Source organism: Mesorhizobium sp. WSM4308 (genome assembly GCF_002294905.1).
In the GTDB taxonomy this organism is placed as follows: Bacteria; Pseudomonadota; Alphaproteobacteria; order Rhizobiales; family Rhizobiaceae; genus Mesorhizobium.
Genome location: NZ_NSFW01000005.1, coordinates 217,598 through 271,490, shown reverse-complemented (window position 1 = coordinate 271,490; position 53,893 = coordinate 217,598). Strand labels below are relative to the sequence as shown.

The window sequence follows — 53,893 nt, the reverse complement described above, 5'->3', positions numbered from 1 at the left end:
AATCCATGCCGGAACGTCGGTCAAGCCTTCATCGGGTTCAGCTTCAGATGCTGGATCAGGATAATCGTCTTGGCATCGACGATGCGGCCGTCGGCGATGCCGGCCAGCGCTTCGTCGAGCGGCATTTCCAGAACCTCGATGTCCTCGCCCTCCTCCGGCGCGCCGCCGCCGGCGGAGATGCGGTCGGCGGGCGAATAGCGGGCAACGAAGAACCACAGCCGCTCGGTCACGCTGCCCGGGCTCATATAAGGCGAAAACAACCGCTCTACGTCCTTCAGCCGGTAGCCGAGTTCTTCCTCCGCCTCCTTGCGGATGGCGGTCTCGGGGTCGTTTTCGTCGAGCAGCCCGGCACAGGCCTCGATCAGCGGTTCGCGGTGGCCGGTGACATAGGCGGGATAGCGGAACTGGCGCACCAGAAGCACCGTCGAACGCTGGGGGTCGTAGGGCAGGATCACCGCGCCGTCGCCGCGATCATAGGTCTGGCGGACCTGCGTCTCCCACTGCCCGTCGCGCCGGCGATAGTCGAGCACGGTCTTTTTCAGCACCGCCCAGTCGTCGGAAAGGACCTCTTCCGAACGGATACGAATACGATCTTCCATTGGATACCTCGGTATTTGTCGCCGGGCGCAGGCGTAGCCGCGAACCGGCGCCGGCGCAATTGGGGCAGCAATTGGTCCAGCGTTTCACTCTCTCGTGTGTGGTATGCAAGATATCCGTCGCCTAAATAACGCCTTCCTTCTCCCCGGAGCCCTCTTTATGACTGCATCGCTTTTTCAGCCGATCACCCTCGACGGCCTCACCTTCCCCAACCGCATCGCCGTGGCGCCGATGTGCCAGTATTCCGCCGAGGACGGATCGGCCAGCGACTGGCATCTTTACCACTGGATGAACCTGGCCATGTCCGGCGCCGGAATGGTCACGGTGGAGATGACCGATGTCGAACGGCGCGGGCGCATCACCCATGGTTGCCTCGGACTTTACTCCGACGACAACGCAGCCGCCGCGCGCCGCACACTGGATGCGGCACGACGCGTCGCCGCGCCGGGCACGAAATTCGGCACGCAGCTTGCGCATGCCGGCCGCAAGGCCTCGAACCGCAAGCCCTGGGAAGGCGGCGGGCCACTGCAGCCGAACGAAGACCCCTGGCAGACCGTCTCGGCCTCGGCCATCGCCTACGACACCGGCTGGAACGTGCCGCGCGCGCTCGATGAGGAAGAGATCCTGCAACTCATCGAGCGGTTCGCCCAAGCCGCCAGGCGGGCCGAACGCGCCGGCTTCGACTTCATCGAACTGCACGCAGCACATGGCTACCTGATCTTCCAGTTCCTGTCGCCGCTGTCCAACCAGCGCACCGACCGTTGGGGCGGCTCGCTGGAAAACCGGATGCGTCTGGTCGTCGAAATCGCCAGGGCGGTGAAGAAGGCGGTGCCGAAGCTGATGCTCGGCGCGCGGCTGTCGGTGAAGGACTGGGTCGACGGCGGCTTCGATGTCGAGGATGCGATCGAGGTGGCGAAGGCTCTGAAGGCCGAGGGTATCGCCTATCTCTGCTGCTCCAGCGGCGGCAATTCGCCGTTGCAGAAATTGCCCACCGGTCCCGGCTATCAGGTGCATCTGGCGGAGGCGGTGCGCAAGGGCGCCGGCATTCCGACCCGCGCGGTTGGCCTGATCGACGATCCCCAGCAGGCCGAGGCTGTTATCGCCGAGGGCCGTGCCGACATGGTCGCACTGGCGCGCGCCTTCCTCGCCGATCCGCGCTGGGGCTGGCGCGCGGCCGCCACATTCAAGGAAAAGATCCATCCGGCGCCGCAGCTCGCCCGCTCGGTAACGACGATGGAGCACTGGATGAAGGCGGTGGGCTGAACCGGCCCGCCCTCCTGACACAGGCGCGATCCCGCCCAGCCCGTTTTGCCACAGCTCGCTTCAAATCCGGCGGCAAACTGTTACGCTGGGTGAGGCTGCGGCGGGCGCGGCCGGGCTTGGGAGGAGATCATGTCGTTCAGGGCATTCTTGCCGGCTGCGATGCTTGTGACTGTCGCCGGCCTTTGGCTCGGCGCATCGACGCCGAGCGTGGCGCAATATTGCGAGGGGACGGTGCACGGCCTGTCCGGCCGCTACAATCTGGCGACCGGCAGCGGCTTTCTCGCCGTGCGGACACGGCCCAACTCGTCATCACGGATGATCGGCCAGCTGTTCAATGGAGACCACGTCGAGATTTTCGACCGGCGCGGCAGCTGGTACAAGGTCGAAATCGGCGGGTCCACCGGCTGGGCGAACGCTCGCTGGCTGCGCAACGACTGCGGTTACTGAGACGCCGAAACATGTCACCCAAAAAGCGCGTCGCAGAACGCGACGCGACTTTTGGGCGCAGGTTCCGGGCCACTTTTGCAACCAAATTGGCTGCTTTGCGTTGCGGCCATGATGGACAGCAAACCTTTTGAAACGCCGGTCGTGGTCGAACTCGGCCATGTCGGCAAATATCGCCATATCCGCAGCACCCAGGAAGCGGCGGAGTGCCTCATGACGGTGTGGCCGCTCAATCGCGGCCCGCGTCATCGTGATGCCCTCGACACTTGCCTCAAAGTGCTGGAAGGTTATCGTTCGACAGCGGACGCGCGACGGGCATTGATCGAGGCCGCCAGGGAATCGGAAGTGCTGGTGCCCGACGACAGGCTATCCGACGACCGGCTGCATTGAGCAGGCGGACCTTTCAACCGGAGGTTTTTATGGCGAAGCTGACTTACAAGATCGTCGAGCATGACGGCGGCTGGGCCTACAAGGTCGGTACGACCTTCTCGGAGACATTTCCCACCCATCAGGATGCCTTGCGCGCCGCCGAGATCGCCTCGGCCGAGCAGCAGGTGGCAGGCGCGACGGACGGCATCCAATATGAGGACGCCGAGGGCAAATGGCACGAGGAACTGGCTGACGGTCGGGATCGGCCGCAGACCGAGGTTTCAGACTAGACTTTCCAAAGAAGAGAACTTGCCAGCAGACCAGAGACAGGGCGCCGACCGCAGGACGTCAGGAGAGACGACGTCCTACGGTCGACCGCTGCCCGGCGGCTGAACTATTTGCCGCAATACTGGTCGTTCACGTTGCCCTGAGCATTCGCATCAGGACCCGCTGTGCCGTATGCACACGGGCCGGCTGGACCAGAATTGCCAAGGCTGTCCAGCCCAGAGCGGTCGCCATTGATGCTTCCGGTCGTGTTCTGGTCGACGCCTGAGGACTCTTCGTTGCCGAACGGCCACCAGCTGTGACGGTTCGAATATGCGCCGTCGGACGATTGTGCCATCGCCGATGTGGTGAGACCGATCGTCAGAACCGATGCTGCAAGAAATTTCCTGTACATTGCATTACTCCGTGTCTTGGTCGCCTTGGGTGCGACACGGGGTAAACCCGGCGGTCAGCCGGTTGGTTCATTGAAATTGTCGTGAGGCTGTGGTGATGGAAATGTGCGGACCGCAATCCGCTCGATGAAGCCAATCACCCGCTTGGGCTCGGCGAACTGCGGCATATGGCCGACGCCGTCGACGGGTTCGAAATCGAGCCCTGCGATCTTGCCTTGCATCGGCTCGCCATGGATGCGGATGTCGATGACGCGGTCGGCCGTACCGAAGAGGATGCCGGCAGGCATGACAATCTCGCCATAGCGCTGTTCGATGCGGCCGAGATCCTGTTCGACGGCCACCACATCGGCTGATGTCGCCTGGAAATGGACTGGCCGCAGCCCGAGCCAGCCGCCGCCGTCAACCATGTAGTCCGCGGGAAAGACCTGCGGCGCGAAGATGAATTCCATTGTCGGTCGCGCATAGCGCAGGCTCAGGGGTATCGCCACAGTATAGGCCATCATCCAGCGCTGCAGGCGCGAGGGGATATAGAGCAGGTCAAATCCTTGCCGCGCCCTGTTTTCCAGATGCGTCAGCGGCGCCAGCAAGGCGATGCCCGAAATTGCCTCGGGATGTTCCACGGCCAGGGTCAACGTGACGGCGCCGCCCAGCGAGTGGCCCACCACCAGCGGCCTTTCCAGCGCCAATTTTTCGATGAAGCGGCGCACCAGGGCCGCCTGTTCAGGCAAGCGGCCGGTGGCACCGTTCGCGCGCGTCGAATAGCCCGATCCCGGACGATCGAGCGCGATCAGCCGATAGCCCGGGCCGAAATGTCCGAACAGGGTGTGCCGGAAGTGGTGGAGTTGCGCACCAAGCCCATGCAGGAAGACGATCGGCCGCCCCTCGCCGACATCGACATAGTGGATGCGGTTGCCGTCGATCTCGATGAATTTTCCGACCGGCGGCACCAACCTTTGCGCCTTCGCCGCGATCCATAGCGTCGCCAGCACCAGGCAGGCGATCCCCAGGACCGCCAGCAGGAACAGCAAGGCCAGCAGCCACGACAGGATCGATATCAGCATTGTTCACCCGGACCAGAACCCGTTTGAGCTTACCTGCATCCGGTCATGCTGCAACCTTGCATCGTCCAGGCACGGATGTTCACCGCCGAGGTGGCATTGCCGATAGCCACGCGCCGCGCTATTTCAGGCGACCCGTCCTGCCGGAGCCCTCCATGACCGAAATCGTTACCGCCGCCATGCTCGTCATCGGCGATGAGATTCTCTCCGGCCGCACCAAGGACAAGAACATCGGCCACCTCGCCGATATCATGACGGCCGTCGGCATCGACCTGAAGGAGGTGCGCATCGTTCCCGACGAGGAAGAGGAGATCGTCGCGGCGGTGAATGCCGTACGTGCGCGCTACACCTATGTGTTCACCACGGGCGGCATCGGGCCGACCCATGATGACATCACCGCCGATTCGATTGCCAAGGCGTTCGGCGTGCCCTGCGAATACGATGCCAAGGCCTATGCGCTGCTGGACGCAAGCTATGCGGCGCGCGGCATCGAATACACCGAGGCACGCAAGCGCATGGCGCGGATGCCGCGCGGTGCCGACCATATCGATAACCCGGTGTCGGTAGCGCCCGGCTTTCGCATCGGCAACGTCCACGTCATGGCCGGCGTGCCCTCGATCTTCCAGGCCATGCTCGACAATGTCGTGCCGACGCTGAAGACCGGCACGAAAATGCTGTCGGCGACGGTGCACTGTCCGTTCGGCGAAGGCCTTGTCGGCGGGCCGTTGGGTGAGATCCAGAAAGCGCATCCGGATACGATCATCGGCTCCTATCCAAAGTATGGCGACGGCAAGTTCTGGACCGAACTGGTCGTTCGCGCCCGCAGCCAGAAGGCCCTCGACGCCGCGCGCGCCGATGTCGAGGCAATGGTGGCGGGTTTCGTCGCCAAGGCGAGTTGAACCGGTTGTGGCCGGAACAAAGCATGGCGCGCCGGCGTTGCTTTCACGCGAGTTCGAACACTCGCCAGATTGAGGGATCACCATGCGCTTCAGGACCATCGTTGCCATTCTGCAGAACGAGCAGGACGCCGAGCGCGTGCTCGACTGCGCCATTCCGCTCGCCAACCGCTTCCAGAGCCACCTGATCGGCATTCATGCCGAGGCGCTTCCGGTGCCCTACACGTCGGCGACCGGCTTTCCCGATACCGAGTTCCTGCAGGTCTCGGCCGACATGAGCCGGGAGCGGGCCGACAAGCTGCAGGCCGTCTTCCTGAGGCGCATCGAGGATTCCGGCCTCTCCTTCGAGTGGCGCAGCCTGGAGAGCTTCTCCGGCGACAGCGCGTTGACCGGCATTTCAAGCGTGCGCGCCGCCGATCTTATCATTGCCGCCCAGCGCGAAACCGGCGGCGATCCGAGCGCCGATGTCGACACGCTGGTCTATGACGCCGGCCGGCCGGTGCTGGTGGTGCCGAGCGCGGGTCCGCTGGTCACCACGTTCAAACGCGTGCTGCTCGCCTGGAACGGCAGCAAGGAGGCCGCCCGCGCCGCCTTCGACGCCCTGCCCTTCATCATCGAGGCCGAGAAGACCGACATATTGGTCATCGATCCGCCCGATACGTTCGACGAAACCCCGGAGGCGGCCGGCGCCGAAATCGCGTCGGCGCTGTCACGCCACGGCGCCAATGTCAGCGTCTCGGTGCAGAAATCGGGCGGCACCTCGGTCGACGACATGATCCAGAACCGGGTCGCCGAAACCGGCGCCGATCTGCTGGTGCTTGGTGCCTACAGCCACTCCTGGCTGCGCCAGCTGCTGTTCGGCGGCGTGACGCGCACGGTGCTGCGCACGGCACAGGTGGCGGCCTTCCTGTCGCGATAAGTCCACAGCCATCGCGGTAAGCCGCCCTTGCCAAGGCCGAGGCTTTCCAGTTAATTCCGCGCGCATTCCCCTGTTTTTGTGCACGCGGTCCTCGCGTGCTGCGGAGTGCGCGAAAAATGTCCCTTCCCGAAAAAGCCTTCCCGGTCTCCTGGGACCAGTTCCATCGTGACGCCCGCGCGCTTTCCTGGCGGCTTTCCGGCGCCAACAAGGGGCAATGGAAGGCGATCGTCTGCATCACACGCGGTGGGCTGGTTCCCGCGGCGATCATCGCGCGCGAACTCGGCATCCGCATCATCGAGACGGTCTGCGTCGCCTCCTACCACGACTACACCAGCCAGGGGCAGTTGCAGGTGCTGAAGGAGATTACCCCTGCCCTGCTGGCCGACGACGGCGCCGGCGTGCTGATCATCGACGACCTGACCGACACCGGCAAGACCGCCGGCATCGTGCGCGCGATGATGCCCAAGGCGCATTTCGCCACCGTCTACGCCAAGCCGAAGGGCCGGCCGCTGGTCGATACTTTCGTCACCGAGGTCAGCCAGGATACCTGGATCTATTTCCCCTGGGACATGGGCTTCACCTATCAGAAGCCGATCGCCGACGACCACGCCGGCTGATTCGCGACACGCCGCTTTTTCCAACTAACCCGCCACCGACGACAATATTCGCTTCCGTGGATGGCTCCCCGGGGCAGGATATCCTGTGAAATCGACCTCTGTTGGCGGGAATCGGCCAGCCTGATCAAAGTTTTTACTTTTATTGGTCAGAATTAGCCGTAAGATTCGTAAGGCGGCAAACGATTCTGGAGGCTGGGGCTAGCTTCTCCGATGTTGACAAGGCCAACGACGCACAACCATCTGGCCGAAAGGGTCCGGCGACTCTTCGGCACCGCTCCGTGCCGTCTGCAGGTTGCCGCGCTGCCCTGGCGCGACACCGGGAATGGCGTCGAGATCATGCTGATCACCAGCCGCGACACGGGCCGCTGGGTGTTGCCGAAGGGCTGGCCGGAAGCCAAGGAGCCGCTCTGCGAGGCGGCGGCGCGCGAGGCCGGCGAGGAAGCCGGATTGCGCGGAACCGTCTCCCATCTCGAAGCCGGCCGCTACTTCTATGCCAAGGTTCTGGCTTCGGGTGAAGAAGTGCCCTGCGAGGTGCTGGTGTTTCCGCTGCACGTCGACAAGATCGCCGACCGCTGGAAGGAAAAGCACTCCCGCACCCGCAAATGGGTCAATTCCAGCGAAGCCGTACGCATGATCAATGAGCCGGACCTTTGCCAGATCATCGCCTATTTCTGCGCCGACCCGCACAGATTCTCCTAGCGGACCTCCGCCTTCTCCATATTCACAACCCTGTGATGTGACGGGCATGAAAGGTTTGCTAATCCTTCTTCGCTAAGAATCGACCAATCTGGCGTTTGATCGATGGCGAATCCTGTAGACCCATTTCAGCAGCATACCGGCGAGCCCGAGCGCGAGCACCGTCCGCGCGTGCTCAAGGGTGGAACCGTCATCACCGGGATTCAAAACTCGGAAATCGCCGTGATGCTGCGCAACCAGCATGCGGGCGGCGCCGAATTGAAAATACCGCTCGAGGCGCGGGTGCCCGATCATTTCCTGCTTTATGTGCCGCTCGACGGCGTCGCCTATCGCTGCGAGGTCCGCTGGCGCCGCAACGACCGGGTCGGCGTGCAGTTCACCGGCACCGAGCCGAAGCCGAAGCTGCATTACGGCTGATATCTGGCATATCGGCCCGACAGGTTTTTCGAGGCCGGCCAGATTGCTCACGACGGACGCCTCCCGGCGGTCAAAGTGCACAGATCCACCGCTCGAAACGGCAATCGCCGCGGCGCATTTCTATCCCCGTTATCCACATGTGTGACACACAAGATGTTGGGGTCACAAAAGCTACGCAAACGAATCCTTGACGGCGCAAAACGAGTCGCCTTTTATAGGCCATGTGCTCCTGTTGAGAGCGCGACCGGAAAGTTCTGAGCCCGGTCTTTTTCCCGGATTATGTGCGTTTTTGCCCGCATTTCCGCCCGTTTACGAGGCCGGCGGAAGCGTTGGGATTGTGGGGTGGCGGGGCGACGAAAGGGAGAATTGTCGGACTGGAATAAATTGTCTGTTAATACTATATTTAGTGTTTGCAGGTAGGTTCGACGCTAGATAGTGTGAATTTCCCTCGAGTGAGGGAATCGAAAAAATCAGATTTGAGGGACCCGCAGGGTTCGCCGGCGCGTTGTGACAGAGGCTTCACGAGAAGCCCAGGCCGCAAGTGCTGGGGGAGATCGCGGAATGGAGAGCCGGCCGTTTTCGAACGCCGGCAGACGGCGGACATGCGCGTTTCGCATCAGGGGGAGAAATCCCTGGGGAAAAGCGCTATATATAGACAAAAGGACCGAACCAATGCGCATCGAGCGTCGCTTCACCAAGCAAGGGCAATCGGCTTATGCGGAGATCGAATTCCGCAAGGCGCTTTCCGAGATCAAGAATCCGGATGGCTCGGTGGTGTTCCGCCTCGACAACATCGATGTGCCGGCGCAGTTCTCCCAGGTCGCCGCCGATATCCTGGCGCAGAAATATTTCCGCAAGGCCGGCGTGCCCGCGCGGCTGAAGAAGGTCGAGGAGAACGACGTCCCCTCCTTCCTGTGGCGCTCCGTCGCCGACGAAGCCGAACTGGCCAAGCTGCCGGAAGCCGAGCGCTACGGTTCCGAGATCGACGCCCGCCAGGTCTTCGACCGGCTGGCCGGCACCTGGACCTACTGGGGCTGGAAGGGCGGCTACTTCAAGTCGGAGGAAGACGCGCGCGCTTTCCGCGACGAGCTCGCCTATATGCTGGCCACCCAGCGCGTCGCGCCGAATTCGCCGCAATGGTTCAACACTGGGTTGCACTGGGCATACGGCATTGACGGTCCGAGCCAGGGCCACTTCTATGTCGACCCCTTCACTGGCAAGCTGACCAAGTCGAAGTCCTCCTACGAGCACCCGCAGCCGCATGCCTGCTTCATCCAGGGCGTTCAGGACGACCTCGTCAACGAGGGCGGCATCATGGATTTGTGGGTGCGCGAGGCGCGCCTGTTCAAATATGGCTCGGGCACCGGTTCGAACTTCTCGCTGCTGCGCGGCGAAGGCGAAAAGCTGTCGGGCGGCGGCCGCTCGTCCGGCCTGATGAGCTTCCTCAAGATCGGCGACCGCGCCGCAGGCGCCATCAAGTCGGGCGGCACAACGCGCCGCGCGGCAAAAATGGTCATCGTCGACGCCGACCACCCCGATATCGAGGAATTCATCGACTGGAAGGTCAATGAAGAGCAGAAGGTCGCCTCGCTGGTGACCGGCTCCAAGATCGTCAAGAAGCATCTCGAAGCCATCATGAAGGCCTGCGTCAATTGCGAAGGCAATGGCGAGGACTGCTTCGATCCGGCCATCAACACGGCCCTGAAGCGCGAGATCAAGGCAGCCAAGAAGTCGGCGGTGCCGGAGAATTACATCTACCGCGTCATCCAGTTCGCCAAGCAGGGCTACACCTCGATGTCGTTCAAGACCTACGACACCGACTGGGATTCGGATGCCTACCTGACCGTTTCGGGCCAGAACTCCAACAATTCGGTGTCGCTGAAGGACAATTTCCTGCGCGCCGTCGAGGACGATGCCGACTGGCACCTGACCGCCCGCAAGGACGGCAAGGTCTTGAAGACGCTGAAGGCCAGGGACCTGTGGGAAAAGATCGGCTATGCCGCCTGGGCGTCGGCGGATCCGGGCCTGCATTTCAACACGACGATGAACGACTGGCACACCTGCGCTTCGGCCGGTGCGATCCGGGCCTCCAACCCGTGCTCGGAATACATGTTCCTCGACGACACGGCCTGCAACCTCGCATCGATCAACCTGCTGCCCTACCGCAACGCCGACGGCACGATCGACATCGCCGCCTACGAGCATACCGTGCGTCTGTGGACCATCGTGCTGGAAATCTCGGTGATGATGGCGCAGTTCCCGTCGAAGGAGATCGCCAAGCTCTCCTACGAATACCGCACTCTCGGCCTCGGCTATGCCAATATTGGCGGCCTGCTGATGACCTCGGGCATTCCCTATGATTCCGACGAGGGCCGCGCCATCTGCGCCGCGCTCACCGCGATCATGACTGGTGTGGCTTATTCGACATCGGCGGAAATGGCCTCCGAACTCGGCGCCTTCCCCGACTATGACCGCAACGCCCAGAACATGCTGCGCGTCATGCGCAACCATCGCCGCGCTGCCTATGGCGACAAGGACGGCTATGAGAAGCTCGCCGTCAATCCGGTGCCGCTGGTCGCCTCCGACCTCAAGCAGCAGGCGCTTGCCGAACATGCGAAAGCCGCCTGGGACCGCGCCATCGAGCTGGGCGAGGAGCATGGCTACCGCAATGCACAGGCAACTGTGATCGCGCCGACCGGCACGATCGGCCTGGTCATGGATTGCGACACCACCGGCATCGAGCCCGACTTCGCGCTGGTGAAGTTCAAGAAGCTCGCCGGCGGCGGCTATTTCAAGATCATCAACCGCGCCGTGCCGGAAGCGCTGCGCACGCTCGGCTATTCCGAGAGCCAGATCGCCGAGATCGAGGCCTATGCGGTCGGCCACGGCAATCTCAACCAGGCGCCCGGCATCAACCCCGGCTCGCTCAAGGCCAAGGGTTTCAGCGACGACAAGATCGCCGCGCTCAATGCGGCGCTGAAGTCGGCCTTCGACATCAAGTTCGTCTTCAACCAGTGGACGCTCGGTGCCGACTGGGTGAAGGAGACTTTTGGGTTCACCGACGAGCAGCTCAACGACTTCTCGTTCGAGATGCTGCCGGCGATGGGCTTCTCCAGGAAAGACATCGAGGCCGCCAACATCCATGTCTGCGGTGCCATGACGCTGGAAGGAGCGCCTTTCCTCAAGGCCGAACACCTCGCCGTGTTCGACTGCGCCAGCCCCTGCGGCAAGATCGGCAAGCGCTCGCTGTCGATCAACAGCCACATCCAGATGATGGCGGCCGCACAGCCCTTCATCTCCGGCGCCATCTCCAAGACCATCAACATGCCCAACGATGCGACGGTTGAGGACGCCAAGGGCGCCTACATGCTGTCGTGGAAGCTGGCGCTGAAGGCCAACGCGCTCTACCGCGACGGCTCGAAGCTGTCGCAGCCGCTCAACGCCTCGCTGCTCGCCGATGGCGAGGAGGATGAGGACGAAGCCGTCGAGCAACTGATCGCGTCCCCGCAGGCGGCGCGCGCGGCGCAGATCACCGAGCGGATCGTCGAGCGCATCATCGAGCGCGTGTCGCGTGAGCAGGAAAAGCTGCCCGGCCGCCGCAAGGGTTACACCCAGAAGGCCAAGATCGGTGGCAACACCATCTTCCTGCGCACCGGCGAATATGATGATGGCCGCCTCGGCGAGATCTTCATCGACATGAACAAGGAAGGCGCCACGCTGCGTGGCCTTCTCAACAACTTCGCCATCGCCATTTCGCTCGGCCTGCAATACGGCGTGCCGCTCGACGAATATGTGCACGCCTTCACCTTCACCAAGTTCGAGCCGGCCGGCATGGTCATCGGCAACGATGCCATCAAGAGCGCGACGTCGATCCTCGACTACGTGTTCCGCGAACTGGCCATCTCCTATCTCGGCCGCAACGACCTCGCCCATGTCGACCAGTCGGACTTCTCCAACACCGCACTTGGCCGCGGCATCAGCGAAGGCAAGACCGACGCCGTTTCCAAGGGCCTGACCCGCGGTTCGCCGGTGAAGCTGGTGTCGAGGGCGATCGGCAACGAGCCGAAGGGCTTTGCCGGCGGCTCGACCGGCACCCCTGCCCGCTCGGCGCCCACCGCCTTCTCCGGCTCCAACGTGCTGGCCCTGAAGCCGGCCAGCGACGAGGCGATCGCCTACAAGCGCGACTATGAGGAGCGGGCCAAGGAACTGGCCGAGGACATCGCCTTCGAGGAAGCGGCGGGCTCTGCTTCGGTAGCCTCGGACGCCACGGCGGCGCTGTTCACCGATGCGGCAGCGAACGAAGCCGCCGAAGCGAAGAAACTCGCCGCCGACCGCCGCGCCAAGTCACTGCTGCAAGGCTACACCGGCAATTCCTGCTCCGAATGCCAGAATTTCACGATGGTGCGGAACGGGACCTGTGAGAAGTGCGACACGTGCGGCGCCACAAGTGGCTGCAGCTGACAAACTCACTAGACAACTGGCGTGTCACTGTATGTTGCTCGACGTCAAGGTAAGCTGGTCATTCGACACACGAAGTTTGCTCACCCTCGTTTTTTGAAAGGTGAGCAAACGGAAACGGCAGGAGGCCTGGATCAATGTCAGGGCCTCCTGATTCACGTCTAGTCCAGGACGATGATGGTGGGCGCGGCTATTGGCGTCATCGGCTGCGTTATCGGATACAGATCTGCGGCCCATTGGGTGCCGCTATAGGGCTCAAATTGCTCTGGTTGCATGGAACGTTGCAATCGCGGTCTACATCCGAAAGCGGCTGAAGATCCTGCATGGACTGATCTATGCGTTGTTGACATTGTTGAACATGCGCACGGGTCAGGAGCCAGCAACGGTATGGTTCTTACCCTAACCCTGATGGGCTTCAAGTGGCCACGGTGATATCGCCACGCGCATTTATTCTGAGAGAGCGTTGTGAACCTTCGGCCCCGTTCTGGCGAGGCCGAACTCATGCAAACGCACGATGATTTAGCCCGAAGCGACAAGCACTATCGATTGGCGCTCGATAGACCTCTCTGTGACGCTGAAGCCTTGGGATCAGGCTTTAGTCAGGGTCAAAGGGCCCTGTATGGAGGGGCAATGGAAATGGTTGGCAACACCAACTCATCGCGCCTGGCATCACTCGACCTTCTACGATTGATCGCAGCCTTGGCGGTTGTGTGCTTTCACTACCTTTATCGGGGACCGATTGCCGGAGATGTCGACGCTGGATATCCTGAGGCTGCCCCGTTTGCTATCTATGGCTATCTCGGTGTCAATCTGTTTTTCCTTATCAGTGGTTTTGTCATCACGTGGTCGGCTAAGGGGCGAAAGTGGCAGGATTTCGCCGTCGCGCGCTTCGTGCGGCTTTATCCTGGATTTCTGCTCTGCATGACGTTGACGTTTGTCGTTCTCTCGATCGCCAACAACCCTAGATTTCCGACAGATTTTTCGACCTATGCCGCCAATCTTTCGATGTTCGCCCGCGCATTCGGCAGGCCGTCCATGGACGGTGTCTACTGGTCGATCATGCTCGAGATCGTATTCTATGGCTGGGTTGCGGCGCTTATTTTTGCGGGTGCCTTCCAGCGTTGGAAGTTGGCGATCGTTGCCATCTGGCTCGTGATTTCGGCAGGAAATGAGCTCTTCTTCGGGAACACGGCGATACGAATTTTGCTTATCACAAGCTACGCGCCTTTTTTTGCCGTCGGCATTTTGGCCCAACAGGTTGTCGCAAAAGGTCGTTCGCCGGCAGCGCTCATCCTTCTTGTCGCAGCGTTCCTGTTGTCGTGCCAGACGATCACATTCAATCAGGGCTGGATGCAGGAACATTACGGAACGGCCATTCCCTATCCCGCTCTCCTGGTCGCCAATGGATTTGTCTTTGGGATTTTCGCAGGTGCACTCCTGATCCGCTCCCGCGTGGCCCCTTCGAAGACCGTTCTGATGCTCGGCGGATTGACTTACCCACTTTATCTTCTGCACCAGTACATAGGTTATCTCTCTCTCAACGCGCTGGCCCCGTTTATCGGCAAGAACGCTGCGTTCTTTGTCGTTTTGCTCGCGGTGCTCCTTGCCTCGTTCTTGATCTGGCGCTTTGTCGAAACGCCGCTACGCAAGCCGCTTATCCGCGGTTTGACGTCCGCCATCGATCACATCGCATCGGCAGGATCCGCGCACGCCAGAAGGAACCGCCCAGTGGCGCGGACTTAGCGTAACCTTCGCAGGCGAGACAGGAGGTGGGTCGCCAGCGGCAGGAGCACTGGTCTAGGCGCCTGCACGCAACGCAACCTGATCGATCTCACGACGCTAGTCATCGCTGCACCCTGTCAGAATGAAGGCATCCCAGGCCGAGCCGTCCGGATTGGCGTTGGCGAAATCGGCCCATTCGGTGAAAGCCACACCGAAATCGGGCAACAGCAGCCCTTTCGGCGCCGGCGTCGCTTCGCGCGAATTCAACTGTTCGGCCCCGCCGCCGGTCAAGGCATAGACCTGACCGTCCCATATCCTGCACAGTCCGCTGCTATCCTGCAGGCCCGCTTCGCGATCATCGTCGGTGCAGGCGTGGCGGATGGTGCCGAGCGGAAAGGAATTCTTGCCGTTGGTCCAAGTGATATCGGCCGGCAGGTTTTTATCGGTGTTTGGCACGCTCAGCGAGAACACCTGCGCCGTCAGCGCCGCCGGCTCACTGTCCAGCGGCCGGAATTGCAGAACCGCGCCTGAGCGCGGCTCGCGGTAGGTGGCGTGGCTCAGCAGGCATTCCTTGGCGCTCGCCAGATGGATCGGGCCGAGCAGTCCCAGGAAAACGCAGGCCAGTTTGCGAACGATCACCGGGTGTCTCCGTGAAACGTCGTGGAAGCCAAAAACCCGTCCTCACACCAGCCCGACCAGAAAGGCAGCACCGCCGAGAAATCCTGCCGAACAGGCCCACAGCAGCCAGAGCCCACGCACCCGGCATTCGAGCACCGCCGAGCCAGGGTTGGCGGGATCATAGTGCACGTCGACCTTGCTGCCCTCCGCATAGCGCCGCGCTTGGCCGCTGACGAGGCCGGGCAGCGAAGCCGTGACGGTCGCGCCGAAGGTGACGCGGTCGGCGCTGTAGCGCTGGCCGGCGACGCCATAGCTGTAGACGATGCGAGATTTGAAAACCGTGCGCCAGCGTTGATAGCCTGAATAGGTCCGCAGCGCCTGCAGGCCTGAGGCATCGATGCGTCCGGCGGCGACTGGCCATTTTGCCGCCTGCTCGGCAAGCGACTTCTGGGCAAAGCCCATGCGCAGAGCGAACAGGCCCATGAACAGCAGCAATGCTGCGGCACCGAGATTCTGGGGTTTGGGCAGATGCGGCCGGATCGCCTCAAGCACGCCGCCGATGGAAAACACCAGAACCGCCGTGCCGATCGCCAACCCGGCCGAGAGCTGGAACATGAACTTGAAGGCGCCGTCCGGCATGGTGCGCTCGATCACGGCCTTGCTCGGATCGGCCGGATTGTAAAAGACGGTCACCTCCGCGCCGCGGGGAAACTGCGCAAGGGTTTCGCGGACTTCAAAGTTCCCCAAATTTTCCTTCACGCTGTAGCGCGAGCTTTGAAATTTCTTGCCGCCGACCTTGTATTCGAAGGTGATGGCCGGGAAATTGCGCATCTCCGTGGTATCGGTGCTGTCCGAGCCAGCGCCCGAGCTTCTGACCTCACGCGCCTCGACGCGCGACGAGATGATCTTTCCCGGCGTCGGCAACCAGCGGCTCAGCGCCTGCACCTCCCGCCATTTCACGATAGTGATGAGCGACAGCATGCCGGAGACCGCGCAGGCAAAGCCGACAAGCAGAAATTTGAGTTCCAGCTCCACCCTGATCCCCCCGGAGTGCAGGAACAGGCACTAGACAGCACTGCGGCGGCAATGTCTCGCTTATTCGCAAAGTCGAGAGATGAGCGGCCGGGCGTAACGCGCGCCCTCTCCTTCTCCCCTTGCAGGAGATGGAAGAAGATCCCTTCACGACGGCCTGACAGCCAGGAAGGTGTTCCATTCCTCGCTGTTGCGGCCCACGTTGAAATCGTCCCTGAGAAGGACCAGCCCGGCGGCTTCGAGACGGGCCGCGAAGTCGTCCCGACGCCACAAGACCGTATGATAGCTGCTGTCCGTCTCGCCATCGCCGTTGCGCATCGATACGAGGAAGGCGCCGCCTGGCCGCAGCGACCGAGCTATCCTGGCAAGCACCTGGTCGGTCTGGTCGCGCGGCACATGGATCAAGACGGCGAGCGCCAGGACGGCGTCATAGGGGCCGCCGAGATCGTCGGTGAGGAGATCGAGAAGCTCACCATGCTTGCCGCGCGCGGCCTGCAGCTCGAGAAACCGTTTTGTCGCGTCGGTGCGGCGAACCTTGACACCCAGGCCCTCCAGAAAGTCGGCATCGTAGCCCGCTCCCGACCCGACTTCCAGAATCCGGCCTGACGTGCCGGCAATCGCCACAAGGCGCTTCAGCGATGCCTGCTCTCTGTCGTTGGGAACATGCCGCACGATGGCATCGTAGCGATCCGCATAATCCTCGTAGGCACTGATCGTTTGACGGCTCTTCGCCAGGGCCTGCGACAACACATCCATCTTGCCCTCCCTAGTATCCATGTGCGCCAAAAAAGCTTCTTCAGCGAATGGTGCCGGGAGGCACGCGTCCGTCGAGGACGCCGATGTCGCGCAGGAAATGATCCGACAGCGAACGCTGGTCAAGCAGGCCGCGCCTGCGGGGCCTGAACGGAGCGGTGAAGAGATCGAGCATCGGGCGACGAAGCGTGTCGTAGAGGGTGGTGGTCATTGCCCTGTCCTTTCGTGTTGGAGTTGATGACCAGAGCATGCCTGTTCGCGGCCTTGGCTTCCAATCGAACGTCGCGTACCATGCATCAGGAGGACTGATGCGTCATGAGTTGGGAACTACCACCATTGGGGGCTATCAGGGTGTTTGAAGCCGCCGCGCGGCTGGGCAGTTTCACCAAGGCGGCCGAAGAACTCGGCATGACCCAATCGGCGGCCAGCTATCAGATCAAGGTTCTGGAGGAGCGCGCCGGAACGCCACTTTTCATAAGAAAAACAAGGCAGATTGCCTTGACCGTGGCCGGACAACAGCTGGCGCCGCATGCATCCGTTGCGTTCTCGGCCCTGGCCGATGCGTGGGTCGCCACAAAGGGCGGAGCGACCGGAGTGCTATCGGTGACGACCATGGAAACCTTCGCGACGAACTGGCTGGCCGTGTGGCTTGGAACATTCCAGCTGATGCATCCAGACCTTGCCGTGAAGGTCAATACATCGCCCCGGCTGGTCGATTTCACACGCGAGGACATGGACATCGGGATCCGGACAGGCGCCGGAAATTGGCCCGGTCTGACCGCGCACTATCTGTTCAAGGCCGACTACACGCCCATGCTCAGCCCAAGACTGGCCGAAAGCGTGGGCGGCATCCGCCAGCCCGAGGATCTCTACAAGGTGCCGCTGTGCTGCGCCGACGATCCTTGGTGGAAGATCTGGTTCGAAGCCGCCGGCCTACCCTTCGAGCCCGATCGCGTCATCGCAGGTCCGATGCTGGGGTCGCAGGCCTACGACGCGATGGCGGCTTTGACCGATCGGGGCGCGGCCATCCTCACCCGCAATATCTACAGCGCCCTGCTGGCGAAGGGCCAGTTGATACAGCCCTTCGAAGTCCTCGGATCCGACGGCGACGGTTATTGGCTGGTGCACCTGGAAAGCCGACGCAACGTGCCGAAGATCAAGGTGTTCCGGGATTGGGTGCTGGCCCAGACCGCCGAGATTCGGGCGCAGGAAGAGCGCCAGACTTAGGCTTACAAGGTTCACGCGCAACAGAGGACCAGATGATCGATCACATAACCATCGAAGTGTCCGACCTGGAGAAGAGCAAGCTCTTCTACGAACGCGCTTTCGCGTCCCTGGGCTATTGCCTGTCCTTCGGCAAGGAGGGCGTGTTCTGGGCTTTCGACGTCGGCAGTGGCTGCCTGTTCGAGATCCAGCGAACAGGCGAGGCGCCGCCGCTCACCCATCTGCATGTTGCCTTCCGCGTCCGCAGCAAGGCAGAGGTCGATGCGTTCCACCAGTCGGCGCTGGCAGCCGGCGCCCAAGACAATGGCGCGCCCGGCCCGCGTCCCGATTATGCGGAGAATTACTACGCCTGCTTCGTACTCGACCCCGATGGCTACAACATCGAGGCAATGATCAACGAGACCGCGGCTTCATCCAAGGGCGCCAATACGAGTCGAGGATGACGGGCATAATGAATCTCGCCTCTCTGCGCCCTCGGCCACGGTCACCCCCTGCTGTGCACGGCATCTGCCGATCGGTTGATCCAGATCAACGCGGATGCATCGCCCGTGCGGTCTCCTTGCTCCTTGGCCATCATCCCAGGGAGAACGAACGTGTCGACTTACGACCTCATGGTTATCGCCGCAGTCCTGTTCAGCTTCGCATCATTTTCCGCGGTTCTGGCTTTTGCCACCTTCGACGAATCGCGTCGCCGTCGTCCAAAATAAGGCGGTCGGACCGGTTGGATGGGCGACCATTCACACGACGAAGTGATATAGGTGCAATTTGACGACGGATCGGATCGAATGAGAACGTTTGGAAGATAACAACCGGAAAACGGACATGAGCGACGAAAACGAGGACGACACCGACATCGTCAACCAGCTCGCCTATGTCAGAGCCGATCCCACCCAGCACGATACGATTACGCTTCTCACCATGATCGATGCCGCGATTGCCGAGATCATGGCGTTGCGGAGAAAGCTGCGGCTGAGCGAGGACAGGAATGGCGGGAGCAACCAGCTCCAATAGACGGCAGGACCTGAACGAATGGCGACGCGAACCCTAATCCGCGTCGGCCATCATCTGACGGCCGCCGCCGCCGGCCCAGGCGCGCCATTGCCGCTCGTCACCATGGAAGACGTTGAGGTCGACGCGGCCGGTCACGCCGTGCGACAGGCCGGATCCGGAATACTGCCAGAACAGCCATTTGCGGCCGGGATAGACCTTTGACGGGTGCCGCGCCACCGCGCGCAGCCAGAACGGGTAGTCGAGGAAAGCGCCCTGGAGGTTGTCGCGATAGAAATCGGGGGCGGTGTATATGATCGGGCGCTGACCGTAGTGACGTTCAAGCTTGTCCATGAACACCTGCATCTTCTCCAGCACCTTTTCACGTGACGGGCGCCGCTTGCAGCTGGAGTCGCCGTTCCATTCGACGTCGATCACCGGCGGCAGGGCGCCATCGACCTTCGGCACGTTGCGGATGAACCAGTCGGCCTGCTCGCCGGCGGTGCGGCACCAGTAGAAGAAATGATAGGCGCCGCGCTTCAGCCCGGCGGCATCGGCATTGCGCCAGTTCCTCATGAACATCGGATCGAGATGGTCGCCGCCGTCGGTTGCCTTGATGTAGGCGAAGTTGGCGCCCTGGGCGCGCAGCTTTTCCCAGTTCACGTCGCCTTGCCAGCGCGACACGTCAACCCCGTGCACGGCAAGGTGCCGGGGCGAGGCCCGGCCGAAATTGATGGGCTTGGCATCGCGAAAACCGTAGCGCGTGACGGGGCCGGCAAGCATCGCCGGTGCGGCACGCGACAAAAGTTTCGGTGGCGAGACCAGGGCCGCGGGCTCGACGGGCGGATCGACATTGTCCGGCAATTCGGGCGCCGAAAGCGCCACGGTTTCTTCCTCCGCCAGCCCAAAGGGCCGATCAGGAGCGTCCTCGGGCGCGGCCTCGGCCAGCTTGCGAGCATTGCTGGCCTTGCTCACTGGAACGGATGTGATCGGTGCGCTGGGCCGCACCACCGAACTGGTGGTTTCGTTCGACGGCTTCTGCATGTCGAGCGCGTCCATGCCCGATGTCGAAGAGCAGCCGGCGAGGCACAGCGATGCGATCACGAAACTGATGGCGCCTGGTAACCGCATCTGGACCTGTACTCAAAACACAACAGACCGAAGGCAACGACCGACGGACAACAGCGCCAGTTATGAACGAGAAATTACCAATAAAGTTTGAATCAAGTTTTTTACCATGACTATGACCCGTTTCAGACATTCCCCGGCGACGCGGCCGGGCCAGCCTTGACAGTGCCATGATGTGGCTGTTGAGGCGGGAGGCTGCGTTTGCCGCAGGCATTTCCCACGATTTCTTCAAAGGCGTCCGATGGCAAGGGCCGCAAGTTGCCGGTCGAGAATTATTACGGCTGGCTCGTCGACGACAAGCTCGACGAACTCAGAAGCCTGCTCGACAGCGGCAGCTGAGAAACGCTTTTAAACAGGAGCTTGCGTGCAGGCGTTCATCGACCAGAGCGTTTGTTTCATCGAGAACCATCAGGCGTGGGCCGGGATCGTGGTCGGGCTGCTGGCCTTCGGCGAGTCGCTCGTGCTGGTCGGCATCCTCTTGCCCGGCACCACGGTGCTCATAATCGTCGGCGGCCTGGTCGGGGCCGGCATCGTACAGCCTTTGCCCGTCCTTCTGGCCGCGATGATCGGGGCGGCGCTCGGCGATACCATCTCCTACTTTCTCGGCAGATGGCTGGGGCGCGGCGTCGTCCATAAATGGCCGCTCAACCGTTACGGCCGCGAGGTCGCCAGGGCGCGGCTGTTCTTCCATCGTTATGGCTTCGCAGCGGTTTTCGTCGGCCGTTTCTTCGGCCCCGTCCGCGCCACCGTGCCGCTGGTCGCCGGCATGATGGGCATGCACCGGCGCCGCTTCTAGATCGCCAACATCCTGTCAGCGATCATCTGGGCGCCGGTCGTGCTGTCGCCGGGTTGGCTGGTGGCCAAGGGCGCCGGCAGCATCCCCGAGCTCGACGTGACCAGCCTGTTCGGGCTGGCGGCGATCGGTGTGGCAGCCCTGATCATCGTAACAGTGATCGCGCTCAAGCTCCGGAGCAGGCGAGCCGCCCGCGTCTAGCCGCGCTTCCTGAACACGCCGATCATCGGCCCCAGATTCCAGTAATCTTCGTTGCGGCCGATGGCAGGCGCGAACAGGCTCGATATCGTGCCGTCGAGAAACAGCGCATTGTCGCAGCCGAGCGCATCGCGGAACAGCCGGGCAAATGCATGGAAATTCACCGTGCCGTTCGAAATGGCAAAGACCGCGACGCCGTCCTTGCGCACCCCGACGCCATCGCGGGTCTTGCGTGAGGTGCCATCGGACTGAAATTTCGGATGAAGCTGGCCGTCGACCACCAGCATCGGTCCCGATTGCGTGGCATAGTCGGTGGACGGCCGCTTCCTGACGAAGTCCCTGGTCGCGCGGACCGCTGCCATGCCGCCGCTGATGTAGAAGATGCCATTCGGCTGCAGCGAAAAATTGCCGCTTCCCGATCCCGTCTTCACGCCGGCCATTTCCTGGCCACGCTCGACATAGAGGCCGACCGGCCTGAGGTCCGGATGATACATGCCGGCGTTGACGGCGAACAGCATGGTGCGGCCGGCCGCGCGCTGGGCAGCGTCGAGATTGTGCAGCGACTGAAATGGCTTGCCGGCCGGATCCTTCCAGAACAGTTCGATCGAATACAGTTTCGGATCGACCTCGCAGACGAGATAGCTGGTCGCCTCGAAAGCAAAGTCGCGGCATGGCGGCAGCGAACCGAACCATTGGCTGAATGCCATCGTGCCGGCGACGGCCTGCGGCAGCGTGGCTTTGACCAGGCCCAGCAGCAGGGGCGCCGAGTTCAGAAGTGTCAGAAAGTCCATGTGCCCTGCGGATGCCAGCTTCAATCATTTGTGGTGGTTATCACCACTTGCCGGCACCATGGAAGACCGGCACGAAAGGATCGGATCGCAGAGGTTCATACTCGGACGCGGCCGAGCCGACCCGACTATTTGACGGCGCTGACCAGCTGTTCGTCGCCACCCAGAATCGAGACCCAGTGACCGGTGTCGTCGCTCGCCTGCCGCTTCAGGTAGCGATAGCTCGTCTGGTTCCAGAGGCGGACCTTGTCGGTCAGATTGTCGAGGATGAAGTCGCCCTTGTCGGTGCGCACCGTCAGCACGGCGTGACCCTCGCCATCAGGCTTGCGAACCACCGTCATCAAAAGATTGGCTATGGCAATGCCCAGGCTGTTGAGCTCACGCCGCTTTTCCAGCGCGTAATCCTCGCAGTCGCCAAGACCGTTTTCCGGATAGGCCCACCACTCGTCCTTGCCGTAATTATCCATGTCGCTCATCGGCTTGACGCGCGTGTTGACAGAGAGATTCACAGCCGAGATATCGTGCAGCAGCTTGCTGGTCAGGCGTTCCGGCACGCTGTCGGGCGAGCGGATCGAACATTCGGCGACATGGATCCTGCAAAAATCATAGTGGCCGATCGGCTGGGAGGTCGTGCCGCCGACAACCATGGACGCAGGCGCGGCATAGGCCGACCCCACCACCGAACCGAAGACGGTCACGGCAACCGCCAGCCCCTTCGCCTTGCGGCGCCAACCCATCGAGGATGCCATCCGGCCCCACCCACCTGTTTTGTTAACAGAATGTTAAGGGCGGTTACATTCCGAAGTCAATCAACCCTAGCGATCACATCTCCTAGGGAGCGACTCATGCGCCCAACTGGTGCCGACAGGCAACACTGGGCCCGCTAAGCCAGCCATCCCATCGCAAGGCCGAGCAACAGGACGACGCCGAGCAGGCCGCGATAGATGACGAAAGGCCAGGCGGAGAAGCGTTCCAGCACCCGCATCAGGCCCCAAATGGCAAAAAAGGCGGAGATCGAGGCGACGACCAGTCCGGTGGCAAGAACCGACCAGCCATGGGCGTCAAGATGAACCTTGTGTAGTTCCCACAGTTCCTTGAGGCCGGCAAGCGCGATCGCCGGCAGCCCGAGCAGGAACGAGAAGCGCGCCGCCTCGGCCCGCTTGAAGCCGAGCCCCAGCGCCGCCGTCAGGGTCGAGCCCGAGCGCGAGACGCCGGGGATCAAAGCGCCGATCTGGGCGACGCCGACAAGCAGCGCATCGGCGAGCGACGCTTCTGCGATGGTGCGCTTGTGGCGGGCGAAAATCTCGGCCAGAGCCAGCAGGATCGCCATGGCGATGCACGACCAGCCGATCACGCTCAGGCTGCGCAGCGGCGAATTGCAGGCATTGAGAACCCCCGATAGCGCGACGCCTGCAATGACGATCGGGATCGTCGCCAGCACGATCCAGGACGCCAGCCGGAAATGCCGGTCGGAAAAATCGCGGCGCGTGAGCGCCTCGAGCGAGCCGAACAGGAGATCCCTGACATCGCCCCAGAAATAGCTGATCACGGCGGCAAGGGCGGCAAGCTGCATGGCGGCGGAGAAGGCGGAGCCCGGGTCTTGCCAGCCGAGTACCGCCGGCACGATGCGCATATGGGCGGTCGAGGAAATCGGCAGCAACTCGGTGATGCCTTGCACCAAGCCGAGAAAGGCGACCTTGGCATATCCCAGGCCGACAAAGCCCGTATCCACGCCCTGGGTGCAGATGTCAGCCATGTCGAGCCTTTCCGTCGGAGAATCTTGAAGAGCGATCCGCGCGAGCAATAGACGCGCGATGCGCGGAATCCAATTTACCGATTTGTAAGGCGTCTCCCCGGTTGACAAGTCGCGCATCAACATTATTATCTGCTAACCTTACATTGTAAGTTTGGTGATGGAGGAGCGCCATGCAGACCGCCCTGTCAGAATTGCAAGCGCCAGCCGAACCCCGCCCGCCAGCCATCGCGATCGAGAATGTCTCGCGCGACCTCAGCCGTATCATCGAGCGCGCCGAGGTGAACGCCTGGCTCGACCTCTATGCCGCAGCACCCGCCGATTTCGCCGCAAGGCAAGGCCTTTCAATAGCGGGAGAAGGCGACCTCGCATGGACCACCTGCACGACGATCCCGTTCGTCCATTTCAATTGCGTGAAGAATTTAGGCGTCGACAGCCCGGCCTCGGAAAGCCAGCTCGACGCACTGCTGGCGCACTACCGCTCCGCCGGCATTTCGCGGCCATGGTTCTATGTCAACCCACACACCGAACCATCTCGCCTCAGATGCTGGCTCGAGGCGCGCGGCCTGCAGCGCCAGGGCGGCTGGGAGCGGATTTATCGCGAGGCCGACCCGCTGTCGTCGGAGCTGCTTTTCACGATTGATGGGGTTTCGGTCGAACGCGTGACGAAGGCATCGGCAAGCGAATGGGCCGGCTTCATCGACAAAAGCTACCGGCTGCCCACCTCACCCTGGCTGCTGGCTCTGGTCGGCCGACAGGGCTGGCATCACTATATGGCCAAGCGGGACGGCGCCGTGGCGGCGGTGCGCTCGTTGTTCATCGGTGCCGACGGCGCGGCCTGGAGCGGCATCGAAGCACCGGTGCCTGGCATCATGGCGCCGAGCTTCGATCTCGACGCGGTGCTTGGCGAAGCGTTGGTGCGCGACGGGATTGCGGCCGGCGCCAAACTGTTTGTCGCCGACATCGAGGCGCCGCACGAGCAGCGCGACGGCCCGGCCTATCGCAACTATGCGCGTCTCGGCTTCAGGATTGCCTATTTCCGCAGCCACTACAGCTATCTGCCGGCCAGTTCCAACTGACCGCGCCTAACTGCGCAGCCATTGCTGGAAACAACTTCTGGCCACTATATGGGCCGGCGGAACGACCGGCTGATCGGCGCGTGCGTCATCGGGCGCGCGGCTGCGAACCCGTTCGAGCAGCATGCGCACCTGTTCCGGGCGCACACGGTCGCGCTCCATGACAAGCAGGACCATCGGATCGCTCAAAAGCTCGTCCAGGGTGCTGATGCTGTCGTTCATCCGTCGTCTCCTCGAATGCCGGCCCGCGCAGCATAGATAGGAGGACAATGATGGCCCGCCAATGACGTTTTGCCGGCTATCGCGTGATGATTTGGATTAATTTTCGGTCATGGTCGTGCGCTTTCCTTCTCCCTTGTGGGAGAAGGAAGACCTAGCCCGGCGGCGGAGCGCCCTCATGTTGCGGCAGGCCGTCATCGAGCACCACCCAAGGCTGTTTCGAGGCGGTGAAGATATGCATCTGCGGCCTGAAGACCGTGGGATCGTCAAGCGAGCCGGTGGTGATGCCGATGATGCCGGCGGAGTCGCGGCGCGAAAACATCGTCGTGCCACAGCTCGGGCAAAAGCCGCGCTTGAGATCGGGCGACGTGTTCACGGTCGCCAGCGGCCCCTCGATGGTCACATCATCGATGCGAAACAGCATGCGCGCGTTGAAGGCGGCGCCGATCGCCTTCTGGCAAAGCCGGCAGTGGCAGATGCGTTCGTTGATGGGCGCCGCGTCGGCGCTGTAGCGCACCGCCCCGCACAGGCACCCGCCCTGATGTCTAGCCATATCACCGTGATCCATGATGAGAGTGTGCGGCCGAGGTAAATGGCAGGACTGATTGGGTCAATTGAAAAGCTTTGATACTGTTTCATCGATTACCGTGATGGGGGGAGCCGTGACGCAAGACATCGAAACCATCGGCATCGCGGACCTGTTCGGGCCGCCCTCGCCCGGCCGTGACCGCGCCGACGCCCGCATCATGGCCGCCGCGTCGGGAATAGGCTTGATGGCTGTTCGGGATTTTCCCGGAGACGCTTGGCTGACGCCGGAAAGCCGGGCGCAATTGCTGCGCATCTTCGCCCTTCCCGACGCCGAGAAGCAGAAATTGCTGCGCTGGAATTTCGACCGAACCAGGAAGAATGTCTATCGCGGCTGGTTTCCGCTGCAGCCGACGGCCGTTTCCTATAAGGAAGGCATCGACATGGGGCCGGATATCGCCGCGGCGGCGCGTGCTTTGCCATCGGACGATCCGCTGTGTGAGCCGACGCCTTTGCCGATCGAAGGCGCCCTGCCCGGCTGGCGCGCGGCAGCGGCGAACTACTACCGCGCGATGGAGACGATCGGCAACGCGCTGATGCGGTCGATCGGGCGCGGGCTTGGCCTGCCGGAAACGATCTTCGATCCCTATTTCGATCACGGCATCTCCACCTTGCGCCTGATCCGCTATCCCCTGCGCGACGCCAATGCCGGCATCGATATCAGCGGGCCTGACTTCTCGGTCCTCCACAAGGGAGAGACGCGCACCATCATCGGTCGCGAGCATGCCGATTCCGGTTTCGTCACCTTGCTGGCGCAGGACGGCGTCGCGGGCTTGCAGGCCAAGAACCTCGCCGGCGAATGGATCGACGTGCCGCCCGCCGACGGCACGCTGGCGGTCAATTTCGGCCAGTTGCTGGAGCGCTGGACCGGCGGGCGTGTGCGGGCGACGCGGCACCGGGTGATCGCACCGAAAACGGCGCGGTTCTCGATCCCGTTTTTCTATGAACCGCGTGTCGACGCCGAGATCGCGCCGCTGCCCCTAAGCGGCGCCGAGCCTTTCGAGCCGTTTTTCTATGGCGACTATCTCTGGGAGGCGGCGACGAATTTCGTCGAGATGAGCGGCATCAAGCATCTCAGGCAGCCGCGCCGCGCCAAGGTTTTCTGAGCCTGGGCGCGACCGTCGGCGGAACTGTCCTGTATCAAAGCGTCCTGGCGATCTCTTCGAGCTGGTCGGTGCACTGGCCCCAGCCCGCATCAAAACCCATCTGTTCATGCTGTTCGCGGCCGGCGACACTCCAGTGGCGGACGCGCGCGATGTAGCGGGTCCGGCCCTCGCCTTCGTCCTCAAAGGTCAGCACGACGGTCATGAACGGCTTTTCGGATGGCTCCCACGCCTGCGTGTAGGCATCGGTGAAGACGATCTTCTTGCCGGGAATGACTTCCAGGAAGACGCCCGGGTTGGGGAATTCATTGCCGTCGGGGTCGGCCATGATCACAAGGCTCGACCCGCCCGTGCGCGCATCCATTTCGGCACGCGGCGTCGTCCAAGGTTTCGGAGAGAACCATTGGGTCAAAAGCCTGGTGTCGGTCCAGCAGCGATAGACGTTCTCGCGCGGCGCATCGATGATGCGGGCGAGAACCAGTTCGCGGTCATTGGCGGGGGCGATGTCGAGCTTGGTGGTCAAGGTGGTCTCCTCGGTTTGATCTGGCTTCCGTCCCAAGGACGAGCCGACAGAACGCAACTCGACAAGACCAGTGAAAAAAATACCGGCAGGCTTTCAATAACGCGAGGACGAAGGACGTGTCAGTGACGCTTGGCTTGCACCAGATAGGCGTCGATCTCGGTCTCGCCGAGCCACTTGGCCGCTTCCAGCCGGTGCAGGCCTTCGACAAGGATATGGCGCTTGCCGTCGTGGCGGACCTGGATCGGCATCTTCATGCCGTTCTCCAATATGTCCTCGGCCAGATGGCGGACGGTCTCAGGGTGCAACGTCTTCTTGCGCGCCGTCGGCACGTAGATCTCGTCGACCTTGACCTTTTGCACTCTCAGCATACTGGCTCCCCAGGCGGAACATACCGCCTCGCCTGAAATAGTCGCTTTGCCGGGTGCGGCCAAGGGCGGCTAAGCAATTGCTGGCCCGATCGTTTCCATTTGACGCTTGGCCGGCAGATGGCCGAAATGGCGGCCTTCGATCCTTTCCGGTGCTCATGACCCATCTGCCGACCGAATTCCCCGATTTCGGGCTGACGCCCGAGCAGCGCCGCCACGCGGTGCGTGGCCATTACTATGAGTGGCCAGGCATGGATGGCGAGCGTGGCGAAATCTGGTGCTACTCGGATCGCTTTTGCTATCGCGTCGGCGAGATGGTGACGCTGCGTGTCAGCTCGACAGCGCCGTCCTTCAGCATGGCAATCATCCGGGACGGTGGAACCGAGACGAAAGTGTTCGAGAAATCCGGCATTGCGGCGTGCTGGCAGGACACGCCCGACCAATGTTCCGCCGAGGGTTGCGGCTGGGAAGCGTCTTTTGAATTCCGTGTCGGGAGCGACTGGCCGTCCGGTGCATATCGGGTAACGCTGACTTCCGTTGGCCATGACGGTAGGCCGATCCATGGCTACCACCTCTTCATCGTCTCGCCCCAAACCGGCAAGAAGCCAGGCCGTGTGCTGCAGGTGGCGGCGACGGGCACCTGGCTTGCCTACAACACTTGGGGCGGCTCCAACCACTATCAGGGCATCACCGGGCCGGACCGCAACCAGTATTCGCCTGTTGTGTCGACGCAACGCCCCTGGTGCCGCGGCTTCGTCGTGCTGCCAAAAGATGCGCCACGCGTGCCGCTCGAGGTCGCCGTGCCGCCGAAGACGGTACCACGCTACCCCCACATGGAATGGGCGCTCGCCACCGGTCATTCGAAGAAATACGCCTCGTCCGGCTGGGCGAGCTATGACAGCCACTTCTTCCGCTTCGCCGAGCGGGCCGGCTATCATGTCGATCTCGCCAGCCAGCACGATCTGCATGTCTCGCCCGACATTCTCGACGGCTACGACTGCGCCGTCTTCGTCGGCCATGACGAGTACTGGACATGGGAAATGCGCGATGCGGTCGACAATTATGTTGAGCGCGGCGGGCATGCGGCGCGTTTCGCCGGCAATTTCATGTGGCAGACGCGGCTCGAGGACGAAGGCCGGCGGCAGGTCTGCTACAAATACCGCGCTCGCGCCGAGGACCCTGCCTATCGCGGCGGCGACGTCACCCGTGCCACCAATTCCTGGGAAGCGCCGGAAATCGGCCGGCCGGGTTCGGCGACCTTTGGCCTCAACGCGACGCGCGGCGTCTATGCCGGCTGGGGCGGCTGCGCGCCGCGTGGTGTACGCGGTTTTCCGGTCTACCGGCCGGAACACTGGGCCTTCGCCGGCACCGGCATCTACTATGGCGACCTGCTCGGCGCCGACAGCCATGTCTATGGCTATGAGGTCGACGGGCTCGACTTCGAGATCCGCGGCGGCCTGCCCTACCCAACAGCGACCAGCGGCGCGCCGGATGGGCTGCAGGTCCTCGCCGTCGCAATGGCATCCCAGGTCGAGGAAAGCGCTGATATCCCGATCGAGGACCAGTTCCTCACCGACGAGGATGGCCGCTTCACCGCCGAGACTTTGTTCGGCGAGGCGAGCGACGCCAATCTGGAAAAAGTCAAACGCGGCAATGGCATGATCGTCAATTTCCCGCGCGGCAAGGGCGAAGTCTTTCATGCCGGAAGCTGCGAATGGGTGGCCGGCCTGCTAAGGCAAGACCCGATGGTCGAACGCGTCACCCGCAATGTCCTCGATCGCTATCTTGGAAAGTCCTGACATGTCGAAAGTCCAGCCTGCCGCTCCAGAGGCCGAAGTCCGGCGCCAGTCGCACCTGTTCTATCTCTCAAGCCTGCGTCGGCCGCTGATCGACCGCGCCGAGGGCATCTATATGTGGACACAGGACGGCCGCCGCTTCATCGATGGCTCGAGCGGACCGATGGTCGCCAATATCGGCCATTCCAACCGCAATGTGCTGGATGCCATGAAGCGGCAGATGGACCGCGCCACCTTCGCCTATCGGCTGCATTTCGAAAACGAACCAGCGGAGGAACTGGCGCGGGAACTGGCCGGCAAACTGCCGGAAGGCATGGACCGCATCTTCTTCGTCTCGGGCGGCTCGGAGGCGACGGAATCCTGCATTAAATTGGCGCGGCAATGGGCCGTTGCCACCGGCCAGGCCAGCCGCTGGAAGGTGATCACGCGCTTCCCCTCCTATCATGGCGGTACGCTGGGTTCGCTCTCGGTCACCGGCGACGACGCCCTGGCAGAGACCTTTGAGCCGATGATGCGGGTGATGCCGACGGTGCCCGCGCCCACCGCCTGGCGCGACCGCGACAATCTTTCAATGGAGCAGCGCGGCGTCCGCTATGCCGACATGCTGGAGGACAAGATCGTGGCCGAAGGGCCGGAAAGTGTCGTTGCCTTCATCATGGAGCCGATCGGCGGCGCCGCGACCTCTGCGCTTGTCGCGCCGGACAGCTACTATGCGCGCATCCGCGAGATCTGCGACCGCTACGGCATCCTGCTGATCCATGACGAAGTGATGAGCGGTGCCGGCCGCACCGGCAAATTTCTCGGCGGCGATCACTGGAACTGCAAGCCCGACATCGTCGCGCTGTCGAAGGGGCTGGGCTCGGGCTATGCGCCGCTCGGTGCACTGGCGGCACCAATGCGGCTGGTGCAGCCGCTGCTGGCCTCCGGGGGCTTCCAGCATGGCCATACCTATGCCGGCAATCCGCTCGCCTGCGCCGCCGGCCTTGCCGTGCTCGGTGAAATGGACCGGCTCGACCTGATCGCCAATGCCGCCGCCATGGGCGACGTGCTGATGGACGGGCTGAAGGGGCTGGCGAAGCGCTTTCCCTTCATCGCCGACGTGCGCGGCAAGGGCCTGCTCACCGGCGCCGAGATGGTCGCCGATCCGGAGACACTGCGGCCGATCGACCAGAACAAGAAAGCCACGCAGCGCCTGCTGGACCTCGCCTATGAGCGCGGGCTGATCATCTATGGCCGCCGGGTCAAGGGTGGCATCGACGGCGACAATTTCATGGTCGCGCCGCCGATGATCGTCACCAGCGAACAGGTCGGCGAGATCGTCTCCATCATCGGCGACTCGCTGGAGGTTCTGGCATCGGAGCTCGACCTTCCGGTCGAAGGCCGGGGGTAAAGAATGGCGCCGCGAAAAGTCATCATCACCTGCGCCGTCACCGGCTCGGTGCATACGCCGTCCATGTCGCCCTACCTGCCGGTGACGCCGGACCAGATCGCGACCGATGCCATTGCAGCCGCTGAGGCCGGCGCGTCGATCCTGCATCTGCATGCCCGCGACCCCAAAGACGGCCGGCCGACGGCCGATCCGGAGGTGTTCATGCAGTTCCTGCCGCGCATCAAGCAGGCAACCGACGCGGTGATCAACATCACTACCGGCGGTTCTTCGCTGATGACGCTGGACCAGCGATTGGCAGCGCCGCTGCGCGCCGAGCCCGAAATGTGCTCGCTCAACATGGGCTCGATGAATTTCGCGCTGTTCCCGATGCTCGACAAGCCACGCGAATGGCAGCACGAATGGGAGCCGAAGCTGCTGGAAGCCACGCGCGACACCATCTTCAAGAACACCTTCGCCGATATGGAAGGCGTGCTTGAGAGGCTGGGCAAGGGCTGCGGCACGCGCTTCGAATTCGAATGCTACGATGTCGGCCATCTCTACTCGCTGGCGCATTTCCGCGACCGCGGGCTGGTGTCGGGGCCGCTGTTCATCCAGTTCGTGCTGGGTATTCTGGGCGGCATCGGCGCCGATCCGGACAATCTTATCCACATGAAGCGCATCGCCGACAAATTGTTCGGCGACAGCTACCAGTTCTCGGTGCTGGCTGCCGGCCGTCAGCAGATGCCGCTGATCTCGATCGCCGCGGCGATGGGCGGCAATGTCCGCGTCGGGCTGGAAGACAGTCTCTACGATGGCCGCCAGTTGGCGAAATCCAACGCCGACCAGGTGCGCCGCATCCGGGGCATTCTCGACGGCCTGTCGCTGGAGGTTGCCACACCTGCCGAGGCACGTGAGATGCTGGCGCTGAAAGGTGGCGACCGGGTGGCGTTTTGAGGCAAGACCGTGACCAAATCCAGTGACGTCCTGATCCGCCCCGGTCGCATCGATGACGCTGAAACGATCCACGCCGCGCTTCTCAAACTCGGCACCCATATCGGCGCGCATCAGGAGATCACCTCAACATCAGATGATCTCCGCCGCTACGGTTTTGGCGAAAAGCCCGCCTTCTCCACCCTGATCGCCGAGGTCGACGGCGGATTCGCCGGGCTGTGCCTGCATTTTCCGATCTTTTCGACGTGGATGGGGCGGCCCGGCGTCTATGTGCAGGACCTCTATGTCGAGGACCGGTTCCGTGGCCGCAAGATCGGCGAGCGGCTGTTGCGGCGAGTCGCTGCGGAATGCCGCAAAGAAGGTGGCGTCTATCTCAGGCTGTCGGTCGACACCGACAATGAAGGCGCCAAGGCCTTCTATGAAAGGCTGGGTATCGCCTGGTCGAGTTACGAACAGACGCAGAAAATCGTCGGCGAAGCCTTTTTTGCCTTCGCCGACGCGCCGGTCAATGGGGAGCAGGAATGAAGGCCTTTTACGCCGAAGAGCAGAAGCGCCACGACCCGAAGGCCTTTCTTTCCAGCGGTGCCGCGCAGCCCAATCCGGAAAAGCCCGAGCGGATCGAAAGATTGTTAGCCGGCGCAAAATCTGCCGGCTGCACGATCGAGCGGCCACGCAATCACGGGCTTGGCCCGGTCTCGGCGGTGCACACGCCCGAATATCTCGACTTCCTCGAACATATTTTCGAGCGCTGGCAGCGCATCGAGGGCGCCTCGGCGGAAGTGATCCCCAACATCCACCCGATCGCGCGCAACGGCTCCTATCCAGCCTCGGCCGTCGGCCAGGCTGGCTATCATATGGCCGATACCGCTTGCCCGATCTCGGGCGAAACCTGGCAAAGCGCGCTGTGGAGTGCCTGGAGTGCGGTCGAGGCGGCGGAAACGGTGATGGCTGGCGCGCCGGCAGCCTATGCGCTGTGCCGTCCACCCGGCCACCATGCCTTTGCCGACGTCGCCGGCGGCTTCTGCTTCATCAACAATTCGGCGGTCGCTGCGCAGGTGCTGCGCAAGCAGGCGGCGCGCGTGGCCATTCTCGATGTCGACCTGCACCACGGCAACGGCACGCAAGGCATCTTCTATGCCCGTCCTGACGTACTCACCGTTTCGCTGCATGCCGACCCGGTGCGCTTCTATCCGTTCTTCTGGGGTCACGCCGACGAGCGCGGCGAAGGCCCCGGCCTCGGCTATAATTTCAACCTGCCGCTGCCGCGCAAATCGGCCGACGCGGCGTTTCTGGAGGCGCTCGAAGTGGCGTTCCAGCGTATCGGCGCCTTTTCGCCGGACGCGCTGGTGGTCGCGCTCGGCCTCGACGCCTTCGAGGGCGATCCGTTCGGCGGGCTTTCGGTGACGACGCCCGGCTTCTCACGTATTGGCGAGGCGATTGCCAAACTCGGCCTGCCGAGCGTCATCGTCCAGGAGGGCGGCTATCTCTGCGACGCACTCGGCGACAATCTCACCGCCTTCCTCACCGGCTTCGACGGCAGGATGCGGTGACGGTTTCTCCTGGCGTCAGGAGCGCTGCTGCCTGAGCATCGCGATGACCCGGTGCACGCTCTCCAGCGTCTCTTCGATTTCGGCCCCAGTGTTGTAATGCGCGATGCCGATGCGCACGACCCCCTGCTCGGCCGGAATGCCGAGCTGGTGGACGATTTCCCAGGCGTAGTTGTGGCCGGACCACAGGAAGATGTTTTCGGCGTTCATCTGCCGCACGATCGTCTCCGGCACGATGCCCTCGACAGTAAAGGAGACCGTCGGCACGCGATCGGCGAGCCGCTTGCGATCGGTGATGCCATGGATGGTCAGGCCCGGAATGTCGGACAGGCCATCGATCAGCCTCTCCGCCAGCGGGTTTTCATAGGCGATCGAAACCTCGAAGGCCCTGGCGATCTTCTGCCTGCGCGAACCACTCACACCCGCTGCCGCACCCAGCCCGGCAAAGTAGTCGACGGCCGCCGTGAGGCCGGCCATCAGCTCGATCTGCGGCGTGCCAAGCTCGAACCGCTCCGGCAGGCCATTGGACGAACAGCGGCATTTGTAGGGTTTCAGGTCATTGATGATTTCGCGCCGTCCCCACAAAACGCCCATATGTGGACCGAAGAACTTGTAGGCCGAGCAGATCAGGAAATCGCAGCCGAGCTCTTGCACGTCGATCAGGCCATGCGGTGCGAACTGCACGGCATCGACATAGACCAGGGCGCCGGCCCGTTTAGCGATGGCAGTCAGGGACCTGACCCGGTTGATCGAACCCGTCAGGTTCGAGGCATAATTCAACGCGACCAGCCGTGTCTTGTCGGACAGCAGCCCGGCCAGCGCCTCCCCTTCGACCTGCCAGCTCTTTTCATCGAATGGCAGCCAGCGCACCACGAGGCCAAGATCCTCGGCCAGTTGCAGCCAGGGCGACACATTGCCCTCATGGTCCATGCGGGTGAGGATGATCTCGTCACCTGGCTTCAGCGTGCGGCCGAGCGTGCGTGACATGTGATAGGTCAGCGTCGTCATGTTGGCGCCGATGATGATTTCCTCGGGGCTCGCCGCACCAAGGAAATCGGCCATCGCCTGATGCGCCTCGTCGACGACGGATTGAGCCGCGATCGTCGTTTCGAAATAGCCCCCGAGATTGGCGTTGGTCGTGAGCAGGCAGCGCGACACCGCATCGACGACGGCCTGCGGCACCTGCGTGCCTGCGGGATTGTCGAGATAAATGCGACGGCGGCCCTTGTCGGTCAGGGAAAGCGCTGGAAATTGTCCGCGCACGGCCTCGATCGAAAAATCCGCCATTCTCTCCACCCCTTTGTTATTCCATGATAATTCTATCCCCGCCGATCAGGGACAGGGATTGCCGACCCTCTGATGGATCGCGTCCACCGCCTTCTGCATCTCCTCGGTCCAGACGACGTCCACCGAAGACAACGCCATTTCGAGCTGCGGAATGGTCGTCGCGCCGATGATATTGGAGGTGACGAAGGGCCGGCTCGACACATAGGCATTGGCAAACAACGCCGGCTCTATGCCGAAGGAGCGCGCCAGTTCATTATATTCGAGCAGCGCTTCGGCTGCATTCGGCGTCTCGTAACGCTGGCCGCGATTGAACAATTGCGAGCGCGAGCCCTGCGGTCGGGCGCCATGGTCGTATTTGCCGGTCAAATAGCCCTGCGCCAGCGGCGAATAAGGCAGCAGCGACACCTGTTCGCGCTCGCAGACCTCGGCAAGGTTCACCTCGAAGGTGCGGTTGACGAGATTGTAGGCGTTCTGGATCGACGCCACGCGCGGGCCAACGCCTTTGTCGGACTCGGCAAGAAACCGCATGAGGCCCCAGGAGCTTTCGTTCGACAGGCCGAAATGGCGGATCTTTCCCGCCTTCACCAGCTCATCGAAGACGCCGAGCGTCTCGGCGATCGGCGTTTCGTCGGCCGGTGCGCCGTCGGCATCGGCCCGCCGCCCCACGGCGCCGATGCGCGTCGGGTTGGCACCCCAGGGGATATCCCGTTCCGGCCAATGGATCTGGTAGAGGTCGAGATAGTCCGTGCCGAGCTTGGCCAGGGATTTGTCGATGGCGTCAAAAATATCGGCGCGCACCAATTGCGACGGCCTGTCGCCGCGAAACCAGGTGTTGGCGGTGCGGCCGACGACCTTGGAGGCAAGGATCACCTTGTCGCGGTTGCCCTTGGCCTTCATCCAGCTGCCGATGATCTTTTCCGTCCGCCCCTGCGTCTCCGCCTTTGGCGGGATCGGGTAGAGCTCGGCGGTGTCGATGAAATTGACGCCGCGCGAAAAAGCCAGATCCAGCTGCGCGTGGCCTTCGGCCTCGGTGTTCTGCTGGCCCCAGGTCATCGAACCAAGGCAGATCTGGGTAACAAGAAGATCGGTCCGACCGAGACGGCGTTTGTGCATGGAATTCTGCTCCGGAGGGAAAGTCTGCGCGGGAGGGAGGCTGCATGTATAGGCAAAGCCATGCCGCTCTCCAAGCCTCGCCAGGCCGACTTTTGCGTGAACCAGCGATGTTGAGCTAGCGGCGGGCGCCGGCCACGGCGCGGCGCTTGGCCTCGTCGATCAGCATGTTGGCCACCTGCATGCGGATCATGGCGCGCTGGCGCAGATGCGGGGCGACGCGATCGGGATGGTTGGTGAAGGCAAAGCTGCGGCGCATGCGACCGAAATCGGCGGCGCTCTTGGGCTGGTTCAGTCCCAGTTCGGCCGCGATCGATTCCGGATCGATCGGCGGCAGCTTTTCCTCGGGCTTCGGGTCCTCGGCAGCCAGCGCCAGCTTGGCATGTTCGAGTAAGGCGGCGAATTCGCTCGCCAGGTCGGCACCGGCCTCGCGATATTCGGCGGCGGATACCTTGATGCGGCCGGAATGGAGCTCATCGGCGACCGAGAGATAATCGAACGGAATCGACGGACGCGCGCCGGCCTCGTCGCCCCCGCTACCGTCACCCTTGTCGGAGGCAACGAAGAGGTCGTCGAGCAGCGAAGCGAAATCACGCTTGGCGCTGGTAGCGATGTCAGCCTCCCTTGCCTGACTGTCAGGTTTCCGGACCATAGAACCGGCTCGTTAAAAATACATACCACCGATCTTAATGAATTTAGCCATTCGAGGATCGTGGCCGGTCCCTCAAAACAAAAGCCGGACTGCACTTTCATGCAGTCCGGAAATTCGCCAGGAGTGGCGAGGAAAAACTGGCCACGGGCCAGTGTCGAAGCCTACGGTTCGTGCGGCGCGGAAGTTTCAGCGGGCCGCAAAAAATTCTAGGAAACTTATCCGGACATGGCAGGCATGCAAATGCTGCACTGCACAATTGTCACGATTCGCCTATATTGGCTGGCGTGGAGGACCAACCAGGAGCCTGATTCATGGGTTTCTTCACGGAAATGTTTGCCCGGCCGCGCCCGCAGGAACATCTGCGATATCGCGCGGCGCTCGCATTGCTTCATTCGATGAGCAATGCCGACCGTGCCGATATCGGCATCAAGCCCGCCGATTTTCCGCGCGTCGCCCGCGAAATGTCCATTCGCTAGATGCGTCTCGCGAGATGTCCCGGACGGATCCGGGACATCTCGGAATGCTTGCGCCTTAACGCGATCCCAGGAATGTCGCCTTGCCGAGTGGCACGCCATTGTGGCGAAGAATGTCGTAAGCGGTGGTGAGGTGGAAATAGAAATTGGGCATGGCCACATGCAGCAGATACTGCATGCCAGCCAAAGTCGTTTCGCGTCCGCCGAGTTTCAGTTCGATCACCTTGTTGTCGGAGCCGTCGATCTCGGCGGGCGAGAACGTCGCCAGAAGCGCGAGCGTCTTGGCGATCCGCGCCTCGAGTTCGGCAAAGCTTGCTTCATTGTCCTCGTATTTTGGCACCTCTCGGCCGGCCAGCCGCGACGGCGCGCCCTTGGCGTGGTCGGTGGCGATCTGCACCTGCCGGGTCAAAGCGAACATGTCGGGTGCGAGCCGCGCCGTCAAAAACACCTGCGGGTCGATCTTGCGGTCAAGCGCGTTCTGTTCGGCAGCAGCCAGCACATTGGAAAGTGCTTTCAGCCTGGTTGAAAACACGGGCACGGATGCCTCATACATCGATATCGTCACGTCAAATCTCCTGTCCGGTCGGAACGCCGGCGCAGCGAGGTAGCGCCTGCGCAAACGATTCTTCAAGCGCCGTCGGCTCCGCGTCACCACGCCGCCGCAATCGCCATGGTAGAATTTGCGTTATCGAGCGGAGATTCCCGATGAGATGCGTCCTTCTCGCAGCGACTGCCCTTCTCTCCCTTGCCACATCCGGCCAAGCGGCGCTGGCCGCCGATGACGCGCCCGAAGCACCCTATGTCGACGACCGATCGAGCGCCGAGGCGGTCATTCGCTCGCTCTACAGCGCCATCAACCGGCACGAATTCGCCCGCGCCTGGGGTTACTTCGGCGACACAAAGCCGGCTAAGGATTTCGACAGTTTCGTCAAGGGTTATGACGGCACCGACAAGGTCGAGGTCGCGACCGGTGCCATTTCGGACGACGGTGCCGCCGGCAGCATCTTCTACAATGTCCCGGTCGCCATCCGTGCCACCGACAAGAGCGGCAGCGAAAAGGTCTTTGCCGGCTGCTACACGCTGCGACAGGTCAATGCCCAGATCCAGGCGGCGCCGCCCTTCGATCCGATCCATATCGAAAAAGGCGCGCTGAAACCCTCCACCGCCGATTTCGAAGAGGCGCTGCCGCCAAGCTGCGGCGACGGCCCGCCGCCGCCGAAGAAGGATACGGCACTCGAGCAGGCCAAGAAAGCCTTCCTGGCGACCTATGGCGACCAGTGCGACAAGCAGTTCCTGGCTAATGAGCCGGAGGTGTTTTCGATCAAGTACAAGGACAAGGATGCGCAGCCCGGCGATCCCGACAAGGAAACACGGCTGTTCCATTTCTCCTGTTCGGCCGCGGCCTACAATGAAAGTTCGGTCTACTACATGACCGACGAATTGTCGGCCGTGAAGCAATTGCAGTTCGCCGAACCCAAGATGGACATCCGCTATGAGAACAACAACAGCGACGGCAAATTGCTGGGCATGAGCATCGTCGGCTTCGAGACGACCGGTTGGGCGGTCAATTCCGACTATGACGCGGAAACCCATACGATCACCACCTTCGACAAGTGGCGTGGCGTCGGCGATGCCTCCGATTCGGGAACCTATCTGTTCCGGAACGGCGATTTCTCCCTGGTCCAGTATGACGTCGATGCGTCCTATGACGGCGAGGAGAACCCTCAGACGGTCGTCGACTACAACACCGCGCCCTGAGGGACGTCGGGGCAGCGCCGATCAAGGCGCCTTCGACAGCATCCAGTTCAGCGTGCCACGCCAGTCGACCATGCGGATTGGCGTGCCGTGCGTGCCGGTCTCGAAGCGGACGAAGCGGGTCGGATAGGGATAGGCCTTCGACCTGGCGATGATGGAGCGGAAGAAGGCTTCCTGGTTCGCTACGGGAAATACCACGTCATGGCTGCCCTGGCCGAAGAAGACGGGGACATGGCGCCTGAAGGCGGGACTTGCGAGGAAACTCTCGTCCCATAGCGATCCGAGCAGCAGCAGCCCGTTGATGCGCCGGCCGGTATCGTTGCGCGCGGCAAGCTTCCAGCACAGCGCGCCGCCCATCGAGCCGCAGGCGACGAAGATTTTCGCGCCTGGGGACTGTTCGGCATAATGATCGATCAATGCCGCGACCTGTGCGGCCCCCTTGTCACCGAAATCCGGGAAATCCGGCGAGAGATAAAGCCCGCCATTGCCGGCCATCAGGTTCTTGAGCCGGTTGAAATTGCCGCCGAAAGTGAAATCGTCGACGCCCTGCTTGCGACTGCCGCCCTGCCCGTGCAGGTAGAGCACGATGAGGGCAGCTCCTTGCGTCTTGCCGACGGCGACGTGCCTGACATCGCCGGCGTCCGTCTTCAGCATCAGATCCTGCTGCACCTGGCGCACGCTGGTGTCGGTGTATTGCGGATGCACGCGCTTTTCGGGCACTTCGTCGCGCTTGTTGATATCGCGCATCTCGCGGTAGTCGATGACGGTGTAAGCGCCGCCGTCGCCCGTCGACAAGGTCGCCGGATAGGCGAAGAGATCGTCCTTGAAGGGTTTCAGTTCGAGGGCATCGGCCTGGCCGGCAAGGCCAAGAACAAATAAAGCAGCCAGAAAGGCATGGAGTGGGGAAAGAAAACGAAAGGCCATACCGCAGGCTTGCGTAATTCGGCCCGGGTTTGTCAATCCTGCAGCACGCCGCCTGCACCTTCGAGCGCCTCGCGGGTGTCGACATCGACAGACGCGCCCTCGCCGATCTCGACATCGATGACATCGAGCCCCTCGGCCTCGACCAGATGGCGTGCGCCGGTATCGCCTTCGAGATGGGCGATGGCCGGGAACAGCGCGCGCGGCAGGAGCACCGGGTTGCCGCGCTTGCCCTGATGCGAGGCGCGGACCACGGAATTGCCTCCGGCCTTGCGGAAGGCATCGATCAGCCGGTCGAGATCGCCTGATACGACGCCAGGCATATCTCCCAGAACGATCATCACGCCGGCGGTGTCCTCGGGCAGATAGGCAATGCCGGCCTTCAGCGAGGTCGACAGGCCATCGGCGAAATCGGGATTGTCGGCAAAGGTCACATCCAGCCCCGCCAGCGCCGCACGCACGCGCTCGCGCTGATGGCCGGTGACGACGATCGTGCCCGAAGCCTTCGAGCCGAGCGCGCGCTCCGCGGTGCGGCGCACCAGCGGCTTGCCGTCGAACAGCGCCATGAGCTTGTTCGGGCCGCCCATGCGGCTTGACCGGCCAGCCGCCAGAAGCACTATGGCGACCTTGAGCCGGCTCTTGGCCGGCAGCGGTTCGCGCGGCTGCGGCCGCGTCGGGATTTCCATCAGCAGCCCGCCGACCCCCATGCCGGCGATATCCTTCGCGGTGACGTCGAGGCCGGCAACCAGGCGGTCGAGCACCCAGTCGAAGCCGTTTTCCTTGGGACTGCGGGCGCAGCCGGGCGCGCCGATGACTCGCTTGCCGCCGAGTGTACCGAGCACCAGCAGATTGCCGGGATCGACCGGCATGCCGGCGCGGACAACGGTTCCGCCGGCCCTCTCGATCGCCGCGGGAACGACATCGGCGAAATCGCTCATTGCCGAGGCGCCAAAGATCACCACCAGGTCATTGTCGCGCGCCAGCGAGGCGGCGGCCTCCGCCACGGGCGCGATCTCGTGCGGCGTGCGGCGTTCCGCCGTCAACCTGCCGCCCGAACGCGCCAGCCGCGCTTCGGTGACGCGCAGCGTCTTGTCGAGCACGCTGGGCTTGATGCCCGGCAGGACCGTCTGGATGACGCCGACGCGCACCGGCTGATAGGCGTTGACGGCAAAGATCTCGCCGCCGGCGCAGATCTTCATCACGGTGTCGACCAAGGTCGAAGCGACCGCGAAGGGGATGATCTTCACAGTCGCCACCATCTGGCCTTTTTCGACCGGAGCATGCTGCGCCAGCGTGGCAATGGTGATGGCGGGATCGACGGCGTTGATGGCGTCGATCATTGCCGCGCTGACCGTGAAGATGCCGGATGCCTTGGCGTGGAGATTGACCCGGCCAGTGGCCGCCGGCCTCACCTCGATGCCGCTGAACCTCATGCTCTCGGCAATTCTTTGCGCCGCGGCGTCCTCGCCGAGATCATCCGAGGCCAGCACCGCCGCAACGACCTGCGAGACGCCAGCCCGCTTGAGTACGGAAACATCTTCGGCGCTCAGCCTGTGCGCCTTGCGAAAGCGCTTTTCACCAGCGGTGGTGGCATGCGCCAGCACCGCGCCTTCTGCCTCTTCAATCGCAATCGGACCGAATTTCACGCTACCGCGCCTTTGGCATCGAGGCCGCGCGAGCGGAAGGCGTGGATGGTCTGCGCGAGAACGGCCACGGCGATCTCGGCGGGGCTCGCGGCACCGATATCGAGCCCGATCGGCGCATGGATACGGGCGATCTGGTCGGCAGTAGCGCCCAGCGCTAGCAGGCGCTCGACGCGCTTGGCGTGCGTCTTGCGGCTACCAAGCGCACCGACATAGAAGCAATTGGCGTCTAGCGCGGCCTTCAGCGCGAAATCGTCGATCTTCGGGTCATGGGTGACGGCGGCAAGTGCGGTATAGCTGTCGAGCGGCTGGCGTTTCAGTACATCTTCCGGCCACTCGGCATGCAGAGCGACATCGGGAAAGCGGTCCGGCGTGGCAAAAGCGGTGCGCGGATCGATGATCTCGACGGGATAGCCGGCGATTTTCGCCATCGGCGCCAGCGCCTGGCTGATATGAACGGCGCCGATCACCACGAGGCGCGGCTGCGGCAGATGCGCGTTGAGAAAGAAGGTCCGCCCTTCGGCCTCGACCGAACCGGAATTGCCCGATCGAAAGGCCTTGGCGATCGCGGCTCCGAGATCCCGGGCGACCTGATCGCCCTCACGCACGATGCGGTCGCGGCCATCACCGAGATCGGTGACGAGGATCGCCGCACGGCGGGCGCGGCGCTCGGCATTCAAGGCTTTCAGCGCGTATGGATCCATCTGAGATCAGCCCAACCGCTCGACATACACCTTGATGCGGCCGCCGCAGGACAGGCCGACCTGCCAGGCGGTTTCGTCGGCGACGCCGAATTCGAGCATCCTGGCCTTGCCGGAGCCGATGACGTCGATCGCCTCGGTCACCACCGCGCCCTCGACGCAGCCGCCCGAGACCGAGCCGTGAAAATTGCCTTCGGCGTCGATGACCAGATGGCTGCCGACAGGCCTCGGCGCCGAACCCCAGGTCTCGACCACGGTGGCAATGGCGACATCCTTGCCATCCTTCATCCAACCTTCCGCGATGATCAGCGGATCGCGGGCCTCATCGAGATAATGACTGTCGTTCATCGTTGCTTCTCTCAGGGTCTGTTTTTCCAGGGGGCCGGGAAACATATGGCTATGCGGCGTGCCTCGCGCCAGCTTCCATCCATCGCCGCGGATCGACGGACTGTGCCGACTTCTTGTCCAGCGACGCGCAGAGGTCGGCGAGCGCATCGAGATTGTGTACCGAGCGGAATTCATCGGCATGCGGCAGCATCGCCTTGACGCCGCGAGCACGTGCCTGAAAACCGTCGAAGCGCAGCAACGGGTTCAACCAGATCAGCCGCCGGCAGGATTTATGCAGCCGCTCCATCTCCTGCGAAAGGCCGGCGACATCGTCGCGCTCCAGCCCGTCGGTGATCAGAAGCACGACCGCGCCCTGTCCCAGCACGCGCCGCGACCATATCAGGTTGAACTCGGCCAGTGTGTCGCCAATGCGTGTGCCGCCGGACCAGTCCTTGACCGCCGCCGAACAATCGGCAAGGGCGGCATCGGGATCGCGGTGGCGCATCTGCCGGGTCAGATTGGTCAGCCGCGTGCCGAAGACGAAGGTGTGGACGCGGCGGCGTTTTTCCGTCAGCGCGTGCAGGAAATGCAGGAAGATGCGCGTGTACTGGCTCATCGAGCCGGAAATGTCGGCCAGCACCACCAGCGGCGGGTGGACTTCACGGGCCGAGCGGAATTTCGGCAGGATCAATTCGCCGCCGGTGCGCGCGGCCGAGCGCATCATGGCGCGCGGGTCGATGCGGCGGCCATGCGCATCCGCCTTGAAGCGCCGGGTCCGCACCATGTCGAAAGGCAGCCGCAGCTCGGCGATCGCCTTCTTCGCGTCCGCAATTTCGGTAGCGTTCATCTGGGCAAAGTCCTTGTCCCGCAACACCTCGTTGCCGGAAAAGGTGAAGCGGGCATCGACCTCGATCTCAGGGACCTCCTGCGGTGGCTGGTTTTTCTGATGGCCTTCGAACATTGCCTGGCTGACGCGGTTCTCGGCCGCGCGCGGCTTCTGCTTCTCCCTGACGTCGGGCGCCACGGGCGAAAACATCGCCAGCAGTTTCTCGATCAGTTCGCGCGATTTCCAGAACAGGCGGAAGGCCTCGTCGAAGACCGGGTGATCCTCGTGCCTGGACACCAGCACGGCATGCAGCGTCCAGTAGAAATCGTCACGCGAGCCGATGCCGGCGGCCAGCACCGCCTCGATGGCGTCCTTGACCGAGGCCGGCCCGACCCGCATGCCAGCCTTGCGCAAGGTGCGGGCGAAATAGACGATGTTGTCGGCGATGCGTCCGCCCGCCGTCGCCTCTTTGGGGTCGGAACGCGGCGCCTTCATCGCGTTACTCCGCCGCCGCGAGCTCGGCCTTGACCTCGTCGAGGATGCGCCGGCCCTCGCCCGTGCCGATGCGGGCAATGTCGTCCTGGTATTTCAACAGCACGCCGATCGTGTCGGACACGGTTTCCGGGTCGAGCGCCACCTTGTCGAGTTCGGTCAGCGCGCCGGCCCAGTCTATTGTCTCGGCGACTCCCGGCACCTTGAACAATTCGATCTGGCGCAGTTTCTGGATGAAGGAGACCACCTCCGCCGAAAGCCGCTGGTTGGCCCGCGGCACCTTGCGGCGCACGATCTCCAATTCGCGCTCGGCATTGGGATAATCGACCCAGTGATACAGGCAGCGCCGCTTCAGCGCGTCGTGGATCTCGCGGGTGCGGTTGGTGGTGATGATGACGATCGGCGGTTCTTCCGCCTTGATGGTGCCGAGTTCGGGCACCGTCACCTGGTAGTCGGAGAGGATTTCGAGCAGGAACGCTTCGAAGGCTTCGTCGGTGCGGTCAAGTTCGTCGATCAGGAAGACCGGGGCCGCTCCCGTCTTGCCAGTCAACGCATCGAGCACCGGTCGGCGGATCAGGTATTTTTCCGAGAAGACGTTGCGCTCCATAGCGGAGCGGTCGACCTTGCCGGCCGCCTCCTCCATGCGGATCTCGATCATCTGCGCGGCGTAATTCCACTCGTAGACAGCAGACGAAACGTCAAGCCCTTCATAGCACTGCAGGCGGATCAGCCGGCGGCCAAGCGCCTGCGCCAACACCTTGGCGATCTCGGTCTTGCCGACGCCGGCCTCGCCCTCGAGGAACAATGGCCGGTTCATGCGCAACGACAGGAAAAGCACAGTCGCCAGCGATCGATCCGCCACATAGTCCGCGCCGGTCAGGAGATCGAGCGTCTCGTCGATCGTCCGCGGTACGGGGCGCGGTTTCAGTTCGGTCATTCTTTCTCCGTGAACGCCGTCGCTCCGCTGTCCAGGACATGGTAGCCGCGGGCGTGATAGATCAGCGGCCGCAAATTATCGCCCATGCGAAGGCCTGTCACCTTGCCAAAAAGCACACGATGCGTGGCCAGGTCCTTGGTGTCGATCAGTTCGCAGTCGAAAACGGCCAGCGCCCCCTTCAGCGTCGGTGCGCCGGTGGAGATCACGTCCCATTCGCCGAGCGCGAAACGCTCCTCGACCGGCAGGCCGGTGATGCCGGAAAAGCCGACCGACAGCGGTTCCTGATGCGAAGCCAGCGTGTTCAGGGCAAACCGGCCGTTTTTCACGAACAGCTCATTGTTGGCGTTTTCGCGGTTGAGACAGACCAGGATGGTCGGCGGCGTGTCCGACACCGAGCAGGCAGCGATTACCGTCGTGCCGCGCTTGCCGGCGAGCCCGTCGGTGGTGACCACGTGAACGTGGCCGGCAAAATGGCTCATCGCGTCGCGATAGGCCTGCGGTCCAATGTCATTCTTCTTCAGCACCGGAAATTGTCCATAGCCAGAACCCTACCGCTATATATGGCCAGACATGACATGCCACAAGCGAAGTGCTTGGCCCATATCCCGAATTCGCGTGTTGCACCAAGGCCGGGCAGCCTTTAGGTCTTGGCGAGAATTGGCGCTCGCGCTGTTATCGCGGGCTTGGGAGGAACTCTTCGGCAGGATGCGACCCGGGGCAACGATATCCGCCGCGCTGGCCTGGCTGTTCTTGGCCGGCGCCGCCAGCGCCCAGACGCTGACGATCGGCGTTGCTGCTCCGTTGTCGGGACCGTCGGCCATCCTCGGCAAGCAGATCGGGGTCGGTGCCGGGCTCGCGGCGCAAGCAAACGGCGTCGAACTCAAGACCGAGGATGATGCCTGCACCGCCGATGGCGGTGCAGCCGCGGCCAGGGCTCTTGCCGCGGCCAGGGTCAGTGTCGTGATCGGCTTCCTATGCACCGAAGCCATCGAGGCGGCGATGCCGATCCTCAAGGACGCCAATATCCCGGTCATCACCGTCGGCGTGCGCACCGAAAGCCTTACCGATCGCCGCGCCAAAACCGGCTGGCCGGTCTATCGCCTGGGGCCTCGCGGCGACGATGAGCGCAACGCCGTTGCCTCCACCCTCACCCGTCTGTGGCAGAACGAACTGTTCGCCATTATCGACGACGGCACCATCTATGGCCGCGAGATGGCCGAAACATTTCGCGCGGCGGCCGAGCAAGCGGCGCTGAAGCCGGTGTTCGTCGACACGTTCCGGCCGCAACTCGATAACCAGATAGGAATGATCGGTCGACTGAAGAAGGCCGGCGCCACGCATGTCTTTGCCGGCGGCGACGGCGACGACGTCGCCATTATGGGTCGCGATGCCGCACAGCTACAGGCCGGCATGGTCTTTGCCGGCGGCGAAAATCTGCGCACGCCGCCCGGAGACTTGGCCTATGCGACGGGCACGCTGATGATCGCGCCGCCCGAATGGGCTGATGTCGCCGACGCAAAGGCACTGGAAAGCTTCTCCGCGCAAAAGATCGTGCCGGACGGCTACACGCTGCCGGCCTATGCAGCGGTGGAGATCGCCAAGGCCGCATCGACCTTGTCCCCGGGCAAGCCGCTGACCGAGGTGCTGAGCGGGCATGATTTCACCACGGCGATCGGGCCGGTCCGCTTTGACGCCAAGGGCGACCTCAGCCAGAGCCCCTACCGCGTCTTCCGCTTCGACGGCGCGCGCTTCGTGCCTTTGGAAAGCAATTGATGTTCCGCACCGGTCCTCGCAATCTGATCACCGACGTTGCCGGCCTGCGCGTCGGCAATGCATCCGACGCCCGGCTGAAATCCGGCGTGACGACGATCCTTTGCGACGAACCGGCGGTGGCCGGTGTCCAGATCCTGGGCGGTGCGCCAGGCACGCGCGAGACGGACCTGCTCGAACCGCACAATTCGACAGAGGCGATCCACGCCGTGGTGCTGTCGGGCGGTTCGGCTTTCGGCCTCGATGCCGCGTCCGGCGTGCAGGCGGCGTTGCGCGAGCGCGGCATCGGCTTCGAGGTGGGCGGATTTCGCGTGCCGATCGTGCCGGCGGCGATCCTGTTCGACCTGCGCAATGGTGGCAACAAGGAATGGGGCCGCTATCCCCCATATCGCGATCTCGGCTATGAGGCAGCTCAATCCGCCGCCACCGATTTCCAGCTCGGCACGGTCGGTGCCGGCACAGGTGCGCTGACCGCCGGGCTGAAGGGCGGCCTGGGCTCCGCTTCGACGCTGCTGGACAGTGGCGTTACAATCGGTGCGCTGGCCGCCGTCAATCCGACCGGATCGGTGACTGTCGGGCGCACCCGCCATTTCTGGGCGGCGCCCTTCGAAATCGGCGACGAATTCGGCGGGCTCGGCTATCCCTCGCCCATGCCGGGCGATGCGAAGGAGATTTTGCTGAAATACCGCGACAAGCATGTAGGCACGCGGATGGAGACCGGCGGCAACACCACCATCGCGGTCATCGCGACGGATGCGATTCTCACCAAGGCCGCAGCGAAACGCCTGGCAATGTCGGCGCATGACGGCTTCGTGCGCGCCATCTGGCCGACGCACACGCCGGCCGATGGTGACCTGGTGTTCGCACTGGCGACGGGGACGAACGGCATCCGGCTCGAGGCCGATGCGGCAATCGACCTCTATGCCGCGGCCGGGGCCACCATGGCGCGCGCCATCAGCCGTGGCGTGTTTGCCGCGACGCCAGCCGACAACGATCTGTTTCCCGTCTGGTCGTTGCGTTTGGGCTGAATCGATCAATCAGATCGGATCGGATTTTTCTTCCTCGAACGTCACCGCCACATCGGAATTCGCTGACAGCCACACCTTCTTGCCATCGACTTCTGCAACCAGGGCCAGAGGAATGTAGTGGTGATGACCTTTGTGAGCGCCCTCGCCGCTGTCGGCCTTGGTCAGCTTGATGCGCTGGCCGTCGATCTTGTCGACAGTGCCGAGATGCACGCCATCGGCGCCGACGACTTCCATATGCTCACGAATTTTGCTGGTGTCGGTCATGGTGGTTCTCCATTGGGACTGCCGACAATAACAACTGACGAGCCGATTGGATGCATCGGCTTTCGGCCCGCACGACGTTTTGATTTCGTCGTGCTAGGGATTGCAACGATCACGGCTGCCGGAGTGAAAAAGATGCGAGTGCTTTTCCTGTTTGCCGTTTGCCTGGCCGCGCAGCTCGGCGCGTCGATCGCCGTCCAGGCCGGCGATGTCGCCGATCTTGAAATCCTTGGCTTCAGCAAGGATGGCGGCGTGTTCGCCTTCGAGGAATACGGAGTCCAGGACGGGTCGGGCTTCCCTTATGCCAACCGCTATTACATCGACACCAGCACCGACAGTTTTCTCAAGGGCACGCCGATCAGGGTCCGGCTCGACGACGAGAACGCCAAGCTGGACGCGGCGCGCCTTCAGGCCCGGCAAAAGGGCGAGGCCATTGTCAGCCAGGCCGAGCTGAGCGCCAATCGCGGCATCACCGCCGGTTTCAACCCGGTGACCGAGCTTTCGGCCGATCCGCACCGCATGGCGGTCAATCCGCGGCCGATCTTCTCTCCGGTCGACCAACCGCTCGAGTTCCGGCTGGACGAGATCGGCATGAACAGCACCGAAGGCTGCGACAGCCAGGGCGAGATCAATGGCTTCCGGCTGCTGCGCGTCGCGGCGCAGGATGGCGGCACCACCAAATTGCTGCACGAGGACAAGTCGATCCCCAAAAGCCGCGGCTGCCCGAACGGTTACCGCATCGGGGCGGTCCAGACATTCTCCATGGATAGCCTCAGCGCCTATGCGGTGCTGATCGCGGTGCGCCAATATGGCTTCGAGGGTCCGGACTTCCGCTGGATCGCCGTGACCGGCCGCCTGTGAGTACGCACGTCGCCATACTCAACCGCAACCTGAACTTCGTCCGCCGCGCCTTGCCAGGGTGGCGCGCGACGCTTTTCGGCTCGTTCTTGTGGGCCGCAACCATGGGCACGAGCGCGCTCATCAACCTGTTGCTGGACGATTGGGTGACGCCGGAGAAAATCCGCACCGTATCGCTGCTGTTTGCGGGCGGCGGCGCCCTCGCCTTTCCGGTCGGCCTGTTCGTGGCACGGCTGGTCTCGCTGGGAAGGCGCCGGGAGGCAGCCTTCGCGGCGACAATGGTATGCCTTGCCGCCGCGACGATCGGGCTGACCGACGGGCTCTATGCCTTGCAGTACCGGTCATACTATGCCGAATGGCATGCACCGGTCTTCACCCTCACCTGGGGGTTTCAACTCGCCTTCACGATGGCGGTGGCGTCCTACCAGTTCATGGTGCTGGGCATCAGGCTCTATTTTCCGCTTGGGTTCATCGCCTTGTTTGCCGCCAGTCTCTGGTTTGCACAGCAGCGGCGTTGAGCATTTTGTCTGTCTCTGTTAGGAGGCGGGCTAACCCTCCGACACATCAGGACTGACCGATGATCCCTCGCTATTCCCGGCCGGAAATGGTCGCCATCTGGTCGCCCGAAACCCGGTTTCGCATCTGGTTCGAAATCGAGGCCCATGCCTGCGACGCGCTGGCCGAACTCGGCGTCATCCCGAAGGAAGCGGCAAAGACCATCTGGGAAAAGGGCGGTGCCGCGAAATTCGACGTCGAGAAGATCGACGAGATCGAACGCGTCACCAAGCATGACGTCATCGCCTTCCTCACACATCTTGCCGAATTCGTCGGACCGGATGCGCGTTTCATCCACCAGGGCATGACGTCTTCGGATGTCCTGGACACCTGCTTTGCCGTCCAGCTTACCCGCGCCAGCGACATTCTACTCGCCGACATTGACGGCCTGCTTGCCGCGCTCAAGCGCCGCGCCTTCGAACACAAGGACACCGTTACCATCGGCCGCAGCCACGGCATCCATGCCGAGCCGACAACCTTCGGCATCAAGCTGGCGCAGGCCTATGCCGAATTCTCGCGCTGCCGCGAGCGGCTGGTGCACGCACGCGAAGACATCGCCACCTGCGCCATTTCCGGGGCGGTCGGCACCTTCGCCAACATCGAACCCTATGTCGAGGAGCATGTCGCGGCAAAGCTCGGGCTGAAGCCGGAGCCGGTGTCGACGCAAGTGATCCCGCGCGACCGCCACGCCATGTTCTTTGCCACGCTCGGCGTCATCGCCTCGTCGATGGAGCGGCTGGCGACCGAGATCCGGCACCTGCAGCGCACCGAGGTGCTGGAAGCGGAGGAATATTTTTCGCCGGGCCAGAAAGGCTCGTCGGCAATGCCGCACAAGCGCAACCCCGTGCTGACGGAAAACCTCACCGGCCTTGCCCGCATGGTGCGCTCCATGGCGCTGCCGGCGATGGAGGATGTGGCGCTCTGGCACGAGCGCGACATCTCGCACTCCTCCGTCGAGCGCATGATCGGTCCGGACGCCACGGTGACGCTGGATTTCGCGCTGTCACGGCTGACCGGCGTCGTCGACAAGCTGGTCGTCTATCCCGAGAACATGCTGAAGAACATGAACAAGTTCCGCGGCCTGGTGCATTCGCAGCGCGTCATGCTGGCGCTGACGCAGGCAGGCCTGTCGCGCGAGGACTCCTACCGGCTGGTGCAGCGCAACGCCATGAAGGTGTGGGAACAAGGCGCTGATTTTCTTGAGGAACTTTTGGCCGACAAGGAAGTCACCGCTGCCCTGCCGGAGGCGGAAATCCGTGAGAAATTCGACCTGGGCTACCACACCAAGCATGTCGACACGATCTTCAGGCGGGTGTTTGAAGAGGCTTGAGCTTCCTTCACCCCGTAGACGGGAGAAAGAAGCCGTGCCGACGCCGATCACGCCTTTCCGGGAACGGTCCTGATCACCGTGCCCCAAGGATCCTCACGCGTCGTTTCGCCGGTCACATTGTCCGAACGCATCTCGACCCAGGCGAGGCCCGAGCGCGACGGGTCGCGACGGCCGGCGCCGGCGCTCTGCCAGGCATTGGCGCCGATGTGATGATGGTAATGGCCTGACGACAGGAACACTGCCTGACCGCCATATCTGGCCACCGTGTCGAAGCCGAATTCCTGGTTCCACCAGGCTTCCGCCTCTTCCGGCCTGCCGACACGCAGATGGACATGGCCGACGATGCTGTTTTCCGGCGCGCCTCGCCACCCCGCATCGCCGGCCGGCACTTCGCCGACGACAGCCGGAATGTTGAGCCGCTCGGTCGCCATGGCGATCTTGTCGCCGTTCCATTTCCAGTCCTGCGGCCGGCGGTCGGCATAGATCTCGATGCCGTTGCCTTCGGGGTCGGTCAGGTAAAGCGCTTCGCTGACCAGATGGTCGGACGCGCCCTCGATGGCGATCTTGTCTGATATGGCGTGGTTGATCCAGCGGCCGAGATCGGCACGGCTGGGCAGCAGGAAAGCCGTGTGGAACAGGCCGGCGCTGCGCGGATCGTCCGGTTTGGCCGAAGCATCCGGCTCGAGGACCAGCAACGGACGGCTGCCGGCGCCGAGCGTGATCGCGCCATCGGCACGGCTCAATTCCTGCAGGCCGACAACCCGGCGATAATAGGCAGCGAGGCTCTCAGCATCGCGCGCCTTCAGCCCGACGCGGGCAACGCTCACCGGCGTGGTGGCGGCAAATGGCAGTTCGCTCATCATGGTCTCCATCGCGGCGACGCTTGATGAAGCTCCCGATGCCAGGGGCCCGGCGCCGCCGATTATTGTACGTCGTGTCAGCGCCAAAATCCCGGTCCTCCACGGCTGTTTCTCTCCTAACGACAGATCGTCGATCACGATCGTTCACACAAGACAGCGAAAAGCGAACATGGTGTTCACCATTACGAGCAGAAGCGCGTCCATCAACGGTTGCATGAGGCAATCACGCTCGCTATCTCAGCTCCATGAAAGTCAAAGATGCAGATATCCTGATCGTCCCGGGCTACACCAACTCCGGACCCGAGCACTGGCAAACCCGCTGGCAATCGAAACTGTCGACGGCGCGGCGCGTCGAGCAGGCTGAATGGTCGAAGCCGGTCCGCGAGGACTGGACGGCGAGCGTGGCCAAAGCGGTCAACGAGGCCGAGAGGCCTGTGGTCATCGTCGCGCACTCGTTAGGGGTGGCTGCGGCCGTGCAGGCCATCCCGCAATTCGTCAGACCGGTCGCCGGCGCCTTCTTCGTGGCGCCGCCCGATGTTGCCAACCCTGGGATCAAGCCGAAGCACCTGATGACCTTCGGACCCTACCCGCGCGAGCCGCTGCCCTTTCCGTCGGTCGTGATCGCCAGCCGCAACGACCCGTTCTGTGCCTTCGGTGTCGCCGAGGACATAGCCGGCGCCTGGGGTTCGCTGTTCATCGATGCCGGCGAGACCGGCCATCTCAACCAGGATTCTGGCTTCGGCCCTTGGCCCGAAGGCTCGATGACCTTCGCCAAGTTCCTGACGGATCTGTGATTGAGACCCAAAGTCGGCGCACAGAGTCCCGAAGAAACCGCCGAGCTCCGATAAACAATAATTTAAGGTGGCTCGCGAGCGCCTAACCGCCCGGCGCCGTGACGGTAGTTCCTCCGGTTCGGGTTCAGACTCCGATCGAATCCTTGATATCTTTCAGCAGGGTCCTTGCCCCCAATGAAATCAACGCATGCTCGGACCCGGTGGCGAGCAGGCGATAGCCCATCGAGACGACACGGCCGGCAATTGCTGGTTCGACGACATAGATCGCGGCATGTTTTCCGGCCTTGCGGGTGCGCTCGGCCACCGACGCCACCGTCTCCATCATGCTCTCCAGCGTCGAACTGACCGTGGCGCCATTGGTCCAGGCAATCGAGAAATCCGACGGCCCGAGGAAGATGCCGTCAATGCCGGGCGTGTCGAGAATGCCGTCGAGCGCGTCGAGCGCGGCGCGCGTCTCGACCATGGCAAAGGCCATGGTGCGCTGATTGGTGTCGCGCAGCCATTCGGCATAGTCGCCCTTGCCGTGGCGAGGAAAGGCATAGGTGGGGCCCCACGAGCGCTCGCCGAGCGGTGGATATTTCATCGCCGCGGCGAACAGCTTTGCATCGGCCACCGAATTCACCATCGGCGCGATCACCGCCTCGGCGCCGAAATCGAGCGCCCGGCTTGCCATGTCGAAACGGCCGACGGGGATGCGCACCAGCGCCGGCTTGTTTGCGGCAAGCACGGGCAAGAGACCGCGCAGCACGCTGTCCTCGTGATGACCGCCATGCTGCATGTCGAGCGTGATGGCATCGAAGCCCTGTTTGGCGAGGATCTCGACGGTCAGGGCATCCGGCACGCCGGACCAAGCGGTGACCAGCGTTTCATCGGCGGCAAGGCGGGACTTCAGGGACATCTAGTCTTCTTCCTCGTTAATGTCGGCAGTTTCAGCCGGAAACCACGCCAAAGGCAAAGAAAAACCGCCCGGCTTGGCCGGGCGGTCGATTGGTCCAGTCATTCATTTTTGCCGCAGGTTCCGTCGCAAAACCGGGACACTCTTGCGAAACCCTGCGTCGGCCCGGATCAGGTGTTCTTGATCTGCTCGATCGCCTGCGCCATCAGTTCGTCCATGGTGCGGCGGATCTGATGGTCCGACTGGTCGACGCCGGCGGCATCGAAATCCTTACGGATCTTGCGGAACACGTCGTGATCACCGGCTTCCTCGATGTCGGAAACAACGACTTCCTTGGCATAGGTATCGGCGTCGGCACCCGACTTTCCGAGCTTTTCGGCGGCCCACAGGCCGAGCGCCTTGTTGCGGCGCGCCGACGCCTTGAACCGAAGCTCTTCGTCGAACACAAATTTGCGCTCGAAGCCCTCTTCGCGATCTTTCATGCTGCTCATGGCGTCCCTCCGGGTCAAATGCGATTCGTTGGCAAGAGATATGTGTGTTGCCAAAGCACAAACCAAAACGTCGCGAGCCGGTCAATACGCTTCGTCATATGCTGCGCTGCGGCATTTCAGTCCGGAAAGCGGTTGATTGGACGGATTTGCCGATTGAGCAAACGGTGTGATTGGGATAGACCCGGCATTGAACCCAACCGTCGCCGCAACTAATATAGGCAGACGGACAGGAACTGGTCGCTTGCCGCCTGCCCGCAAATCCAGAGAAAAAATCAGATGAAAAATCGCCGCCGCATTTATGAAGGCAAGGCCAAGATCCTCTATGAGGGACCGGAGCCAGGTACGCTCATCCAGTTCTTCAAGGATGACGCGACCGCTTTCAACAAGAAGAAACACGAGGTCGTCGACGGCAAGGGCGTGCTCAACAACCGCATTTCCGAGCACATCTTCAACCACTTGAACCGCATGGGCATCCCGACCCACTTCATCCGCCGGCTCAACATGCGCGAGCAGCTGATCAAGGAAGTCGAGATCATCCCGCTCGAAGTGGTGGTGCGCAACGTCGCCGCAGGTTCGCTGTCGAAGCGCCTCGGCATCGAGGAAGGCACCGTCCTGCCGCGCTCGATCATCGAATTCTACTACAAGGCCGACGCGCTCGACGATCCGATGGTGTCGGAAGAGCACATCACCGCCTTCGGCTGGGCAAGCCCGCAGGAGATCGACGACGTGATGGCGCTCGCCATCCGTGTCAACGATTTCCTCTCCGGCCTGTTCATGGGCGTCGGCATCCAGCTCGTCGACTTCAAGATCGAATGCGGCCGCCTGTTCGAGGGCGACATGATGCGCATCGTCGTCGCCGACGAGATTTCGCCGGACTCCTGCCGCCTGTGGGACGTGGCAACGCAGGACAAGCTCGACAAGGACCGTTTCCGCCGCGACATGGGCGGCCTCGTCGAGGCCTACCAGGAAGTCGCCCGCCGCCTCGG

At 62.8% G+C, this 53,893-nt stretch carries 62 protein-coding genes and 1 pseudogene (1 of these 63 only partly in view); 33 read left to right on the top strand and 30 right to left on the bottom strand.

Annotation, left to right across the window (positions count from 1 at the left end; genetic code table 11):
• Nucleotides 1-20 precede the first annotated feature (20 nt).
• Nucleotides 21-599: an NUDIX domain-containing protein gene (locus CK227_RS11790; RefSeq protein ID WP_019857853.1), complete on the bottom strand. Its 579-nt coding sequence runs from the start codon at nt 597-599 to the stop codon at nt 21-23.
• A 157-nt stretch (nt 600-756) separates the two neighbouring features.
• On the opposite strand from CK227_RS11790, the gene CK227_RS11785 reads away from it, so the two are divergent.
• From CK227_RS11785 to CK227_RS11770, 4 genes are all read left to right on the top strand, one after another.
• Nucleotides 757-1,860 carry an NADH:flavin oxidoreductase/NADH oxidase gene (locus CK227_RS11785; protein WP_095770304.1) on the top strand — a complete coding sequence of 368 codons (1,104 nt, stop codon included), beginning with the start codon at nt 757-759 and terminating at the stop codon, nt 1,858-1,860.
• A gap of 129 nt (nt 1,861-1,989) precedes the next feature.
• A complete protein-coding gene (locus tag CK227_RS11780; RefSeq protein WP_095770305.1) occupies nt 1,990-2,307 on the top strand; it encodes an SH3 domain-containing protein in 318 nt (105 codons plus the stop codon).
• A 108-nt stretch (nt 2,308-2,415) separates the two neighbouring features.
• Entirely contained in the window at nt 2,416-2,694 is a 279-nt protein-coding gene (locus CK227_RS11775; RefSeq protein ID WP_095770306.1) for a DUF982 domain-containing protein, read from the top strand.
• A gap of 29 nt (nt 2,695-2,723) precedes the next feature.
• Entirely contained in the window at nt 2,724-2,963 is a 240-nt protein-coding gene (locus tag CK227_RS11770) for a DUF2188 domain-containing protein (RefSeq protein WP_095770307.1), read from the top strand.
• Between the two features lie 104 nt (nt 2,964-3,067).
• On the opposite strand, the gene CK227_RS11765 is transcribed toward CK227_RS11770, so the two are convergent.
• On the bottom strand, nt 3,068-3,352 hold the full coding sequence (locus tag CK227_RS11765; RefSeq protein WP_095770308.1) for a hypothetical protein: 285 nt from the start codon (nt 3,350-3,352) through the stop codon (nt 3,068-3,070).
• A gap of 54 nt (nt 3,353-3,406) precedes the next feature.
• The gene (locus CK227_RS11760) at nt 3,407-4,411 is read right to left on the bottom strand and encodes an alpha/beta hydrolase (protein WP_095770309.1); all 1,005 of its coding nucleotides are present in this window, start codon (nt 4,409-4,411) and stop codon (nt 3,407-3,409) included.
• Nucleotides 4,412-4,563: 152 nt separating this feature from the next.
• Between CK227_RS11760 and CK227_RS11755 the strand changes: the two genes are divergently transcribed.
• The 7 genes from CK227_RS11755 to CK227_RS11725 all read left to right on the top strand — a co-directional run bounded on the left by CK227_RS11755 (nt 4,564) and on the right by CK227_RS11725 (nt 14,154).
• Nucleotides 4,564-5,307, top strand: coding sequence for a competence/damage-inducible protein A (locus CK227_RS11755; protein ID WP_095770310.1), 744 nt, complete (start codon nt 4,564-4,566; stop codon nt 5,305-5,307).
• A gap of 82 nt (nt 5,308-5,389) precedes the next feature.
• Nucleotides 5,390-6,223 carry a universal stress protein gene (locus tag CK227_RS11750; protein WP_095770311.1) on the top strand — a complete coding sequence of 278 codons (834 nt, stop codon included), beginning with the start codon at nt 5,390-5,392 and terminating at the stop codon, nt 6,221-6,223.
• A gap of 116 nt (nt 6,224-6,339) precedes the next feature.
• Nucleotides 6,340-6,840 (top strand): xanthine phosphoribosyltransferase, encoded by a 501-nt coding sequence (gpt, locus tag CK227_RS11745; protein ID WP_095770312.1) that lies wholly within the window; start codon nt 6,340-6,342, stop codon nt 6,838-6,840.
• A 210-nt stretch (nt 6,841-7,050) separates the two neighbouring features.
• Entirely contained in the window at nt 7,051-7,539 is a 489-nt protein-coding gene (locus CK227_RS11740) for an NUDIX hydrolase (RefSeq protein WP_019857844.1), read from the top strand.
• Nucleotides 7,540-7,641: 102 nt separating this feature from the next.
• Nucleotides 7,642-7,953 carry a PilZ domain-containing protein gene (locus tag CK227_RS11735; RefSeq protein ID WP_095770313.1) on the top strand — a complete coding sequence of 104 codons (312 nt, stop codon included), beginning with the start codon at nt 7,642-7,644 and terminating at the stop codon, nt 7,951-7,953.
• Nucleotides 7,954-8,625: 672 nt separating this feature from the next.
• Nucleotides 8,626-12,414: a vitamin B12-dependent ribonucleotide reductase gene (locus tag CK227_RS11730; RefSeq protein ID WP_095770314.1), complete on the top strand. Its 3,789-nt coding sequence runs from the start codon at nt 8,626-8,628 to the stop codon at nt 12,412-12,414.
• 627 nt (nt 12,415-13,041) lie between these two features.
• Entirely contained in the window at nt 13,042-14,154 is a 1,113-nt protein-coding gene (locus CK227_RS11725; protein ID WP_095770315.1) for an acyltransferase, read from the top strand.
• Nucleotides 14,155-14,250: 96 nt separating this feature from the next.
• Here CK227_RS11725 and CK227_RS11720 read toward each other — a convergent pair whose 3' ends face one another.
• The 4 genes from CK227_RS11720 to CK227_RS36700 form a co-directional block, all read right to left on the bottom strand.
• Complete coding sequence (locus tag CK227_RS11720) at nt 14,251-14,772, bottom strand: hypothetical protein (protein WP_095770316.1); 522 nt, start codon at nt 14,770-14,772, stop codon at nt 14,251-14,253.
• A 42-nt stretch (nt 14,773-14,814) separates the two neighbouring features.
• Nucleotides 14,815-15,786, bottom strand: coding sequence for a DUF3592 domain-containing protein (locus CK227_RS11715; RefSeq protein ID WP_179296306.1), 972 nt, complete (start codon nt 15,784-15,786; stop codon nt 14,815-14,817).
• A 144-nt stretch (nt 15,787-15,930) separates the two neighbouring features.
• Complete coding sequence (locus tag CK227_RS11710; RefSeq protein WP_095770317.1) at nt 15,931-16,539, bottom strand: methyltransferase; 609 nt, start codon at nt 16,537-16,539, stop codon at nt 15,931-15,933.
• A gap of 40 nt (nt 16,540-16,579) precedes the next feature.
• Nucleotides 16,580-16,747: a hypothetical protein gene (locus CK227_RS36700; RefSeq protein WP_179296307.1), complete on the bottom strand. Its 168-nt coding sequence runs from the start codon at nt 16,745-16,747 to the stop codon at nt 16,580-16,582.
• 104 nt (nt 16,748-16,851) lie between these two features.
• Here CK227_RS36700 and CK227_RS11705 point away from each other — a divergent pair, with 104 nt between their 5' ends.
• From CK227_RS11705 to CK227_RS11695, 3 genes are all read left to right on the top strand, one after another.
• Nucleotides 16,852-17,763 carry a LysR substrate-binding domain-containing protein gene (locus CK227_RS11705; protein ID WP_095770318.1) on the top strand — a complete coding sequence of 304 codons (912 nt, stop codon included), beginning with the start codon at nt 16,852-16,854 and terminating at the stop codon, nt 17,761-17,763.
• Between the two features lie 32 nt (nt 17,764-17,795).
• Complete coding sequence (locus tag CK227_RS11700) at nt 17,796-18,203, top strand: VOC family protein (protein WP_095770319.1); 408 nt, start codon at nt 17,796-17,798, stop codon at nt 18,201-18,203.
• A gap of 379 nt (nt 18,204-18,582) precedes the next feature.
• Entirely contained in the window at nt 18,583-18,771 is a 189-nt protein-coding gene (locus CK227_RS11695; RefSeq protein WP_095770320.1) for a hypothetical protein, read from the top strand.
• A 33-nt stretch (nt 18,772-18,804) separates the two neighbouring features.
• Here CK227_RS11695 and CK227_RS11690 read toward each other — a convergent pair whose 3' ends face one another.
• Nucleotides 18,805-19,878, bottom strand: a complete 1,074-nt coding sequence (locus CK227_RS11690) for a GH25 family lysozyme (protein ID WP_095770321.1) — start codon at nt 19,876-19,878, stop codon at nt 18,805-18,807.
• 240 nt (nt 19,879-20,118) lie between these two features.
• Here CK227_RS11690 and CK227_RS11685 point away from each other — a divergent pair.
• From CK227_RS11685 to CK227_RS37205, 3 genes and pseudogenes are all read left to right on the top strand, one after another.
• Nucleotides 20,119-20,214, top strand: a pseudogene (locus CK227_RS11685) (DUF1402 family protein); the annotation flags it as partial.
• 25 nt (nt 20,215-20,239) lie between these two features.
• Nucleotides 20,240-20,671: a DedA family protein gene (locus CK227_RS11680; RefSeq protein ID WP_245317941.1), complete on the top strand. Its 432-nt coding sequence runs from the start codon at nt 20,240-20,242 to the stop codon at nt 20,669-20,671.
• 39 nt (nt 20,672-20,710) lie between these two features.
• Complete coding sequence (locus CK227_RS37205) at nt 20,711-20,869, top strand: hypothetical protein (protein ID WP_245317943.1); 159 nt, start codon at nt 20,711-20,713, stop codon at nt 20,867-20,869.
• Here the strand turns inward: CK227_RS37205 and CK227_RS11675 are convergent.
• The 3 genes from CK227_RS11675 to CK227_RS11665 form a co-directional block, all read right to left on the bottom strand.
• Nucleotides 20,866-21,657: a phosphodiester glycosidase family protein gene (locus tag CK227_RS11675; protein ID WP_095770322.1), complete on the bottom strand. Its 792-nt coding sequence runs from the start codon at nt 21,655-21,657 to the stop codon at nt 20,866-20,868. The genes CK227_RS37205 and CK227_RS11675 overlap by 4 nt on opposite strands.
• Before the next feature lie 125 nt (nt 21,658-21,782).
• On the bottom strand, nt 21,783-22,403 hold the full coding sequence (locus tag CK227_RS11670) for a transglutaminase-like cysteine peptidase (protein ID WP_095770323.1): 621 nt from the start codon (nt 22,401-22,403) through the stop codon (nt 21,783-21,785).
• Nucleotides 22,404-22,537: 134 nt separating this feature from the next.
• A complete protein-coding gene (locus CK227_RS11665; RefSeq protein ID WP_095770324.1) occupies nt 22,538-23,410 on the bottom strand; it encodes an undecaprenyl-diphosphate phosphatase in 873 nt (290 codons plus the stop codon).
• A 170-nt stretch (nt 23,411-23,580) separates the two neighbouring features.
• Between CK227_RS11665 and CK227_RS11660 the strand changes: the two genes are divergently transcribed.
• Entirely contained in the window at nt 23,581-24,486 is a 906-nt protein-coding gene (locus tag CK227_RS11660; protein ID WP_095770325.1) for a hypothetical protein, read from the top strand.
• Nucleotides 24,487-24,492: 6 nt separating this feature from the next.
• Here CK227_RS11660 and CK227_RS11655 read toward each other — a convergent pair whose 3' ends face one another.
• Nucleotides 24,493-24,705: a hypothetical protein gene (locus CK227_RS11655; RefSeq protein WP_095770326.1), complete on the bottom strand. Its 213-nt coding sequence runs from the start codon at nt 24,703-24,705 to the stop codon at nt 24,493-24,495.
• A 151-nt stretch (nt 24,706-24,856) separates the two neighbouring features.
• Nucleotides 24,857-25,255 carry a GFA family protein gene (locus CK227_RS11650; RefSeq protein WP_095770873.1) on the bottom strand — a complete coding sequence of 133 codons (399 nt, stop codon included), beginning with the start codon at nt 25,253-25,255 and terminating at the stop codon, nt 24,857-24,859.
• A 109-nt stretch (nt 25,256-25,364) separates the two neighbouring features.
• On the opposite strand from CK227_RS11650, the gene CK227_RS11645 reads away from it, so the two are divergent.
• Entirely contained in the window at nt 25,365-26,393 is a 1,029-nt protein-coding gene (locus CK227_RS11645) for an isopenicillin N synthase family oxygenase (RefSeq protein WP_179296308.1), read from the top strand.
• A gap of 34 nt (nt 26,394-26,427) precedes the next feature.
• On the opposite strand, the gene CK227_RS11640 is transcribed toward CK227_RS11645, so the two are convergent.
• A complete protein-coding gene (locus CK227_RS11640; protein ID WP_095770328.1) occupies nt 26,428-26,913 on the bottom strand; it encodes an SRPBCC family protein in 486 nt (161 codons plus the stop codon).
• Between the two features lie 119 nt (nt 26,914-27,032).
• Entirely contained in the window at nt 27,033-27,281 is a 249-nt protein-coding gene (locus tag CK227_RS11635) for a ParB N-terminal domain-containing protein (protein WP_095770329.1), read from the bottom strand.
• 155 nt (nt 27,282-27,436) lie between these two features.
• On the opposite strand from CK227_RS11635, the gene CK227_RS11630 reads away from it, so the two are divergent.
• Genes CK227_RS11630 through CK227_RS11610 form a run of 5 tightly spaced genes read left to right on the top strand, consistent with a single transcriptional unit; the run spans nt 27,437 to nt 32,944 of the window.
• Nucleotides 27,437-29,077, top strand: coding sequence for a N,N-dimethylformamidase beta subunit family domain-containing protein (locus CK227_RS11630; RefSeq protein ID WP_095770330.1), 1,641 nt, complete (start codon nt 27,437-27,439; stop codon nt 29,075-29,077).
• A gap of 1 nt (nt 29,078) precedes the next feature.
• Entirely contained in the window at nt 29,079-30,464 is a 1,386-nt protein-coding gene (locus tag CK227_RS11625; RefSeq protein ID WP_095770331.1) for an aspartate aminotransferase family protein, read from the top strand.
• 3 nt (nt 30,465-30,467) lie between these two features.
• On the top strand, nt 30,468-31,397 hold the full coding sequence (locus CK227_RS11620; RefSeq protein ID WP_095770332.1) for a 3-keto-5-aminohexanoate cleavage protein: 930 nt from the start codon (nt 30,468-30,470) through the stop codon (nt 31,395-31,397).
• A gap of 9 nt (nt 31,398-31,406) precedes the next feature.
• Nucleotides 31,407-31,919, top strand: a complete 513-nt coding sequence (locus CK227_RS11615) for a GNAT family N-acetyltransferase (protein ID WP_095770333.1) — start codon at nt 31,407-31,409, stop codon at nt 31,917-31,919.
• The gene (locus tag CK227_RS11610) at nt 31,916-32,944 is read left to right on the top strand and encodes a histone deacetylase family protein (RefSeq protein ID WP_095770334.1); all 1,029 of its coding nucleotides are present in this window, start codon (nt 31,916-31,918) and stop codon (nt 32,942-32,944) included. Before CK227_RS11615 ends, CK227_RS11610 begins: the two co-directional genes overlap by 4 nt.
• Before the next feature lie 15 nt (nt 32,945-32,959).
• On the opposite strand, the gene CK227_RS11605 is transcribed toward CK227_RS11610, so the two are convergent.
• From CK227_RS11605 to CK227_RS11595, 3 genes are all read right to left on the bottom strand, one after another.
• Nucleotides 32,960-34,228, bottom strand: a complete 1,269-nt coding sequence (locus tag CK227_RS11605) for a cysteine desulfurase-like protein (RefSeq protein WP_095770335.1) — start codon at nt 34,226-34,228, stop codon at nt 32,960-32,962.
• A 45-nt stretch (nt 34,229-34,273) separates the two neighbouring features.
• Nucleotides 34,274-35,341, bottom strand: coding sequence for an aldo/keto reductase (locus CK227_RS11600; RefSeq protein WP_095770336.1), 1,068 nt, complete (start codon nt 35,339-35,341; stop codon nt 34,274-34,276).
• Between the two features lie 115 nt (nt 35,342-35,456).
• A complete protein-coding gene (locus CK227_RS11595) occupies nt 35,457-35,990 on the bottom strand; it encodes a hypothetical protein (RefSeq protein WP_245317945.1) in 534 nt (177 codons plus the stop codon).
• A 311-nt stretch (nt 35,991-36,301) separates the two neighbouring features.
• Between CK227_RS11595 and CK227_RS11590 the strand changes: the two genes are divergently transcribed.
• Nucleotides 36,302-36,466 carry a hypothetical protein gene (locus tag CK227_RS11590; protein WP_080511763.1) on the top strand — a complete coding sequence of 55 codons (165 nt, stop codon included), beginning with the start codon at nt 36,302-36,304 and terminating at the stop codon, nt 36,464-36,466.
• A 55-nt stretch (nt 36,467-36,521) separates the two neighbouring features.
• Here CK227_RS11590 and CK227_RS11585 read toward each other — a convergent pair whose 3' ends face one another.
• The gene (locus CK227_RS11585; RefSeq protein WP_095770875.1) at nt 36,522-37,028 is read right to left on the bottom strand and encodes a DUF1993 family protein; all 507 of its coding nucleotides are present in this window, start codon (nt 37,026-37,028) and stop codon (nt 36,522-36,524) included.
• A gap of 140 nt (nt 37,029-37,168) precedes the next feature.
• Between CK227_RS11585 and CK227_RS11580 the strand changes: the two genes are divergently transcribed.
• Nucleotides 37,169-38,221 carry a DUF1176 domain-containing protein gene (locus CK227_RS11580; RefSeq protein WP_095770337.1) on the top strand — a complete coding sequence of 351 codons (1,053 nt, stop codon included), beginning with the start codon at nt 37,169-37,171 and terminating at the stop codon, nt 38,219-38,221.
• Nucleotides 38,222-38,242: 21 nt separating this feature from the next.
• Here the strand turns inward: CK227_RS11580 and CK227_RS11575 are convergent, their stop codons facing one another.
• From CK227_RS11575 to CK227_RS11545, 7 genes are read right to left on the bottom strand one after another with little or no spacing between them, the layout of a single operon-like run.
• Complete coding sequence (locus CK227_RS11575; RefSeq protein WP_095770338.1) at nt 38,243-39,142, bottom strand: phospholipase; 900 nt, start codon at nt 39,140-39,142, stop codon at nt 38,243-38,245.
• A 32-nt stretch (nt 39,143-39,174) separates the two neighbouring features.
• Complete coding sequence (locus tag CK227_RS11570) at nt 39,175-40,785, bottom strand: molybdopterin-binding/glycosyltransferase family 2 protein (RefSeq protein ID WP_095770339.1); 1,611 nt, start codon at nt 40,783-40,785, stop codon at nt 39,175-39,177.
• Nucleotides 40,782-41,486 (bottom strand): XdhC family protein, encoded by a 705-nt coding sequence (locus CK227_RS11565; RefSeq protein ID WP_095770340.1) that lies wholly within the window; start codon nt 41,484-41,486, stop codon nt 40,782-40,784. The genes CK227_RS11570 and CK227_RS11565 overlap by 4 nt, the downstream gene beginning before the upstream one ends.
• Before the next feature lie 6 nt (nt 41,487-41,492).
• Nucleotides 41,493-41,831 carry an XdhC family protein gene (locus tag CK227_RS11560; RefSeq protein WP_095770876.1) on the bottom strand — a complete coding sequence of 113 codons (339 nt, stop codon included), beginning with the start codon at nt 41,829-41,831 and terminating at the stop codon, nt 41,493-41,495.
• Nucleotides 41,832-41,880: 49 nt separating this feature from the next.
• Nucleotides 41,881-43,131 (bottom strand): VWA domain-containing protein, encoded by a 1,251-nt coding sequence (locus tag CK227_RS11555; RefSeq protein ID WP_095770341.1) that lies wholly within the window; start codon nt 43,129-43,131, stop codon nt 41,881-41,883.
• 4 nt (nt 43,132-43,135) lie between these two features.
• Entirely contained in the window at nt 43,136-44,065 is a 930-nt protein-coding gene (locus CK227_RS11550) for a MoxR family ATPase (RefSeq protein ID WP_095770342.1), read from the bottom strand.
• Nucleotides 44,062-44,589 carry a flavin reductase gene (locus CK227_RS11545; RefSeq protein ID WP_095770343.1) on the bottom strand — a complete coding sequence of 176 codons (528 nt, stop codon included), beginning with the start codon at nt 44,587-44,589 and terminating at the stop codon, nt 44,062-44,064. Before CK227_RS11545 ends, CK227_RS11550 begins: the two co-directional genes overlap by 4 nt.
• A gap of 181 nt (nt 44,590-44,770) precedes the next feature.
• Between CK227_RS11545 and CK227_RS11540 the strand changes: the two genes are divergently transcribed.
• Nucleotides 44,771-45,838 carry an ABC transporter substrate-binding protein gene (locus CK227_RS11540; RefSeq protein ID WP_095770344.1) on the top strand — a complete coding sequence of 356 codons (1,068 nt, stop codon included), beginning with the start codon at nt 44,771-44,773 and terminating at the stop codon, nt 45,836-45,838.
• Nucleotides 45,838-46,863, top strand: a complete 1,026-nt coding sequence (locus tag CK227_RS11535; RefSeq protein ID WP_095770345.1) for a P1 family peptidase — start codon at nt 45,838-45,840, stop codon at nt 46,861-46,863. The genes CK227_RS11540 and CK227_RS11535 overlap by 1 nt, the downstream gene beginning before the upstream one ends.
• 9 nt (nt 46,864-46,872) lie before the next feature.
• Here the strand turns inward: CK227_RS11535 and CK227_RS11530 are convergent, their stop codons facing one another.
• A complete protein-coding gene (locus CK227_RS11530; protein WP_095770346.1) occupies nt 46,873-47,127 on the bottom strand; it encodes a DUF2171 domain-containing protein in 255 nt (84 codons plus the stop codon).
• Between the two features lie 132 nt (nt 47,128-47,259).
• Here CK227_RS11530 and CK227_RS11525 point away from each other — a divergent pair, with 132 nt between their 5' ends.
• From CK227_RS11525 to purB, 3 genes are read left to right on the top strand one after another with little or no spacing between them, the layout of a single operon-like run.
• Entirely contained in the window at nt 47,260-47,985 is a 726-nt protein-coding gene (locus CK227_RS11525; RefSeq protein WP_095770877.1) for a DUF2259 domain-containing protein, read from the top strand.
• Nucleotides 47,982-48,500: a hypothetical protein gene (locus CK227_RS11520; protein ID WP_095770347.1), complete on the top strand. Its 519-nt coding sequence runs from the start codon at nt 47,982-47,984 to the stop codon at nt 48,498-48,500. Before CK227_RS11525 ends, CK227_RS11520 begins: the two co-directional genes overlap by 4 nt.
• 59 nt (nt 48,501-48,559) lie before the next feature.
• Complete coding sequence (gene purB / locus CK227_RS11515) at nt 48,560-49,867, top strand: adenylosuccinate lyase (RefSeq protein WP_095770348.1); 1,308 nt, start codon at nt 48,560-48,562, stop codon at nt 49,865-49,867.
• A gap of 47 nt (nt 49,868-49,914) precedes the next feature.
• On the opposite strand, the gene CK227_RS11510 is transcribed toward purB, so the two are convergent.
• Nucleotides 49,915-50,727, bottom strand: a complete 813-nt coding sequence (locus tag CK227_RS11510; protein WP_095770878.1) for a VOC family protein — start codon at nt 50,725-50,727, stop codon at nt 49,915-49,917.
• A 245-nt stretch (nt 50,728-50,972) separates the two neighbouring features.
• Here CK227_RS11510 and CK227_RS11505 point away from each other — a divergent pair, with 245 nt between their 5' ends.
• Nucleotides 50,973-51,521: an alpha/beta hydrolase gene (locus CK227_RS11505; RefSeq protein ID WP_095770349.1), complete on the top strand. Its 549-nt coding sequence runs from the start codon at nt 50,973-50,975 to the stop codon at nt 51,519-51,521.
• Between the two features lie 124 nt (nt 51,522-51,645).
• On the opposite strand, the gene CK227_RS11500 is transcribed toward CK227_RS11505, so the two are convergent.
• Nucleotides 51,646-52,419, bottom strand: a complete 774-nt coding sequence (locus CK227_RS11500; protein ID WP_095770350.1) for an HpcH/HpaI aldolase/citrate lyase family protein — start codon at nt 52,417-52,419, stop codon at nt 51,646-51,648.
• Between the two features lie 167 nt (nt 52,420-52,586).
• Entirely contained in the window at nt 52,587-52,907 is a 321-nt protein-coding gene (locus CK227_RS11495; protein ID WP_095770351.1) for a DUF1476 domain-containing protein, read from the bottom strand.
• Nucleotides 52,908-53,183: 276 nt separating this feature from the next.
• On the opposite strand from CK227_RS11495, the gene purC reads away from it, so the two are divergent.
• Nucleotides 53,184-53,893, top strand: the 5' portion of a protein-coding gene (gene purC, locus CK227_RS11490) for a phosphoribosylaminoimidazolesuccinocarboxamide synthase (protein ID WP_010909103.1). 85 nt of this gene lie beyond the right edge of the window; the window shows 710 of its 795 coding nt (coding positions 1-710); it begins with the start codon at nt 53,184-53,186; its stop codon lies off the right edge, out of view.

Bases quoted from the DNA above. Each gene is read 5' to 3' on its own strand.
- CK227_RS11770 (WP_095770307.1), top strand. From the start codon at position 2,724: ATGGCGAAGCTGACTTACAAGATCGTCGAGCATGACGGCGGCTGGGCC.
- CK227_RS11690 (WP_095770321.1), bottom strand. From the start codon at position 19,878: ATGCGGTTACCAGGCGCCATCAGTTTCGTGATCGCATCGCTGTGCCTC.
- CK227_RS11790 (WP_019857853.1), bottom strand. From the start codon at position 599: ATGGAAGATCGTATTCGTATCCGTTCGGAAGAGGTCCTTTCCGACGAC.
- gpt (WP_095770312.1), top strand. From the start codon at position 6,340: ATGTCCCTTCCCGAAAAAGCCTTCCCGGTCTCCTGGGACCAGTTCCAT.
- CK227_RS11705 (WP_095770318.1), top strand. From the start codon at position 16,852: ATGAGTTGGGAACTACCACCATTGGGGGCTATCAGGGTGTTTGAAGCC.
- CK227_RS11560 (WP_095770876.1), bottom strand. From the start codon at position 41,831: ATGAACGACAGTCATTATCTCGATGAGGCCCGCGATCCGCTGATCATC.
- CK227_RS11505 (WP_095770349.1), top strand. From the start codon at position 50,973: ATGAAAGTCAAAGATGCAGATATCCTGATCGTCCCGGGCTACACCAAC.
- CK227_RS11650 (WP_095770873.1), bottom strand. From the start codon at position 25,255: ATGGCTAGACATCAGGGCGGGTGCCTGTGCGGGGCGGTGCGCTACAGC.
- CK227_RS11630 (WP_095770330.1), top strand. From the start codon at position 27,437: ATGACCCATCTGCCGACCGAATTCCCCGATTTCGGGCTGACGCCCGAG.
- CK227_RS11540 (WP_095770344.1), top strand. From the start codon at position 44,771: ATGCGACCCGGGGCAACGATATCCGCCGCGCTGGCCTGGCTGTTCTTG.
- CK227_RS11785 (WP_095770304.1), top strand. From the start codon at position 757: ATGACTGCATCGCTTTTTCAGCCGATCACCCTCGACGGCCTCACCTTC.
- CK227_RS11695 (WP_095770320.1), top strand. From the start codon at position 18,583: ATGAGCGACGAAAACGAGGACGACACCGACATCGTCAACCAGCTCGCC.
- CK227_RS11660 (WP_095770325.1), top strand. From the start codon at position 23,581: ATGCAGACCGCCCTGTCAGAATTGCAAGCGCCAGCCGAACCCCGCCCG.
- CK227_RS11625 (WP_095770331.1), top strand. From the start codon at position 29,079: ATGTCGAAAGTCCAGCCTGCCGCTCCAGAGGCCGAAGTCCGGCGCCAG.
- CK227_RS11755 (WP_095770310.1), top strand. From the start codon at position 4,564: ATGACCGAAATCGTTACCGCCGCCATGCTCGTCATCGGCGATGAGATT.
- CK227_RS11610 (WP_095770334.1), top strand. From the start codon at position 31,916: ATGAAGGCCTTTTACGCCGAAGAGCAGAAGCGCCACGACCCGAAGGCC.
- CK227_RS11555 (WP_095770341.1), bottom strand. From the start codon at position 43,131: ATGAAGGCGCCGCGTTCCGACCCCAAAGAGGCGACGGCGGGCGGACGC.
- CK227_RS11550 (WP_095770342.1), bottom strand. From the start codon at position 44,065: ATGACCGAACTGAAACCGCGCCCCGTACCGCGGACGATCGACGAGACG.
- CK227_RS36700 (WP_179296307.1), bottom strand. From the start codon at position 16,747: ATGACCACCACCCTCTACGACACGCTTCGTCGCCCGATGCTCGATCTC.
- CK227_RS11590 (WP_080511763.1), top strand. From the start codon at position 36,302: ATGGGTTTCTTCACGGAAATGTTTGCCCGGCCGCGCCCGCAGGAACAT.
- CK227_RS11725 (WP_095770315.1), top strand. From the start codon at position 13,042: ATGGAAATGGTTGGCAACACCAACTCATCGCGCCTGGCATCACTCGAC.
- CK227_RS11635 (WP_095770329.1), bottom strand. From the start codon at position 27,281: ATGCTGAGAGTGCAAAAGGTCAAGGTCGACGAGATCTACGTGCCGACG.
- CK227_RS11495 (WP_095770351.1), bottom strand. From the start codon at position 52,907: ATGAGCAGCATGAAAGATCGCGAAGAGGGCTTCGAGCGCAAATTTGTG.
- CK227_RS11735 (WP_095770313.1), top strand. From the start codon at position 7,642: ATGGCGAATCCTGTAGACCCATTTCAGCAGCATACCGGCGAGCCCGAG.
- CK227_RS11565 (WP_095770340.1), bottom strand. From the start codon at position 41,486: ATGGATCCATACGCGCTGAAAGCCTTGAATGCCGAGCGCCGCGCCCGC.
- CK227_RS11760 (WP_095770309.1), bottom strand. From the start codon at position 4,411: ATGCTGATATCGATCCTGTCGTGGCTGCTGGCCTTGCTGTTCCTGCTG.
- CK227_RS11750 (WP_095770311.1), top strand. From the start codon at position 5,390: ATGCGCTTCAGGACCATCGTTGCCATTCTGCAGAACGAGCAGGACGCC.
- CK227_RS11700 (WP_095770319.1), top strand. From the start codon at position 17,796: ATGATCGATCACATAACCATCGAAGTGTCCGACCTGGAGAAGAGCAAG.
- CK227_RS11775 (WP_095770306.1), top strand. From the start codon at position 2,416: ATGATGGACAGCAAACCTTTTGAAACGCCGGTCGTGGTCGAACTCGGC.
- CK227_RS11730 (WP_095770314.1), top strand. From the start codon at position 8,626: ATGCGCATCGAGCGTCGCTTCACCAAGCAAGGGCAATCGGCTTATGCG.
- CK227_RS11575 (WP_095770338.1), bottom strand. From the start codon at position 39,142: ATGGCCTTTCGTTTTCTTTCCCCACTCCATGCCTTTCTGGCTGCTTTA.
- CK227_RS11620 (WP_095770332.1), top strand. From the start codon at position 30,468: ATGGCGCCGCGAAAAGTCATCATCACCTGCGCCGTCACCGGCTCGGTG.
- CK227_RS11600 (WP_095770336.1), bottom strand. From the start codon at position 35,341: ATGCACAAACGCCGTCTCGGTCGGACCGATCTTCTTGTTACCCAGATC.
- CK227_RS11665 (WP_095770324.1), bottom strand. From the start codon at position 23,410: ATGGCTGACATCTGCACCCAGGGCGTGGATACGGGCTTTGTCGGCCTG.
- CK227_RS11580 (WP_095770337.1), top strand. From the start codon at position 37,169: ATGAGATGCGTCCTTCTCGCAGCGACTGCCCTTCTCTCCCTTGCCACA.
- CK227_RS11525 (WP_095770877.1), top strand. From the start codon at position 47,260: ATGCGAGTGCTTTTCCTGTTTGCCGTTTGCCTGGCCGCGCAGCTCGGC.
- CK227_RS11740 (WP_019857844.1), top strand. From the start codon at position 7,051: ATGTTGACAAGGCCAACGACGCACAACCATCTGGCCGAAAGGGTCCGG.
- CK227_RS11670 (WP_095770323.1), bottom strand. From the start codon at position 22,403: ATGGCATCCTCGATGGGTTGGCGCCGCAAGGCGAAGGGGCTGGCGGTT.
- CK227_RS11710 (WP_095770317.1), bottom strand. From the start codon at position 16,539: ATGGATGTGTTGTCGCAGGCCCTGGCGAAGAGCCGTCAAACGATCAGT.
- CK227_RS11535 (WP_095770345.1), top strand. From the start codon at position 45,838: ATGTTCCGCACCGGTCCTCGCAATCTGATCACCGACGTTGCCGGCCTG.
- CK227_RS11500 (WP_095770350.1), bottom strand. From the start codon at position 52,419: ATGTCCCTGAAGTCCCGCCTTGCCGCCGATGAAACGCTGGTCACCGCT.
- CK227_RS11675 (WP_095770322.1), bottom strand. From the start codon at position 21,657: ATGGACTTTCTGACACTTCTGAACTCGGCGCCCCTGCTGCTGGGCCTG.
- CK227_RS11595 (WP_245317945.1), bottom strand. From the start codon at position 35,990: ATGGTCCGGAAACCTGACAGTCAGGCAAGGGAGGCTGACATCGCTACC.
- CK227_RS11510 (WP_095770878.1), bottom strand. From the start codon at position 50,727: ATGAGCGAACTGCCATTTGCCGCCACCACGCCGGTGAGCGTTGCCCGC.
- CK227_RS11765 (WP_095770308.1), bottom strand. From the start codon at position 3,352: ATGTACAGGAAATTTCTTGCAGCATCGGTTCTGACGATCGGTCTCACC.
- CK227_RS11780 (WP_095770305.1), top strand. From the start codon at position 1,990: ATGTCGTTCAGGGCATTCTTGCCGGCTGCGATGCTTGTGACTGTCGCC.
- CK227_RS11530 (WP_095770346.1), bottom strand. From the start codon at position 47,127: ATGACCGACACCAGCAAAATTCGTGAGCATATGGAAGTCGTCGGCGCC.
- CK227_RS11605 (WP_095770335.1), bottom strand. From the start codon at position 34,228: ATGGCGGATTTTTCGATCGAGGCCGTGCGCGGACAATTTCCAGCGCTT.
- purB (WP_095770348.1), top strand. From the start codon at position 48,560: ATGATCCCTCGCTATTCCCGGCCGGAAATGGTCGCCATCTGGTCGCCC.
- CK227_RS11655 (WP_095770326.1), bottom strand. From the start codon at position 24,705: ATGAACGACAGCATCAGCACCCTGGACGAGCTTTTGAGCGATCCGATG.